Origin of the sequence: Enterobacter sp. BNK-22 (genome assembly GCF_048684805.1) — a bacterium.
Taxonomy (GTDB): domain Bacteria; phylum Pseudomonadota; class Gammaproteobacteria; order Enterobacterales; family Enterobacteriaceae; genus Enterobacter; species Enterobacter quasiroggenkampii.
The window spans coordinates 978659-1036329 of record NZ_JBLQTT010000001.1 but is presented as its reverse complement, the minus strand read 5'-3'; the positions used below and the strand labels follow the sequence as shown (position 1 = coordinate 1036329).

52 protein-coding genes and 1 pseudogene (2 of these 53 running past the window's edge) are annotated in these 57671 nt (G+C 53.7%); 25 read left to right on the top strand and 28 right to left on the bottom strand.

All coding sequences use genetic code 11. The features are described from left to right. Positions 1-773: the 3' portion of a LysR family transcriptional regulator gene (locus ACMGGE_RS04760; protein ID WP_063621792.1), read on the top strand. The gene continues 142 nt to the left of window position 1, outside the view; 773 of the gene's 915 nt are visible here — the last part of the coding sequence; the start codon falls outside the window, past its left edge; the stop codon is at positions 771-773. A 304-nt stretch (positions 774-1077) separates the two neighbouring features. Further along, the gene (gene ansP / locus ACMGGE_RS04755; RefSeq protein WP_008501774.1) at positions 1078-2574 is read left to right on the top strand and encodes an L-asparagine permease; all 1497 of its coding nucleotides are present in this window, start codon (positions 1078-1080) and stop codon (positions 2572-2574) included. Positions 2575-2666: 92 nt separating this feature from the next. Here the strand turns inward: ansP and ACMGGE_RS04750 are convergent, their stop codons facing one another. After that, positions 2667-3728: a YncE family protein gene (locus tag ACMGGE_RS04750; protein WP_420293424.1), complete on the bottom strand. Its 1062-nt coding sequence runs from the start codon at positions 3726-3728 to the stop codon at positions 2667-2669. 242 nt (positions 3729-3970) lie between these two features. On the opposite strand from ACMGGE_RS04750, the gene pqqU reads away from it, so the two are divergent. Further along, a complete protein-coding gene (gene pqqU, locus ACMGGE_RS04745) occupies positions 3971-6085 on the top strand; it encodes a TonB-dependent receptor PqqU (protein WP_420293423.1) in 2115 nt (704 codons plus the stop codon). 119 nt (positions 6086-6204) lie between these two features. Here the strand turns inward: pqqU and ACMGGE_RS04740 are convergent, their stop codons facing one another. The 3 genes from ACMGGE_RS04740 to ACMGGE_RS04730 form a co-directional block, all read right to left on the bottom strand. Continuing rightward, entirely contained in the window at positions 6205-6873 is a 669-nt protein-coding gene (locus tag ACMGGE_RS04740; protein ID WP_044596524.1) for a GntR family transcriptional regulator, read from the bottom strand. Between the two features lie 256 nt (positions 6874-7129). Further along, positions 7130-8170 (bottom strand): NADP-dependent oxidoreductase, encoded by a 1041-nt coding sequence (locus ACMGGE_RS04735; RefSeq protein ID WP_420293422.1) that lies wholly within the window; start codon positions 8168-8170, stop codon positions 7130-7132. 65 nt (positions 8171-8235) lie between these two features. Further along, positions 8236-8811 (bottom strand): helix-turn-helix domain-containing protein, encoded by a 576-nt coding sequence (locus ACMGGE_RS04730; protein WP_008501301.1) that lies wholly within the window; start codon positions 8809-8811, stop codon positions 8236-8238. Positions 8812-8959: 148 nt separating this feature from the next. Here ACMGGE_RS04730 and ACMGGE_RS04725 point away from each other — a divergent pair, with 148 nt between their 5' ends. Together ACMGGE_RS04725 and ACMGGE_RS04720 are read left to right on the top strand one after the other, a co-directional pair. After that, positions 8960-9478: a GNAT family N-acetyltransferase gene (locus ACMGGE_RS04725; RefSeq protein ID WP_023292298.1), complete on the top strand. Its 519-nt coding sequence runs from the start codon at positions 8960-8962 to the stop codon at positions 9476-9478. Beyond that, positions 9475-9924, top strand: coding sequence for a DMT family transporter (locus ACMGGE_RS04720; protein WP_420293421.1), 450 nt, complete (start codon positions 9475-9477; stop codon positions 9922-9924). Before ACMGGE_RS04725 ends, ACMGGE_RS04720 begins: the two co-directional genes overlap by 4 nt. Before the next feature lie 3 nt (positions 9925-9927). On the opposite strand, the gene ACMGGE_RS04715 is transcribed toward ACMGGE_RS04720, so the two are convergent. Both ACMGGE_RS04715 and ACMGGE_RS04710 read right to left on the bottom strand, forming a co-directional pair. Next, entirely contained in the window at positions 9928-10161 is a 234-nt protein-coding gene (locus ACMGGE_RS04715) for a YdcY family protein (RefSeq protein WP_008501298.1), read from the bottom strand. 100 nt (positions 10162-10261) lie between these two features. Further along, positions 10262-11860 (bottom strand): ABC transporter substrate-binding protein, encoded by a 1599-nt coding sequence (locus tag ACMGGE_RS04710; RefSeq protein WP_045908830.1) that lies wholly within the window; start codon positions 11858-11860, stop codon positions 10262-10264. 283 nt (positions 11861-12143) lie between these two features. Between ACMGGE_RS04710 and ACMGGE_RS04705 the strand changes: the two genes are divergently transcribed. Genes ACMGGE_RS04705 through ACMGGE_RS04695 form a run of 3 tightly spaced genes read left to right on the top strand, consistent with a single transcriptional unit; the run spans position 12144 to position 18653 of the window. Next, positions 12144-13493: an SrfA family protein gene (locus ACMGGE_RS04705; protein ID WP_262820817.1), complete on the top strand. Its 1350-nt coding sequence runs from the start codon at positions 12144-12146 to the stop codon at positions 13491-13493. Between the two features lie 4 nt (positions 13494-13497). Further along, positions 13498-16479 carry a virulence factor SrfB gene (locus tag ACMGGE_RS04700; RefSeq protein ID WP_008501295.1) on the top strand — a complete coding sequence of 994 codons (2982 nt, stop codon included), beginning with the start codon at positions 13498-13500 and terminating at the stop codon, positions 16477-16479. Next, complete coding sequence (locus ACMGGE_RS04695; RefSeq protein WP_223539044.1) at positions 16476-18653, top strand: virulence factor SrfC family protein; 2178 nt, start codon at positions 16476-16478, stop codon at positions 18651-18653. The genes ACMGGE_RS04700 and ACMGGE_RS04695 overlap by 4 nt, the downstream gene beginning before the upstream one ends. Positions 18654-18724: 71 nt before the next feature. On the opposite strand, the gene ACMGGE_RS04690 is transcribed toward ACMGGE_RS04695, so the two are convergent. Further along, positions 18725-19480 carry an alpha/beta fold hydrolase gene (locus tag ACMGGE_RS04690; protein WP_420293420.1) on the bottom strand — a complete coding sequence of 252 codons (756 nt, stop codon included), beginning with the start codon at positions 19478-19480 and terminating at the stop codon, positions 18725-18727. 86 nt (positions 19481-19566) lie between these two features. Then, entirely contained in the window at positions 19567-19740 is a 174-nt protein-coding gene (locus tag ACMGGE_RS04685) for a GhoT/OrtT family toxin (protein ID WP_013096478.1), read from the bottom strand. A gap of 759 nt (positions 19741-20499) precedes the next feature. On the opposite strand from ACMGGE_RS04685, the gene ACMGGE_RS04680 reads away from it, so the two are divergent. Beyond that, positions 20500-21558, top strand: coding sequence for an acyltransferase family protein (locus tag ACMGGE_RS04680; RefSeq protein ID WP_420293419.1), 1059 nt, complete (start codon positions 20500-20502; stop codon positions 21556-21558). Positions 21559-21786: 228 nt separating this feature from the next. Continuing rightward, positions 21787-22920, top strand: coding sequence for an acyltransferase family protein (locus ACMGGE_RS04675; RefSeq protein WP_420293418.1), 1134 nt, complete (start codon positions 21787-21789; stop codon positions 22918-22920). A 417-nt stretch (positions 22921-23337) separates the two neighbouring features. On the opposite strand, the gene patD is transcribed toward ACMGGE_RS04675, so the two are convergent. From patD to ACMGGE_RS04640, 7 genes are all read right to left on the bottom strand, one after another. Continuing rightward, on the bottom strand, positions 23338-24762 hold the full coding sequence (gene patD, locus ACMGGE_RS04670) for an aminobutyraldehyde dehydrogenase (protein WP_420293417.1): 1425 nt from the start codon (positions 24760-24762) through the stop codon (positions 23338-23340). A 24-nt stretch (positions 24763-24786) separates the two neighbouring features. Continuing rightward, positions 24787-25593 carry an ABC transporter permease gene (locus ACMGGE_RS04665; protein WP_023292290.1) on the bottom strand — a complete coding sequence of 269 codons (807 nt, stop codon included), beginning with the start codon at positions 25591-25593 and terminating at the stop codon, positions 24787-24789. Then, positions 25583-26527 carry an ABC transporter permease gene (locus ACMGGE_RS04660; RefSeq protein WP_420293416.1) on the bottom strand — a complete coding sequence of 315 codons (945 nt, stop codon included), beginning with the start codon at positions 26525-26527 and terminating at the stop codon, positions 25583-25585. Before ACMGGE_RS04660 ends, ACMGGE_RS04665 begins: the two co-directional genes overlap by 11 nt. Position 26528: 1 nt before the next feature. Continuing rightward, positions 26529-27542, bottom strand: coding sequence for an ABC transporter ATP-binding protein (locus ACMGGE_RS04655; RefSeq protein ID WP_420293415.1), 1014 nt, complete (start codon positions 27540-27542; stop codon positions 26529-26531). Positions 27543-27559: 17 nt separating this feature from the next. Then, the gene (gene ydcS, locus ACMGGE_RS04650) at positions 27560-28705 is read right to left on the bottom strand and encodes a putative ABC transporter substrate-binding protein YdcS (protein ID WP_196364497.1); all 1146 of its coding nucleotides are present in this window, start codon (positions 28703-28705) and stop codon (positions 27560-27562) included. 271 nt (positions 28706-28976) lie between these two features. Then, a complete protein-coding gene (locus tag ACMGGE_RS04645) occupies positions 28977-30386 on the bottom strand; it encodes a PLP-dependent aminotransferase family protein (RefSeq protein WP_032674890.1) in 1410 nt (469 codons plus the stop codon). Between the two features lie 82 nt (positions 30387-30468). Further along, positions 30469-30657, bottom strand: a complete 189-nt coding sequence (locus ACMGGE_RS04640) for a cold-shock protein (protein ID WP_420293414.1) — start codon at positions 30655-30657, stop codon at positions 30469-30471. A gap of 826 nt (positions 30658-31483) precedes the next feature. Between ACMGGE_RS04640 and ACMGGE_RS04635 the strand changes: the two genes are divergently transcribed. The 5 genes from ACMGGE_RS04635 (at position 31484) to hslJ (ending at position 35203) form a co-directional block, all read left to right on the top strand. After that, the gene (locus ACMGGE_RS04635) at positions 31484-31978 is read left to right on the top strand and encodes a DUF3828 domain-containing protein (protein WP_420293413.1); all 495 of its coding nucleotides are present in this window, start codon (positions 31484-31486) and stop codon (positions 31976-31978) included. A 120-nt stretch (positions 31979-32098) separates the two neighbouring features. Further along, positions 32099-33499: a cytochrome ubiquinol oxidase subunit I gene (locus tag ACMGGE_RS04630; RefSeq protein ID WP_048029816.1), complete on the top strand. Its 1401-nt coding sequence runs from the start codon at positions 32099-32101 to the stop codon at positions 33497-33499. Then, positions 33499-34509, top strand: coding sequence for a cytochrome d ubiquinol oxidase subunit II (gene cydB, locus ACMGGE_RS04625; protein WP_048029815.1), 1011 nt, complete (start codon positions 33499-33501; stop codon positions 34507-34509). The genes ACMGGE_RS04630 and cydB overlap by 1 nt, the downstream gene beginning before the upstream one ends. After that, positions 34509-34637, top strand: a complete 129-nt coding sequence (locus tag ACMGGE_RS04620; RefSeq protein ID WP_008501283.1) for a DUF2474 domain-containing protein — start codon at positions 34509-34511, stop codon at positions 34635-34637. Before cydB ends, ACMGGE_RS04620 begins: the two co-directional genes overlap by 1 nt. A 128-nt stretch (positions 34638-34765) precedes the next feature. After that, complete coding sequence (gene hslJ / locus ACMGGE_RS04615; RefSeq protein WP_048029814.1) at positions 34766-35203, top strand: heat shock protein HslJ; 438 nt, start codon at positions 34766-34768, stop codon at positions 35201-35203. On the opposite strand, the gene ACMGGE_RS04610 is transcribed toward hslJ, so the two are convergent. Then, complete coding sequence (locus tag ACMGGE_RS04610) at positions 35204-35470, bottom strand: DUF333 domain-containing protein (RefSeq protein WP_023312003.1); 267 nt, start codon at positions 35468-35470, stop codon at positions 35204-35206. Between the two features lie 271 nt (positions 35471-35741). Here ACMGGE_RS04610 and nifJ point away from each other — a divergent pair, with 271 nt between their 5' ends. Then, positions 35742-39266, top strand: coding sequence for a pyruvate:ferredoxin (flavodoxin) oxidoreductase (gene nifJ / locus ACMGGE_RS04605; RefSeq protein ID WP_420293412.1), 3525 nt, complete (start codon positions 35742-35744; stop codon positions 39264-39266). 388 nt (positions 39267-39654) lie between these two features. Then, entirely contained in the window at positions 39655-40764 is a 1110-nt protein-coding gene (gene ompC, locus ACMGGE_RS04600; RefSeq protein WP_420293411.1) for a porin OmpC, read from the top strand. Positions 40765-41103: 339 nt separating this feature from the next. On the opposite strand, the gene ACMGGE_RS04595 is transcribed toward ompC, so the two are convergent. The 8 genes from ACMGGE_RS04595 to ACMGGE_RS04560 all read right to left on the bottom strand — a co-directional run bounded on the left by ACMGGE_RS04595 (position 41104) and on the right by ACMGGE_RS04560 (position 46677). Next, the gene (locus ACMGGE_RS04595) at positions 41104-41181 is read right to left on the bottom strand and encodes a hypothetical protein (RefSeq protein WP_223239581.1); all 78 of its coding nucleotides are present in this window, start codon (positions 41179-41181) and stop codon (positions 41104-41106) included. Positions 41182-41249: 68 nt separating this feature from the next. After that, the gene (locus ACMGGE_RS04590; protein ID WP_048223456.1) at positions 41250-41672 is read right to left on the bottom strand and encodes a GFA family protein; all 423 of its coding nucleotides are present in this window, start codon (positions 41670-41672) and stop codon (positions 41250-41252) included. Between the two features lie 3 nt (positions 41673-41675). Further along, positions 41676-41873 carry a hypothetical protein gene (locus ACMGGE_RS04585; protein ID WP_023616678.1) on the bottom strand — a complete coding sequence of 66 codons (198 nt, stop codon included), beginning with the start codon at positions 41871-41873 and terminating at the stop codon, positions 41676-41678. An 89-nt stretch (positions 41874-41962) separates the two neighbouring features. Next, positions 41963-42994, bottom strand: coding sequence for a methyltransferase (locus tag ACMGGE_RS04580; protein ID WP_126533795.1), 1032 nt, complete (start codon positions 42992-42994; stop codon positions 41963-41965). A gap of 258 nt (positions 42995-43252) precedes the next feature. Continuing rightward, a complete protein-coding gene (locus ACMGGE_RS04575; RefSeq protein WP_045908845.1) occupies positions 43253-43702 on the bottom strand; it encodes a hypothetical protein in 450 nt (149 codons plus the stop codon). A gap of 152 nt (positions 43703-43854) precedes the next feature. Then, positions 43855-44295 (bottom strand): VOC family protein, encoded by a 441-nt coding sequence (locus tag ACMGGE_RS04570; RefSeq protein ID WP_045908846.1) that lies wholly within the window; start codon positions 44293-44295, stop codon positions 43855-43857. Between the two features lie 72 nt (positions 44296-44367). Further along, positions 44368-44712, bottom strand: coding sequence for a DUF1294 domain-containing protein (locus tag ACMGGE_RS04565; protein ID WP_252073226.1), 345 nt, complete (start codon positions 44710-44712; stop codon positions 44368-44370). 441 nt (positions 44713-45153) lie between these two features. Next, positions 45154-46677 (bottom strand): EAL domain-containing protein, encoded by a 1524-nt coding sequence (locus ACMGGE_RS04560; protein WP_420293410.1) that lies wholly within the window; start codon positions 46675-46677, stop codon positions 45154-45156. A 405-nt stretch (positions 46678-47082) separates the two neighbouring features. On the opposite strand from ACMGGE_RS04560, the gene ACMGGE_RS04555 reads away from it, so the two are divergent. The 4 genes and pseudogenes from ACMGGE_RS04555 (at position 47083) to ttcA (ending at position 48891) form a co-directional block, all read left to right on the top strand. After that, a complete protein-coding gene (locus ACMGGE_RS04555) occupies positions 47083-47388 on the top strand; it encodes a hypothetical protein (protein WP_420293409.1) in 306 nt (101 codons plus the stop codon). After that, positions 47382-47792, top strand: a complete 411-nt coding sequence (locus tag ACMGGE_RS04550; RefSeq protein WP_045908849.1) for an ASCH domain-containing protein — start codon at positions 47382-47384, stop codon at positions 47790-47792. The genes ACMGGE_RS04555 and ACMGGE_RS04550 overlap by 7 nt, the downstream gene beginning before the upstream one ends. A gap of 38 nt (positions 47793-47830) precedes the next feature. After that, positions 47831-47920 (top strand): annotated as a pseudogene (locus ACMGGE_RS04545) (hypothetical protein); the annotation flags it as partial. Between the two features lie 35 nt (positions 47921-47955). Continuing rightward, positions 47956-48891 (top strand): tRNA 2-thiocytidine(32) synthetase TtcA, encoded by a 936-nt coding sequence (ttcA, locus tag ACMGGE_RS04540; RefSeq protein WP_048029802.1) that lies wholly within the window; start codon positions 47956-47958, stop codon positions 48889-48891. Positions 48892-48933: 42 nt separating this feature from the next. Here ttcA and dbpA read toward each other — a convergent pair whose 3' ends face one another. From dbpA to ACMGGE_RS04520, 4 genes are all read right to left on the bottom strand, one after another. Further along, positions 48934-50307: an ATP-dependent RNA helicase DbpA gene (gene dbpA / locus ACMGGE_RS04535; RefSeq protein WP_262796312.1), complete on the bottom strand. Its 1374-nt coding sequence runs from the start codon at positions 50305-50307 to the stop codon at positions 48934-48936. Positions 50308-50334: 27 nt separating this feature from the next. Further along, positions 50335-50499 (bottom strand): hypothetical protein, encoded by a 165-nt coding sequence (locus ACMGGE_RS04530; RefSeq protein ID WP_304665500.1) that lies wholly within the window; start codon positions 50497-50499, stop codon positions 50335-50337. 291 nt (positions 50500-50790) lie between these two features. Continuing rightward, the gene (gene zntB / locus ACMGGE_RS04525; protein WP_023292275.1) at positions 50791-51774 is read right to left on the bottom strand and encodes a zinc transporter ZntB; all 984 of its coding nucleotides are present in this window, start codon (positions 51772-51774) and stop codon (positions 50791-50793) included. A 243-nt stretch (positions 51775-52017) separates the two neighbouring features. Next, positions 52018-53160 carry a methyl-accepting chemotaxis protein gene (locus ACMGGE_RS04520; protein ID WP_069719081.1) on the bottom strand — a complete coding sequence of 381 codons (1143 nt, stop codon included), beginning with the start codon at positions 53158-53160 and terminating at the stop codon, positions 52018-52020. A gap of 457 nt (positions 53161-53617) precedes the next feature. Here ACMGGE_RS04520 and ACMGGE_RS04515 point away from each other — a divergent pair, with 457 nt between their 5' ends. The 4 genes from ACMGGE_RS04515 to ACMGGE_RS04500 all read left to right on the top strand — a co-directional run. Further along, the gene (locus ACMGGE_RS04515) at positions 53618-55741 is read left to right on the top strand and encodes a putative bifunctional diguanylate cyclase/phosphodiesterase (protein ID WP_420293408.1); all 2124 of its coding nucleotides are present in this window, start codon (positions 53618-53620) and stop codon (positions 55739-55741) included. A 92-nt stretch (positions 55742-55833) separates the two neighbouring features. Further along, positions 55834-57066, top strand: coding sequence for a sensor domain-containing diguanylate cyclase (locus ACMGGE_RS04510; protein ID WP_063621823.1), 1233 nt, complete (start codon positions 55834-55836; stop codon positions 57064-57066). A gap of 74 nt (positions 57067-57140) precedes the next feature. Next, the gene (locus tag ACMGGE_RS04505; protein ID WP_045909000.1) at positions 57141-57281 is read left to right on the top strand and encodes an Ecr family regulatory small membrane protein; all 141 of its coding nucleotides are present in this window, start codon (positions 57141-57143) and stop codon (positions 57279-57281) included. 217 nt (positions 57282-57498) lie between these two features. Beyond that, positions 57499-57671, top strand: partial view of a DJ-1/PfpI family protein gene (locus ACMGGE_RS04500; RefSeq protein ID WP_080347316.1) — the 5' end (the start) only. The gene runs 394 nt beyond the window's last position; 173 of the gene's 567 nt are visible here — the first part of the coding sequence; its start codon is at positions 57499-57501; the stop codon falls past the right edge of the window.

Genomic DNA, 57671 nt, shown 5'->3' with positions numbered 1-57671 from the left:
TTCGTCTGTTAACCCGCACAACCCGCAGCGTGGTTCCGACACCTGCGGGTGAGCAGCTTTTTTCGCGCCTCAGCCCGCATCTGCTGGAGATCGAACAGGAACTCACGGCGCTTCGCAGCACCCGCGACAAACCCGCAGGCGCTATCCGCATCGTCGCCGGCGAGCACGCGATGGACGCCGTGCTCTGGCCGGTACTGAAGCCTTTTATGCTGCAGTATCCTGACATTAACGTTGAAGTGACGATCGACAATGGCCTGACAGATATCGTAGATGGCCGCTTCGACGCGGGGGTTCGCCTGGGTGAACAGGTGGCAAAAGACATGATTGCGGTGCGGATTGCGCCGGACATGCGCATGGCGGTCGTCGGCTCCCCGGATTACCTGGCTCGTTTTGGCGTGCCGCTCGTGCCGGAGCAACTGGGTGAACACCGCTGTATCAATCTCCGCCTGCCCACCCGAGGGGGATTGTATGACTGGGAATTTGAGCGTGACGGGCGCGAGCTTCGCGTGCGGGTTGACGGACAGCTTACGCTGAATAACCTGTCGCAGCGCATCGACGCCGCGGAGAATGGTCTCGGATTAGCCTACGTGCCCGAGTCCTCGGTTCTGGACGCTCTGAATCAGGGAAGGCTGGTCAGGGTCCTTGAATCGTGGTGCCCCACGTTTGAAGGATATCACCTCTATTATCCGAGCCGTCGGCAGCACACAACCGCGTTCAGGTTACTTCTCGATGCCCTGCAGCAGCAAAAATTTATACCATCTGGTAATAATTAAGATAATCTGATGATTAAATAATCAACCCCGCCATTGTTTTGACTAAAAACTCATCACGTTTCAGCGTGTTGTGATCCCCGTCTGCTCTGACCACACGATTTCCTTCGACGTGCATCACTTTCGGCACGGTTATATTTTGCGTCGCTTATGAATTGCAGGTAGGATGCCTCGCCATGTTTCGCCTTATCCATACGCAGAATGACTGGGGAGGCGACATGTGTTTGCGCAGAAGCAATCGTTTGTATTGCGCTCTGCCAGGCAGGACTATCACGATAATGGTTCAGACAGGCAAACAGGTAACTCAATGAAAACAAGCAATAAAAGCGCAGCCGATCATCATGCTGCTAAACGTCGCTGGTTGAACTCCCACGAAGAGGGCTACCACAAAGCGATGGGCAACCGTCAGGTTCAAATGATCGCCATCGGCGGCGCTATCGGAACGGGTCTGTTTTTAGGTGCTGGTGCACGCCTGCAGATGGCTGGCCCGGCTCTCGCCCTGGTCTATCTGGTGTGCGGGATCTTCTCTTTCTTCATTCTTCGTGCACTGGGCGAACTGGTACTGCATCGCCCTTCCAGCGGCAGCTTCGTCTCTTACGCCCGTGAATTCCTCGGTGAAAAAGCCGCTTACGTCGCGGGCTGGATGTACTTCGTCAACTGGGCGATGACCGGTATCGTCGATATCACCGCCGTTGCGCTGTATATGCACTACTGGGGCGCGTTTGGCGATGTGCCGCAGTGGGTCTTTGCGCTTGGCGCGCTGGCGATTGTCGGCACCATGAACATGATCGGCGTGAAGTGGTTCGCGGAGATGGAGTTCTGGTTTGCGCTGGTAAAAGTGCTGGCCATCGTGGTGTTCCTGGTCGTGGGTACCGTCTTCCTCGGCAGCGGTAAGCCGCTGGATGGCAATGCCACCGGCTTCCACCTGATAACCGATAACGGCGGATTCTTCCCGCACGGTCTGTTGCCTGCGCTGGTTCTGGTTCAGGGCGTCGTGTTCGCCTTCGCCTCCATCGAGCTGGTGGGTACCGCAGCAGGTGAATGTAAAGATCCGCAGACGATGGTACCAAAAGCCATCAACAGCGTGATCTGGCGTATCGGTCTCTTCTACGTCGGTTCCGTGGTGCTGCTGGTGCTGCTGCTGCCGTGGAACGCCTACCAGGCGGGCCAGAGTCCGTTCGTGACCTTCTTCTCTAAGCTGGGCGTGCCTTACGTGGGCAGCATCATGAACATCGTGGTGCTGACGGCGGCGCTCTCAAGCCTGAACTCCGGCCTCTACTCGACCGGTCGTATCCTGCGCTCCATGTCGATGGGCGGTTCTGCACCGAAGTTCATGTCCAAGATGAGCAAGCAGCATGTGCCGTACGCCGGTATTCTGGCGACGCTGGTGGTCTATGTCTTCGGCGTGTTCCTGAACTACCTCGTCCCATCTCAGGTGTTCGAAATCGTTCTGAACGTGGCTGCACTCGGGATTATCGCATCCTGGGGCTTTATCGTGGTCTGCCAGATGCGTCTGCGCAAGGCGATTAAAGAAGGCAAAGCCGCTGACGTCAGCTTCAAGCTGCCTGGCGCGCCGGTAACGTCCTGGCTCACCCTGCTCTTCCTGTTCAGCGTGCTGGTGCTGATGGCGTTCGACTACCCGAACGGCACCTACACCATCGCGACCATTCCACTGCTGGCCGTGCTGCTGATTGCGGGCTGGTTCGGCGTGCGTAAACGCGTTCATGAAATTCACAGCACCGCGCCGGTTCATCCTGATGATGAAAAACACGACGCGCCGTTGGTGGAAGAAACCTCGCGTTAATAAAAAAGCCGGGTGGCGGCTTCGCCTTACCCGGCCTACATTTCATTATTTTGTAGGCCCGGTAAGCGCAGCGCCACCGGGCAATTCCCATCTTACAGCGCGATACGAATCACGTCGTCAGGCTGGGTCGCTTCCTGCTGGCGGGTAGATTTTTGTTTCACCGTCACGTACAGGGTTTTGCCATCCGCAGAGAGCGCCAGGCTGTTCGGGTAGACCGGCGTGTCGAACGTTTTAGTCACCTTATACGTTTTCCCATCAATCACGCTCACCTTGCCGGCTTCACGGTGCGTCACGTAGGCTTCATTGCGGGCCGGGTTAAACAGGACCGCCAGGGATTCCGGCGCGGCGATTTTCTCGATCACGCTGCCGTCTTTCAGGCTCACCACCAGCACTTCCGGCTGTTTTGAATCGGTCAGGAACGCGCGCTGACCGGCTGTATCGAGGCTCAGGTTCAGGTAGAAGTGCTCTTTCCCGTCATCCTGCACTTTTTTACGGCTCAGGATTTTGTTCGTTGCCGTATCAATGGTTAACAGCTCGCCGTCCGCATTCGTGGTGTACAGACGTTTCGCCTGCGCATCCAGCGCCAGGCCGGTGCTGTAAGTACCGGTATTGGCAATGGTCTCTTTTAGCTTCAGCGTGGCGCCATCCACCACCCAAATCACGCTCTCTTTACCGACACCGGTGATGTAAATCGTGTTGCTTGCGTCATCCACCACCAGTTGGCGCGGCTGCAGCGGTTTGACGGTTTCGCTGCGTTGACGCCCGTCCAGCACCAGTCGCCCTTTTACGTCCCCCGTTTTTGCATCAATCGCGGTTACCGCGCCGTTGATCGTATTACCGAACCACAGCGTTTGGGTCGCGTTGTCAAAGGTGGCACCAAAGGGTTTGAGATCGCTATGGATCGCCTGCGTCACGTCCAGCGTGACCGGATCAAGACGGTAAACAATCCCGCCCTTGTCGGTTTTACGGCTTTGCGAGGTCGCCACCCACAGCGCATTCTCCTGCTGGCTCACGGCCATTTCATACGCCCCTTTGCCCACCGCTTTACGCAGCACCTCTTCGGCGGCATGCACCTGGAACGTCCCGGCAAGCAGTAAAGTGACAGACAGCAGTGACAGGCTCAGACGCGGCGAGCACAGATGACGTAAAGACATAACAATTCCTTTTCTGAAAAGTGGGGTTTGGGCTGACATCACTTCCGGCAGACAACGTCATGGCATTGCCTTTTGATAATGAGAATAGTAATCATTAATCAGATGAATGTGGAGTTTTTCTTTCCCCTCTCGCCTTTCATTAACGCAATGTGCGGTTATAGTTTTCAAAACATTTACAAAACCTTTAACATGTATGGACATGTTCCATTTGGTTCGTTTACATACCACAACCGGTTTTATTCATGAAAATCATTTCTGCCCGTAAGGCTTCTCTCCCGCTGCTGCTGGTTCCTGTTATTTTTGCGCCGCTCACCGCCATGAGCGCAGAGGAACAGACCATGATCGTCAGCGCCACGCCGCAAACCGTATCGGAACTCGATACCCCGGCAGCGGTCAGCGTCGTCAATGGCGATGATATGCGCCAGGCTGCACCCCGCATCAACCTGTCTGAATCCCTTGGCAGCGTCCCGGGACTGCAAATCCAGAACCGTCAGAACTACGCCCAGGATCTCCAGCTGTCGATGCGCGGATTTGGCGCTCGCTCAACCTTCGGGGTGCGCGGTATCCGTATGTACGTCGACGGTATCCCAGCCACCATGCCGGACGGACAGGGCCAGACCTCCAACATCGATCTTTCCAGCGTACAGAGCGTTGAAGTGCTGCGCGGCCCCTTCTCAGCTCTGTACGGTAACGCCTCCGGCGGCGTGATTAACATCAACACCCAGACCGGTCAGCAGCCGCCGACCATCGAAGCGAGCAGCTATTACGGCAGCTACGGTACCTGGCGCTATGGCATGAAAGCCACCGGCGCGATGGGTGATGGCACCCACGCGGGCGATGTGGATTACACCGTTTCCACCACCCGTTTCACCACCAAAGGCTACCGCGACCACAGCGGCGCGCGTAAGAATCTTGCCAACGCGAAGCTGGGCGTGCGCATTGATGACGTCAGCAAGCTGACGCTGATCTTCAACAGCGTGGACATGAAGGCCAACGATCCGGGTGGACTGAATTATCAGGAGTGGCGGGACAATCCGCGCCAGTCGCCGCGCGGCGATCAGTACAACACCCGCAAGACTATCAAGCAGACCCAGGCCGGTCTGCGCTACGATCGCCAGCTCAGCACCCAGGATGACCTGAGCGTGATGATGTACGCCGGCGAGCGTGAAATGACGCAGTACCAGTCGATTCCGTATCAGCCGCAGCTAAAAGCCACTCACTCCGGCGGGGTGATTGATATGCAACGCCACTATCAGGGCGTGGATACCCGCTGGACGCACCGCGGCGAGCTGCTGGTGCCGGTGACCTTTACCACCGGTCTGAACTACGAAAACCTGAGTGAAGATCGTCGCGGCTACGAGAACTTCGTGATGAGCAACGGGGTGCCGGACTACGGCGTCAAAGGCGATAAACGTCGCGACGAACGCAACCTAATGTGGAACGTCGATCCTTATCTGCAGAGCAGCTGGCAGCTGACGCAGAAACTCTCTGTCGATGCGGGTGTTCGCTACAGTTCGGTCTGGTTTGATTCCAATGACCATTACGTTACGCCGGGCAACGGCGATGACAGCGGTGACGCGAGCTATCACAAATGGCTCCCAGCGGGCGCCGTGAAGTATGCGGTGACTGACGGGTGGAACCTCTACGCAGCCGCAGGGCGTGGGTTTGAAACGCCAACCATCAACGAACTCTCCTATCGTGCCGATAATCAGGGCGGTCTGAATATTGGCCTGAAGCCATCCACGAATAACACGTATGAAGTGGGCAGCAAAACCCGAATCGGCAACGGTCTGCTGACGGCGGCGTTGTTCCGCACCGATACGGACGATGAGATCGTGGTGGACTCCAGTTCCGGCGGCCGCACAACCTATAAAAATGCCGGGAAAACCCGCCGTCAGGGTGTGGAAGTTTCCCTGGATCAGCAGTTCGCGGAGAACTGGAAGCTGAAGATGGCGTGGACGTATCTGGATGCCACCTACCGGACTAACGTCTGCAGCGACGCAGACTGTAACGGTAACCGTATGCCGGGGATTGCGCGCAACATGGGCTTCGCTTCGTTTGGCTGGCAGCCGGAGGAAGGCTGGTACGCGGGCACGGACGTGCGTTACATGAGCGATATCATGGCCGACGACGAAAACACCGCGAAAGCGCCGTCTTATACGGTAGTTGGGCTGAATACCGGGTATAAGTTTAACTACGGCAACTGGGGAATGGACGTCTTTGGCCGCGTCGATAACCTGTTCGATAAAGAGTACGCGGGATCGGTTATTGTCAACGAGTCCAACGGTCGTTATTACGAGCCTGCACCAGGCCGTAACTATGGCGTCGGGCTGTCGGTCTCTTATCGCTTCGAGTAAGAAAAAAGAAAAGTTTATTTTATAAATGAAATAACCCTCCTGATGGCAATAAGCCATCAGGAGTTATTCACCAGATAAATAATTAGCGGCGGTATATAGTCGCTCTGATAAATAATCTCTCAGTTAAAATATTGTCGCTGTAAAAGAGAATCCGCTTCATCAATCAACTTATCAATCGCCTTTTGGCTGGCCTCCACATCTCTCCGCTCAAGGGCTGAAAGAAGCTCGTCATAGTGATATGTTGCCGTTTTGATGTCGCTAAGCTCCTGGTGCAGATAGTTCATACAGGGGCCGATGCGGACCCATAGCTGTTCAATTAAGGCATTAAGCGTCGGCATTTCCGCATACTGATAAAGCGTAAACCTGAAGACACGATTCGCATGCAAGGCCTGCTGAACGTTTCCATTGCGCATAGCCTCATGGAAGGCCTCTGACATTTTGCGCAACGCCTCCAGCTTGCCGTCTGACATATTCTGGCATGCTGCGGCAACCGCCATTGGCTCAAGCTGTTTTCGGATGGCGTTAATCTCGTTATAACGCTCCAGCGTTACCTCAGGGACCAGAAAAGCCTGCGCTGGCGTGGCGTGAAGTGCGCCTGAGGAGACCAGACGCAGCAGCGCTTCGCGGACCGGCGTAATACTGGTGCCTAATTTATCAGCAATCTCTTTCGTAATCAGTCGTGCTCCTGGTTTGAGGGAGCCTGTAATTAACGCCCCTTTCAAACTGTGTTCAACCTGCATAGTAAGGCTAACCCTTTGGGCTTTTTCTAAGTGATCCAAATCAAGCATGTGGAATTCCTGTAGCTAAAACTTAATGCTATTTTTAAACGCCAGTTTTAATAAAACGGCGCCGGTACGATATATCCTGTATCGTCATGCCTGGTGGTGGGAAGTACGTAAAACAGCAAAAAAAAGCAAACATCATTTTTTTTATCGTTTTCGGGCTCATCCGGGATGATGGCGCGAAAAACCGTGTCCAGTAATTAAAGACAATATATCGTATCTTCACAAATAAATATGGCGGGAAACCCCGCCATTGTGCGCTTTATTTATTGTCACTCGCGACGCGAATCACGACTTTGCCGAAGTTTCGTCCTTCCAGCAGGCCAATCAGCGCCTCGGGAGCATTTTCCAGCCCGTCCGTCACCTGTTCGCGATAGTGGATTTTCCCCTCCTGCACCCAGAGCCCCATCTCTTCCTGGAACTCATGAATGCGGTGTCCATAATCCTGGCCGATAATAAAGCCCTGCATACGAATGCGTTTCTTGAGAAGGGTCGCCATCAGGAGCGGCAGGCGGTCCGGCCCGTCAGGCAGGCCCGTCGCGTTATAGCCGCTCACCAGGCCACACACCGGCACGCGCGCGGAGGTGTTCAGCAGGGGCAGCACGGCATCAAACACTTTCCCGCCGACGTTTTCATAATAGACATCAATACCGTTCGGACAGGCGTGTTTCAGCTGGTCGGCAAAATCCGCCGCATGGTGATCCAGACACAGGTCAAAGCCGAGAACCTCAACGGCATGGCGGCATTTCTCTGGGCCACCAGCTACGCCGACCACCCGGCAACCTTTGATTTTGCCGATCTGCCCTACTGTCGCGCCAACCGGGCCGGTCGCCGCAGCCACCACCAGCGTTTCACCCGCTTTCGGTTGCCCGATATCCAGCAGCCCCATATAGGCGGTAAAGCCCGGCATGCCCAGTACGCCCAGCGACCAGGAAGGATGAGACGGATTTTCGCCCAGCTTCACCAGGCCGCTGCCGTCCGAAAGTTCATACTCCTGCCAGCCGCTGTAGCCCAGCACCCATTCACCGGCTTTGAAGTCGGGATGGTTTGACTGCTCAACGCGGCTGACCGTTCCCCCCACCATCACCGCACCGATCTCAACCGGCGGTGAATAGGATGGCGCGTCGCTCATGCGACCCCGCATATAAGGATCCAGCGACAGCCAGACGGTACGAAGCAAAAGCTGCCCCGCACCCGGTTCCGGGACAGGCTGCGTTTCCAGACGAAAATTTTCCGCGACCGGTGCGCCCTGTGGACGAGAGGCCAGCACCCAGCGGCGGTTATGCGAAACAGAGTGATTCATCAGGATCTCCTTCTGGGACAAATGTCATTACAGCCTGGCTCACGTTCAGCGTTATCGCATTAGCATTACGAGCCAGACTGATTGAGGCGTACAACCAGATAGATGCAGGTTTCATTCGTCTCGTTGATGAACCGGCAGTCATTAGGCGGCCCCAGCTCAAGACAGTCTCCGGCGTGCATCTCGTGGCGGGTGTCGCCCTCCTGAAACACCAGCTCGCCGGACTGCAGCCAGATAAGCTGACGCGCCAGCGCGTAAGAAGAAGCCGGCATCGGAACGTCGCTTCCCGCAGGCAGTTCCACCTGAACAAGGTCGATGGGCAGATCGGTACGGGGAGAAACATGGCGGCGGAGGTAGTGCGTCTGCGGATCGCGCCAGACGGGCTGGTTTGCCAGGCGCAGCAGCTTGCCCTCCTGCATTTCGGCCCGGGCAATCAGCGTTGACATGCTGATGCCAAACGCGCCCGACAGGCGGGCAAGCAAGGTGGCTGTCGGGCTACTGTCCCCGCGCTCTATCTTATGGATCATGGCGCGGGAGACCCCTGCCCGGTCCGCCAGCTCGCTGAGGGACCATCCGCGAGACTCGCGTTCAAGGCGAATTCTTGCGCTAATCCGTTGATTCATTGTGTCTGTTATGGTGTTCATGACGTCATACTATAGTGTATGAACGGCAATTCAATGGGCTTTTGATAACAAAAAAATATGGCTTATGCCGTAGCGATCGGGCGATACAGTTGTGTAATATCGTAGCGATAACGTAATACTATAGTGAACAACACATAGAGGCTTCATCATGATCGTTCGTCATGCCTGCAAAGAAGACTGCGCTGCGATAGGCGAGATTTACAACCACGCGGTGCTGCACACAGCCGCGATCTGGAACGATAAAACCGTCGATACCGATAACCGAATCGCCTGGTTTGAGGCGCGCTCGCTTGCGGGCTACCCGGTTCTGGTAAGTGAAGAGGACGGCGTAATCACCGGCTACGCCTCTTTCGGCGACTGGCGCGCCTTTGACGGCTTCCGTCATACGGTTGAGCACTCGGTCTATGTCCACCCGGCCCATCAGGGCAAAGGGATTGGCCGCACGCTGATGAAGGCGCTGATTAACGAGGCCCGCGCCATTGGGAAACACGTGATGGTGGCCGGCATTGAAGCGCAAAACCATGCCTCGATTCATCTCCATGAAACGCTCGGCTTTGTGACGACGGGACAAATGCCGCAGGTGGGAACCAAGTTTGGCCGCTGGCTGGACTTAACCTTTATGCAGCTGCAGCTGGACGAGCGCAGCGATCCGGACGCGATCCCATGAATCAGTCACTGACGCTGGCGTTTCTGGTCGCGGCGGGCATCGGTCTGGTGGTGCAAAACACTTTGATGGTGCGTATCACCCAGTCCTCCTCCACCATTCTCATCGCGATGCTGCTGAATTCGCTGGTCGGCATCGTGCTATTTGTCGGTATTCTTCTGCTGAAACAGGGCGTGGCCGGGTTCAGCGAGCTGGCCGCGACGGTGCGCTGGTGGACGCTTATCCCGGGGCTGCTGGGGTCGTTTTTCGTGTTTGCCAGCATCAGCGGCTATCAGAGTGTTGGCGCGGCGACGACCATCGCCGTGCTGGTCGCAAGCCAGCTGATTGGCGGGCTGGTGCTGGACGTGCTGAGGAGCCATGGCATCCCGCTGCGCGCCCTGATCGGCCCGGTGTGCGGCGCGGTGATGCTGGTGGTCGGGGCCTGGCTGGTGGCGCGACGCCAGTTTTGATCGTTACAGTATGGTGCCGCCTTTCGTCAGCTGTTCCTCACGCGCGTCCATCTCCTCTTTATGCTGCTTACCGTGGTGCGAAATCGCGGTGCGCAGACGCTGCTGCTGGGTGTAGCGATCTTCACGGCTGAGCTCTGCATCATCGCTTAATTCAATCAGCAGCTCGTTCATGTGGGTAATGACGCTCTCTTCGATGGCGGCATCGACGCGGGCGATAACTTCGTTTAAATGTGACATTGTCACTCCTTGTTATGTGCCCGGTGGCGCTACGCTTACCGGGCCTACGGGTGCCAAATGTAGGCCGGGTAAGGCGTAGCCGCCACCCGGCTAAAAAGGCTTAGTTCAGCTTCGCTTTCGAGAAATCGCTGCCCATCAGGCTTACGCTGTACCCGGTCACATTGCTGCGGGTCGCGTAGAACGTTTTCCCGTTGGCCAGCGCGATCCACGGCGCCTGCTGGTAGAAAATCTCCTGCGCCTGGCCATAGAGCTTGGCGCGCTCAGCCGGGCTGCTGGTCAGCTTCGCTTTTTGTACCAGGGCATCATACCCCTTATCGCACCAGCGCGCGGCGTTTGAGCCGGTTTTAATGCTGTTGCAGCCGAGCAGCACATCGGCAAAGTTGTCCGGGTCGCCGTTGTCGGACATCCAGCCAAACAGCGCGGAATCATGCTCGCCTTTACGCATTCCGGAGAGATATTCGCCCCACTCGTAGGAGACAATTTTGGCCTTCACGCCGACTTTTGCCCAGTCGCTCTGGATCATCTCCGCGATACGACGCGAGTTCGGGTTATACGGACGCTGAACCGGCATTGACCACAGCGTGACTTCCGCGCCCTTCTCCAGACCCGCCTGCTTCAGCAGGGCTTTCGCCTTTTCAGGATCGTAGCTGTAGTCCTTCAGGTCTTTATTGAAGCCCAGCATATTTGGCGGGATCGGCGATTTTGCCACCGTGCCCGATCCCATAAACACCGCATTAACGATGGCCTTCTTGTCGGTCGCGTAGTTGAGCGCCTGACGCACCAGCACGTTATCAAACGGTTTTTTCTCGGTGTTAAACGCCAGATAACCGACGTTCAGCGCATCGACCGAGTGCAGCGTCAGGTCTTTGTTGTTTTTGATGGCGTCAAACTGAACCGGGGATGGCGCAGGAATGATCTGGCACTCGTTGGTCTGCAGCTTCGCCAGGCGAGTTTCCACGTTTGGCGTAATGGAGAAAATGAGATGCTTCGTCGGCACCTCGCCCTCCCAGTAGTTCGGGTTCGCGACGTAGCGGATCAGCGAATCCACTTTGTACTGCTGCAGCACGTAAGGCCCGGTGCCAATCGGCCAGGTGTCCACGTTCTCAGGCGTGCCTTTTTTCAGCATTGCGTCGGCGTATTCAGCGGAGAGAATCGAGGCGAAATCCATCCCCCAGTCGGCCAGAAACGCGGCGTTGGGTTCGCTGAGGGTGAACTGGACATGGTAATCATCGACCTTTTTAACGTCCTGGATCAGCTTATCGAGACCGACATCATTAAAGTACTCGTAGTTGCCCTGCGACACGTTGTGGTACGGGTGTTTAGGGTCTTTCTGACGCATGACCGAGAAAATAACGTCATCGGCATTAAAATCGCGCGTCGGTTTGAAGTATTTGTTGCTGTTGAACTTCACCCCTTTACGCAGGGCAAAGGTATAGGTCTTGCCGTCCGGCGAAATCGTCCAGGACTCCGCCAGCGACGGCACCGGGGTGTTTTTCACCGGGTCGAAATTGATCAGACGGTTATACAACACCTGAGAGCTGGCCACAAAAGACGGGCCAGAGCTGGCGATTTGCGGGTTGAAGGACTCGGGGGAGGCTTCTGAACAGTAAATAAGGGTGTCGTTATTTGCCGCCCATGCGGCACCGGCTGGTAACAGCGCGCTCAGCGCAAGGGCGAGCAGTGTTTTCCCTGTAGACATGGTTATAACCCTGACAGTTTTATTATATAGGACAGTAATAACAGCACAGGCGTTTTGACCTGGCAAATAACGAAACACTATCAGGTTATTCTAAAGCCGCGTTTTTTGCTGTTTTAACCGCCAGCGCTCAAAAAGATGATTTGCCTTAAGTGCCATTATTCGTCAAGCACAACCGTCACTTTCTATGCCGCAAGAAATCGGCGCTTTTAGCGTCTCTTCCTCCGTTTGTTTGCATCCTCGTTTCGTTAAAGTAATGGTGTGAAGAAGTATATGGGATCAAATCGTGGCAAAAACTCTTTTACGCAGCGGTAATCTGGATGATTTTCAGGCCGTTGGCGGCGGCGGACAAGCCGTTTTCGAATCAGCGTTGCAAATCCGTGAAGCGCTCCGTTTGCGCAAACAACAGGCCATCGTCGACTGTCTGGCGATTCCTCAGGTCAACGACAGTGGCGACCGCGTGGACTGGTATTCCCCGATTGAAGGGAGCGTAATCAGCTGGAAAGCGGCCGATGAAGATGATCGCTATCGCGCCCTGCGCTATCTGGAAAACACGCTCGCCAGCGTCGAGTCATTAAGCAAGAAATGCCTGCAGTCGCCTAAAACCGCGCAACAGCTTTTTGGCTCTCTGCTGTCAAAGGCGTTTCAGTTTCCGGGCGAAAACTTCCTCTTCCTGGTGGACGGAAAGCCGGTCATCAGCTTCTGGGGGTTTGTAAACCTGAACGAGAACGCGCGCGACGATGTCCTCGACTGCCTGCGTGAATCGCTGATCCCTGAGCCAGCCCCCGTTGTGATTGACGATCCTGAACCCGAGCCTGAGCCAGAGCCGGTGATGACCTTTGAGCACGCTGACGAGCCGCTGATCGCCCCATCCACGGTGGTGCGTATTACGCCGGAGGAGCTGTATGAGCCCGAACCGGCCGCCGCCGTTGCACAACCTGTTCAAGCGCCTGCTCCAGCGAACGTCGTGAAAAAGCGCCGCGTTCCCCTGTGGACCCTGCCGGTTGCCGCCGTGATCGTCGCTGCCATTGCCGCCCCGCTGCTGTGGCCAAAACAGGCACCTTCCGCTGAGCCCGCCCCGGCTCCCACACCTGAACCTGTGGAGATTGCGCCAAAACCGATCAAAGCGGTTGAGCCGCTGGCGATGAAGCTACCGCTGCATCAGGCGGAGGTCGTGGCCAGCAAAGAAAAAGAAGCCGCTCCGGCCGCTCCTGCACCACAGCCCGCTCCGGTGGTGATTGTCGCCATCCCGAAAGACGCCATGGTGATGGAAGCGAATCAGGTAAAAGCGGGATCGACGCGCTTCCTGAACGGCACCTGGCGCGCCATCCTCGATGTGAAAGATCCGGTTACCGGCAAGCCGCCGTCGCTGCGCTATCAGATCCAGAACAATAAAGGTTTCGCCCGCGTTGTCCATGGCGACAACATTGTCTGCCGCGCGGAGGTCTTCTCCGGGCTGCACAGCAATGGCGAGCTGATGATTAAGAGTCGCGGCACTGCCCGCTGCACCGACGGTTCCCGCTACCCGATGCCGGAAATTGCCTGTAAAGCAGGCACCAGCGATATCGCAGAATGTCGCGCCCGTTATGATGCCAACACCGTCGTCCCACTGACGTTCAAGAAAGCAGGTGCCTGATCCTATGCTGGTAAATCTTTGCGACTATAAACAAAGCGTCACGCTTATTGCCAACAGCGGCGTGCAGTTCCTCGATTTCGGTCTGACGCCGCAGGACTCCGCCAGCAACGGGCGCTTCGTACGTAAAACCGCGAACGGCCCGCTATTGCGCCTCGATTTCGACCTGGTCAACGGTCGCTATACCCTGCCCGGCATGAACGGCGGGCAGCCTGAAGTGGTCAAACCGGAAACCACTATCCCTCTGCATCAGTCGCTGGCGGTACTGGATGGCGTCTGGCTTCCGGTTCCGTTCCTGCGCTTCAACCCGCCGCGGACCTTTGTTGAAGGGCCGGATAACTGGGCGCGCGTTCAGGTGCGCAAGCTTGACACCCCGGACACGGCAGGCAATACACACCGCGTCACCCTCGCGCTTGACAGCCAGATTGCCGATCATGCCACGTCCGCGCTCTCTCCGGTGGAAAACGATATTCTGAACGGGACCCGCTTCGCGCTGGCGTGGCGCGATAACGAGGTAGACAGTTTCCTCGATCAGACCTGGATTGACGGCTGGCTGCGCGAGGCGTTTACCCAGTATGCCGACGGCGTTGAGAACCGCTCTGAACGCGACCTGCAGCAGGCGATGCGCAGTTTTGAATATCAGGCCCACTGGCTTAACCTGCTGACCATGCTCGGTGAACAGCTCACCGTACCGGAAGTGAAATTTGTCACCCATACGCTCAGCACGCCAGCCATTCCGGTCGACCTGATCCTTGACGTGGGTAACACCCACACCTGTGGCGTCATTATTGAAGACCACGGCGATGCGAACGATGGGCTGCGTCAGACCGCCGAGCTGCAGGTTCGCTCGCTCAGCGAGCCGCAGTTCCTGAACGAGCCGCTGTTCACCAGCCGTCTCGAGTTTTCGGAAGCGCGTTTTGGCAAGCAGCACTTCTCGGTGGAAAGCGGTCGCGAAGACGCCTTTGTCTGGCCGTCGATTGTCCGCGTCGGCGATGAGGCCCGCAAGCTGGCGATGCAGCGTCTGGGAACCGAAGGCAACAGCGGTATTTCCAGCCCGCGTCGCTACCTGTGGGATGAAACCCCGGTCGTGCAGGACTGGCGCTTTAGCCAGATGAACAGCAAGACCCAGCGTGAACCGCTTGCCACCGCGTTCCCGCTGATGAACCTGATGAACGATGACGGCGAGCCGCTCTTCACGCTGCCGCAGGACGAGCGCCTGCCGGTCTTCTCGCCGCAATATAGCCGCAGCACCCTGATGACCCATATGCTGTGCGAGCTGCTGGCACAGGCGCTGGGGCAGATCAACAGCGTCGCCACGCGCCTGCGTCTGGGCTTCCCTGCCTCGCCGCGCCAGCTGCGCACGCTGATCCTGACGCTGCCCTCCGCCATGCCAAAGCAGGAGCGCGAGATCTTCCGTCGCCGCATGTTTGAAGCCATCGCGATTGTCTGGAAAGCGATGGGATGGCACCCGCAGGATGAGGATTTTGTCACCCGCAAACAGCAGGAAAAAAGCGTGGTGCCGGTACCTGAAATCCAGATGGAGTGGGATGAAGCCAGCTGCGGTCAGCTGGTCTGGCTGTATAACGAAGCCATCTCCCGCTTTGGCGGCCAGACCGAAGCCTTCTTCGCCTCCCTTGCCCGTCCGGACCGTGAACCTGAGCCGGGCAGCCAGCCGGGGCGCGCGCTGCGCGTCGCGTCCATCGACATCGGCGGCGGCACAACGGATATGGCGATCACCCATTATCAGCTGGATGACGGTTCCGGCAATAACGTCAAAATCACCCCGCAGCTGCTGTTCCGCGAAGGGTTTAAGGTCGCGGGCGACGATACGCTTCTGGACGTGATTCAGCGCTACGTGTTACCCGCTCTGCAAACGCAGCTGCAGAAATCCGGTATCGCGGATGCCTCGCTGCTGATGGCCTCGCTGTTCGGTGACTCCGGGCGCATTGATACCCAGGCCGTACTGCGCCAGCAAACGGCGCTGCAGCTCTTTATGCCGATTGGCCATGCCATTCTTGCCGGATGGGAATCCAGCGACGTTGACGATCCACTGGCCGGTCTGCATGCCACCTTTGGCGATCTGCTGCCGCAGAAGCCGACCCGCAACGTGATGAACTATCTGCAGCAGGCGATCGATCATGCCCTGCCTGCGGGTTCAGACGCTTTCGATCTTTTCGCCGTGCCGCTGCATGTGAACTTCCGCGAAATGCAGGATGCGATGCTGGCCGGGCAGTTTACGCTGGCCTCCCCGCTCCACGCGGTATGTGAGGCGATCTCCCATTACAGCTGCGACATTCTGCTGATCACCGGACGCCCGGGCTGCCTGCCTGGGGTTCAGGCGCTCATTCGTCACCTGCAGCCGGTGCCGGTCAACCGCATCGTCTGGCTGGATAAATACCAGGTACATGAGTGGTATCCGTTCAGCCAGCAGGGGCGCATTGGCAACCCGAAATCGACCGCTGCCGTGGGGGCCATGCTCTGCAGCCTGGCGCTTGACTTGCGTCTGCCGCGCTTCAACTTTAAAGCCGCGGACATTGGCGCGTATTCCACCGTGCGCTATCTGGGCGTGCTGGATAACACCGTCAATACCCTGCGCGAGGAAAACGTCTGGTATCAGGATATCGATCTTGATAAACCCGGCGCGAAGCTTGATGCGCGTCTGCACTTCCCGCTGCGCGGTAACGTGACTCTCGGCTTCCGCCAGCTGGCAAACGCGCGCTGGCCGGCCACGCCGCTCTACACGCTCAGCATTAACTCGGCCGAACTGGCAAAAGCGATTGCCGGCGACGGCGTGCTGAATGTGCGGCTCAAGCTCTGCGGCGGCAGCAAGCAGGAAGGTCCGGAGGCCTTTGAGCTGAGCGATGCCTGGCTGCAGGACGGCACGCCGGTGGCGCCTGACGCATTAACTTTCAAACTGAATACCCTGGCCGATCGCCGACACAGCGGTAGCCACTACTGGATCGACAGCGGGAGCGTATACCTGAAATGACAGCGACCACGAACACCACTCAGGCCTTAATCGGGTGGATTAACGAGACGCGCCTGACCGCCCCTGTGCTGGATAACGATGCCGACGCCCTGCTTGCTCGCATCAACGCGGTGCAGGCGCGGGAGCAGGCCATTGAACGCGCCATGACCCGCCAGAGCAACATTGGGCTTTACGGCCATTCGCAGAGCGCGAAAGCGCACCTGCTCTTATCGCTGTGCGGCAGCGGCAATGGTCGCCTGAACGTGACGCCAGGCCAGCGCACTTTTGACTATTTTTCGCATATCAATCCAGGACATGCCCTGACCAATATGGCCGTCCGCTTCACCCGGGAAATCCCGGAAGCGCTTGACGAGGCGTTTCCGCTGCGCCTGAGCCTGGTCACCGAGGCCGAGCTGGTACAGCTGTTTATTGCCCGCACGACGCAGCACCCGCAGATGCGCGCGGTGGATAAGGCGGTCATCGAGACACGTCTGGAAAAATGGCGCGGCCTGCGCCAGCCGCAGAGCGTGCCCGGCATCACCGCTCAGGAAGTGGGGGCAATTGCCCGCTTCTGGCAGAGCACGGTACCCGCAGCGAAACAGCAAATTGATGATGCCCTGTGGCATGAGTTTGCCCAACTGGTGCCTTCACTCGATCTCAGCACGCGAGCCAGCGTCTGGTCGCTGCTCTGGGGCGAACAGCAGGAACTGACCCAGCAGTGGTTAAACCTGGCCCATGTGCTGCACCAGACCAGCCATGCCAGCGAGCTTGCGGCCCCCCTTAGCCTGCTGGTGGACAGCTTTGGGCTGCCGGGTGAAGGGTTCCTGACGCACGACGGCTCGATAGCGCTTCAGCATGCACAGGAGACGCTTCTCCATCCGCTGAACAACGGTGAAATGCTTAACGCCATCAGCCTCCCGGTCGATGTGCTGGCCTTCCTGACCCGCGAAGTGGTGCTGCCCGTTGAGAGCGGCGCGCTGGATAATGTTGATATCATTGATATCCCGGTGTTTGAAGAGCACCATGCCGATCCGCTACGCCAGGCGAAATCCCAGTGGCTGCTTGAGCACTATCGCCAACAGCTTCAACCTGATGTGCTGGTGATTTGTAACGCGACGGCGCAGCACGAACAGACGGCCAAAAAAGCAAAAGTGTTAATGAACTGGGTCAGGGAGACGCAGCCTGCCGAAGAATCAGCCCTGCCGGGGCTGGTGTGGGCGATCACCCCGCATGACGCCCGCTTTACCACCCGGCAGAACCTCGACGAAGCCGTACAGCATCTGCTCGGAAAGCCGGGCTTGCGCTGGGGCACCCTCCAGGCCCTGGACAGCCACAGCATGCAGCGCGTCATTGAGTGGCTGTCTCAGGCCACGTTGCCCGCGCAGCGACAGAAACGTCTCGGCACGCTGAAAAATGCGCTGCATCAGGAGCTCTCGGCGCTGATGCAAAGCTACCTGGCACCGCTGATTGAGGAACCGGGTACCCGACGCGCTCAGGCAGAAAACATGGTGCGCATGCTGCAAAGCAGTGCCGCCCGCCACGGCGAGCTGCTTGAAGGCCTGCTGCCCCCGCTGAAGGCCTTTGAAACGCTGCTGGCCGTTCAGCAGCCGCGCGAGGAGCAGGTTAACGGGCTGTTTACGGATACCATTGACCTGTTTGCTGATAATGCCCAGGAAAGCGCAGGCCTGTTCCAGACCAAAGACAAAGCGCGTCTGGCGCACAGAGTATGGATAAATCATCTGCGCCAGTGGAGCCGCAACGAGGCGACCGCCGCCCGTCTTGGGCTGGATCCTGAGGTGTTACAGCAAATCGCGGATGTGCTGGTCGTCACTAGCTACCGGCTGAATCTGCCTCAACAGCTGCAGCGAATTGTCGAAGCAGATAAAAGTAGCGCTGCGCAACTGCATGCCGTGATGGGCAATTTCGTTGGCTGGCTGGGTTACGACCAGACGCCCGTGGCGACGCGTCCGGCAAGCCGCATCCGCAAGGGCCAGGCCATCTTCGTCACGCCGGTGGTCAGCAGCGCCGAACCTCGCCTGACGCGCCTGGGAGAACAGCCGGTCCATGCGGCTACCGCGTACGTTTACGACTGGCTGGTCGCACTCTATAGCCGCGCGATAGAGAACATTGATTACCAGCACCCGCATGATGTTCAGCCTGACGCACGTCAGGCACTACGGGCTTTAATAAAGTAGCCGCCCTTCTTGCCGGGTGGCGCTGCGCTTACCCGGCCTACATTTCGCAACGATGATACATTGCACAATAATCACTCCGTCATACATTCGGCTAAGGCCCGCGCCAGCGCAGAGGGGTTTTCCCAGGACATTGAGTGCCCCGCCGCAGGAATAATTTTCACCTCAACGCCCTTCTGCTGGAGATTTTCCACATCGTCATCCGGCAGAGAGAGCTCGCCAAAAATCAACGTTACCGGGCAAGGGAGTGACAGGAACTGCGCTTCCCATTCCGGTTCAACACCCGCCACCAGGCCAGATGCACCGCGCCAGACGGCATAAGCGGCATTGCTCTGCAGGCATCCCGCCCACGCTGTTTTTTCTGCGCTGAGCATGGCGTCATATCCGTGCTCCAGAAACTGTTGCTCGGATTGCGCCGCTATAGACCGGCTGAACATGCCCCCACCCGCATGAAAATTGGGCTCTGACACCATCAGTCCCTTCACGCGCGTTGCCAGCAGCCCCGCCGTTTCGATAGCAATACTGCCGCCCATGCTGTGGCCATATAACCAGAAGGAATCCAGCTCAAGATGGTCAATCAGTTCCGCGACAACGTGCGCCTGGTCAGTGGTTTTATAGCTGTAGTGCTCAGGCTTATCGCTGTAGCCGCTGCCGGGCAAGTCGATGAGAATCGCTCTGCGCGCGCCAAACAGCGGGTCACGAACGACGCGGGGATATTCATAGGAAGAGGCGCAGCCCAGCCCGTGAATGAACACCACGGGATCGCCGGAACCGGGCAAGTCGTGCCAGCGCACGGTGCAACCGGCCTGCTGCGAGTAAAAACTGTTCATAAGCACTCCTTTTATGATGCACTGTGTATTTATACAGTTATCACATCAGGAATGCTATGTTCATCTTTTAAAATTGGAAGCGTGCTTCAGAAAAGCGAGACCAGCAGCGCAACGGGAAAGCTCATTGGCCAGGTTGACCCCACCAGGAAAGCGCTGAGCAGGCGGATACGTTTGCGGTCTTTAGAGAGGAACCAGGTGATTAATGCGCAGATGGAAGCCATGATTGCGTAAAAAACCAACATCTTTTGATACAACGTCATTCTGTATACCAGAGCCGAAAAAATAACCGCACGCAATATGCGTCATATGTTGACACAGATCAAGTTTTTTCGTTACAGAATAACCACTTAAAAATTACGGCTAATAACAATTGAGTATCTTGCGTAACACGTGTGGCATGTCTGTTGACTTAGTATTTTATCATGGTATGAATTTTCTTTAGCAAACTGCGTTTGGTAAATCAGAAGCTAGCTAAAACCGAAACACTAGCACTGGACGAATCAATACTTTGTAAGCTTATTGGTTGTTTTGTATTAATTTTAAGCTCCCAGCCACTTCCATCACATCACTGGGCAGTCATCAAACTCGCCCACATGCGACTCTATGTTGCAGGCGATCACTTCGAATATAGACCGTCATTTATCAGATGCTTTGTTCTTGTCCATCAGACACTCTCTTCTTTTGCTTTGGAGATATTCCAGATGCGGTTGCCGATATGTCTTGCATCGCTAAATCTGAACTCTCCTTATCTGAACAAAGCTGCGATGAATCGTTACAGGCGTCAGCGATACATCGACAACCAGCAATGCACCATTCATAATATCTGTTCGATAGTGGGTAGCTCTGGCTGGCATGAAGTGCGTACCCGCTGGCGAAGAACATTCCTTAACGTTCATGCTAAGAAGACTGTTTACATACTGTGCAACCATGATGAAACCTGAACGGAACCATTGGAATGTTTTTAGAGTGGAAGCGACGTAAAAGAATTGGACTATAAGTAATAATAAGGGTTAGGATTGATGTTAAAAAGCATTCACTATGCACGCGGGATGGCTGCATTACTGGTTGTACTTTTTCACTTTTCATTCATGTTCATTGGAAAGATGGAACCTTACAACACCATTTTTCTCAATGGTGGCTTTGGAGTTGATTTTTTCTTCCTTATTAGCGGGTTTATTATTTCATTTGTAACACAGGAAAAAATAAAACTGTCAACATTCTTATTAAAGAGATTTTTCAGGATATATCCATTATTTTTATTCATTCTTATTATCTCATCAATTTTCCTCATTAGATATAACGTTCATCCATTGTGGAGCATTATCAAGTCAGGGCTTCTCATTTTGCAGGATTATAATAAACCTGCACCAGAATTTGACTTCAACCTGATTGGCCCAGCCTGGACACTTTCGTATGAAGCCTGGTTTTATCTTATCTTTGGCATTTCTATGTTTATAAGCCATAAGAAGCGAATTGAAGTAACAACAGCATTACTGCTGGTGCAAGTTTTCAGTTTACAGTTTGTTTTTTCAGGGTCGATTTCTTTAAACTCATCTTATGTGGGTTCACTTGGTGACTCGTCTTATTTAGACCATGCAATAAAGTTTTTTAGTACCTCTTTACACTTGGAGTTTATTGCTGGCATGTGGATGTTCAAACTTTTTAATAGAGGTGCGTTGAATTTTCCTGGTACATTGACAATCCCATTTTCATTGGTACTAGCGATCTCGTCAGTAGCATTGTATTTTTCTAAAGTTGTTTCAGGAACTGGATTTACTAGTTTCTATGTTATTGCACTTCCCTTATTTATCGCAATGATTTTATGCGAAGCTAATTTTAACATACCCAAATCAAAAACACTGTCATTACTCGGTGATATATCATTTTCAATATATATTAGTCATTTTTTTATAATGTATCTTTTCTTAGAGAATTTCCCTGATTTCTTAATTTCTTCCTGGAATATTATCAAACTTGTTATCCCCACAATAGTGGCAATACTTTTTGCTTATATTCTACACAAATCCATTGAGGTTCCAATTATAAAGGCAACAAGAAAGTTTTTAAACATAAAGTGATATCAAAAACTACGAACGTGGGTTTTGACTGGGCATGTAGCTACCCAATGCACTAAAGATAATACTGTATATTCATACAGTATTATCTTTACGAATGTTCATCTGGGCAAAGCGAAGCTGCCTTCTCAAATTGCTTGATTAGGTGGATTTGCGATTTTCAGCAAAAAATTTTTAACTCAATGGTTAAGGTGATATTATCTTCCTGCTAAAATTTGAAATGGATAGAAAATGGAAAAGCTAAGACCAAACAGCGATATTGAGATACTGCGTGCCTTTGCTATCATCATGGTTTTGGTACAGCACTACCCGTCTCTTTATTTCTGGAGTGATCATTCATTTTTCACTAGCGTGAATAAATATATTAATTTCTGGTCAGGTGTTGACCTGTTTCTTTGTATATCTGGTTTTGTTGTTGGATGCAGTCTTATACCAGTTTTAGATAAAGCTAGAAACAATCGAACCGAGCAGAAAGCAGTAATAAAATCATTTTTTGTTAAACGAGCGTACAGGCTTTTCCCCACATCCTTTTTCTGGATAGCCACTATGCTTACCCTGACATTTACATATAATATATCAGGTGCATTTGGGACACCTAAGTGGAATATATACCAAGCGCTAAGTGTGCTCACATATAACTACAACTATTTAAGCAATTATATGATGGTAAGAGCACTGCCGACTACTTTTGGTCCATTTTGGTCACTTAACCTTGAAGAACAGTTCTACTTTATATTCCCATTTTTCCTTCTTCTTACTAATAAAAACAATAGAATTAAATTACTACTAATTGGCATTGCTTTTCAGTTTTTTATTAACCGACAGGAAAGTGTACTTCTGAATTTTAGACTAGATGCTATTTCATGGGGTGTTGTTTTGTCCATATTATATATGGATGGTAATCTTAGAAAATTCGATCCTGTCAAATTAGCTGGGAAGGGGTGTTCATTGGTAGCAACAATAACACCGATACTCTATCTGATGGTTAGTATTCCTGCTTTACACGATAGCAGATTTTTAGTGGGGTTGCTGGGAGTGGCTAGTGCAGCATTGGTATTCGTAGCCTCATTCAACAAGCAATATATATTTTGCCCAACATTCATTCGAAAAACAATGTTGTGGATAGGGTCAAGATCATATGGCATTTATGTTATTCACATGCCCGTAATTTATTTTATTCAGGAGTCCACTATTCGCTATTACATATCAATTGGGCAAGGACCGTCGAAGACCGTTCTACTATGCGCAGTAATGACACTGCTCGCGATTACAACAACAATAATTCTGACTGAAATAAATTACCAAATCATAGAGAAACCACTAAGAAAAATTGGCAGGGAATATGCTCAAAAAATCAGCAGCTGAAAACAGGCCCAGATTTGTGGCCTGTTTGTCATGGCTGGATGCTCCCAGGAGCAAGGTAACCGAATTCAAAGCACTTAAAATAGTATTTACCCATCATAGGTATGGTCTTTTTACATCCTCACTATCCCCGAAACTCTATAACGATGGCAGATATCCGAGTGTGTAGACCTGAACATTAATATCTTCATTTAACCATCATGTTTTTTCATCAATAGCTTGTGTATCAGCGGCATGTTTCTGATAACTGTTCGGATTGTCATTGATAAATATCAGCTTTCTTGTGTTAACCGCCTGACTTACCAACAGCAGTTTTTCGCAGACACGCCAAGAGCCCCAGTTGAACTCGAATTTTAAATTCAATATTCTCAAAAAAATGGCCGTGATAAAATTTATTTATTACAGCCACTTAATCGCATATTAATGTTTGATCATCACATGCCTGACAACCGTATAATCCTCAAGCCCGTAGACCGACATATCTTTCCCGTAGCCCGATAATTTCATGCCGCCGTGTGGCATTTCGCTCACCAGCATAAAATGGGTATTCACCCAAGTGCAGCCGTACTGCAGGCGCGCGCTCAGGCGATGGGCGCGCCCCACGTCTTTGGTCCAGACCGATGACGCCAGGCCGTATTGCGAGTCGTTTGCCCAGGCCAGCACCTGCGCCTCGTCATCAAACTCAGTGACGCTTACCACCGGGCCAAACACCTCGCGCTGAACGATGGCATCGTCCTGTTTTGCCCCCGCCAGCAGGGTTGGCTGGAAGAAGTAGCCCGTCCCCTCTTTTTTGCTCCCGCCGGTGACAACCCGGATATGACCGAGCGCTTTCGCCTCATCGACGGCCTGGCAGACGCGTGAAAGATGGGCGGCCGAGCTGAGCGGACCGAGTTCGGTAGCCTCGTCCTCCGGGGCACCCATTTTAAGACTGGCAACCGCGGCACCCAGCTTTTCCACCAGTTGGGCATAAATTCCCTTCTGGGCATAAATGCGGCAGGCCGCCGTACAGTCCTGTCCGGCATTGTAGAAACCAAACGTTCGCACGCCTTCGACCACCGCATCGAGGTCGGCATCATCAAACACGATCACCGGCGCTTTGCCACCCAGCTCCATATGGGTGCGTTTAATCGAGGACGCCGTATGGCCGATGATATGTTCCCCGGTCGCAATCGAACCGGTCAGCGAGACCATGCGGACCTTCTCGTGTGCGGTGAGCGGGTCGCCGACCGTTTTGCCCCGACCAAACAGCACGTTAAGAACGCCCGCCGGGAAGATATCTTTTGCCAGCTCTGCCAGCTTAAGCGCGGTCAGGGGCGTGATCTCAGAGGGCTTAATCACCACGCAGTTCCCTGCTGCCAGCGCGGGGGCCAGCTTCCAGGCTGCCATCATCAGCGGGTAGTTCCACGGCGCGATAGAGGCCACCACGCCCACCGGGTCACGGCGAATCATTGACGTGTGACCGTCAAGGTACTCGCCAGCGGCGAGGCCGTTCAGGCAGCGGGCGGCCCCGGCAAAGAAACGGAAAACGTCGACCACCGCCGGGATTTCATCCCCCAACGCGCAGTGCAGCGGCTTGCCGCAGTTGAGGGACTCGAGCCGGGCAAACGCCTCACCGTGCGCTTCAATCGCATCCGCCAGCTTCAGCAGGCACTCGGCGCGGGTTTTCGGCGTCGTTTGTCCCCACGCCGCAAAAGCACGATCAGCAGCCAGCACCGCCGCGTCGACCTGGGCCGCTGACGCCTCAGCAATCTCCAGCAGTACCTCTCCGGTGGCCGGGTTATAAACCGGCTGTTTTTCACCTTCTCCGGCAACCAGCTCACCGTTTATCAGCAGATGTTTTTGCATAGCATTTTCCTGTTGAATTCACTGTTATTTCCCGCTGCCGGCAATGTTTTCGCCGTCGCGGGTTAGCCACCAGGCTCCCAGAATGGGGATAGTTGTCACCAGCATCACCAGCAAAGCAACGACGTTGGTGACGGGCACGTCGCGCGGACGCCCGAGCTGGTTGAGCAACCACAGCGGTAACGTGCGCTCGTGTCCCGCCGTAAATGTTGTGACGATTATCTCGTCAAACGACAGGGCAAACGCCAGCATTCCCCCGGCCAGCAGCGCGGAACCCAGATTGGGCAGCACCACGTAGCGAAAGGTTTGCCACCCGTCAGCCCCGAGATCCATCGACGCTTCCACCAGGCTCCAGGAGGTGCGTCTGAACCGGGCAATCACGTTGTTAAACACCACCACCACGCAGAAGGTGGCGTGTCCGACGACGATGGTGAAAAACCCCGGCTCAAGATTGATCGTTTTGAAAGCCGTCAGCAGCGCCAGGCCGGTGATGATCCCCGGTAACGCAATCGGTAACAGCAGCAGCAGAGAGATCGCATTCTTGCCAAAAAACGCGCTTCGCCACAGCGCTGCTGCAGCAAGCGTGCCAAGCACAAGGGCAATGGCGGTGGAAAGCGCGGCAATTTGAAGTGACAACGTCACGGATTCGATAATGTCGCCGCGCCCCGCCGCCACGCTAAACCACTTCAGCGTCAGCCCCTGTGGCGGAAAGCTGAAGGCGGCGTCTTCGGTGTTGAAGGCATAGGTCGCGATAATCAGCAGCGGGAAGTGCAGGAAGATGACGCCTCCCCACGCTGCCACTTTCAGGAACAGCGGTGCGCGTTCAGAGTGCATCGAATGCTCCCAGACGTTTCACGAACGCCAGATAAAGAGAAATCAGTACAATAGGTACCAGCGTGAACGCGGCGGCCATTGGCATATTGCCGATAGCGCCCTGCTGGGAGTAGACCATGTTACCGATGAAATAGCCCGGCGGGCCGACCAGCTGAGGAACGATGAAGTCCCCCAGCGTCAGGGAAAACGTGAAAATGGACCCCGCCGCAATGCCCGGAATGGCCAGCGGCAGAACGACATAGCGGAACGTCTGACGGGGACGCGCGCCGAGGTCGGCTGAGGCCTGCAGCAGCGAGGCCGGCAGGCGCTCCAGCGCCGCCTGGACGGGCAGGATCATAAACGGCAGCCAGATGTAGACGAAGACCAGAAACCGTCCCAGCCCGGAGGTGGACAAGGTGTTACCGCCCACTGCCGGGAGCGTCAGGATCGAGGTCAGAATCGACTCCAGTCCGAGATGGCTGAGAAACCACTGCGCCACACCGTCCTTCGCCAGCAGCAGCGTCCAGGCATAGGCTTTGACGATATAGCTCGCCCACATCGGCAGCATCACGGCGATATAGAAGAAAGCCTTCCACTTGCCGCTGGTGTATCGCGCCATGTACCAGGCCATCGGGAATGCGAGGATGGCGCTGGCAATGGTCACCGCAATCGCCATCGTTAACGTGCGCAGGATGATGTCGTAGTTTGCCGGGTTGAAGAGCGCCTGAATATTCGCCAGCGTCAGATCCGGCGTGACCGCCATGGTGAAATCGTCAAAGGTGTAAAACCCCTGCCACAGCAGCGTCAGCAGCGATCCTAAATAGACGATGCCAAACCACATCAGCGGCGCAAGCAGAAGCAGGAACAGGCCGAGCGACGGTTTACGCCAGAACAGTGCGGTCATGCGGCTTAAGCGGCCGCGCGGGGCGGGAGGATGCGCGACACTCATATCCATTTCACCTCTCCTCGTGAAGGCGGATCATCGCGTCGCGTGACCATGACGCCATGACCGCCTGCCCTGGCGCAATGCCGCTCAGCGGCGAGACGTCACTGAAGTTAGCCTGACTCACCAGCAGTTTGGCGCCATTGGCGAGCTTCAGCTCCAGACGCGTGGCAGCCCCCTGATACTGAACGGCCTGCACGACGCCCTGAACCTGAACGTCACCCTGTTCATTGAGGCAAATATGTTCCGGGCGCAGGGAAAAGGTGCCCTCCATCCCGCAAAGTGTCTGCGCAAGGCCCGCATCAAAAACGTTAGAGGTGCCAACAAAGCTGGCGACAAACGGTGTGCGCGGACGCATGTAAAGATCGCGCGGGGTATCCACCTGCTCGATGCGCCCGTTATTGAACACCGCCACCCGGTCCGACATGGAAAGGGCCTCGCCCTGATCGTGGGTGACAAAAATAAAGGTGATGCCAAGTTCTTGTTGAAGCTTCTTCAGCTCGAACTGCATCTGTTCCCGCAGCTTGAGATCGAGCGCCCCTAAAGGCTCGTCCAGCAGCAGGACGCGCGGTTCATTTACCAGCGCGCGGGCGATAGCGACACGCTGACGCTGGCCGCCGGAAAGTTGCGAAGGTTTGCGGGCGATGGCAAAGCTCAGGCCCACTTTTTCCAGGGCATCACGGGCCTGGGCATGGCGTTTTTTCTTGTCGACGCCTTTGACCATCAGCCCGTAGGCAACATTGTCGAGGATCGACATATGCGGGAACAGCGCGTAGTCCTGAAACACGGTGTTCACATCCCGCTCCCAGGGGGGCAGTTCGCTCGCTTCTTTACCGAAAATAGAAATCGTCCCGCCTGACAGCTGCTCAAAACCGGCGATCAGACGCAGGCAGGTGGTTTTGCCGGAGCCCGAAGGCCCCAGCATGGAGAAAAACTCTCCGTCACGAATCGCAATGGTGACCCCATCCACCGCCCGGACGTCGCCGTACAGGCGGGAAACATTGTTAAACTCGACTGCGTACGTCATGTTCTGCTCCCGGGCAATTAACGACCGCCCATGATGGCAATGTAATCCTGCGTCCAGCGGCTGTAAGGGACAAATTTGCCGCCTTCTGCGATGGGGGTTTTCCAGAACATGATTTTGTCGAACTCGTTATAACCGTTTGTTTCGCAGCCTTTATCGCCCAGCAGCGTGCTGGCTTTACACCCTTCCGGAACCACAGGCAGGGAACCAAACCATGCTGCCAGATCGCCCTGCACTTTCGGCGTCAGCGACCAGTTCATCCATTTGTAGGCGCACATCGGGTGTTTAGCCTGCGCGTGGAGCATGGTGGTGTCCGCCCAGCCTGTCACCCCCTCTTTCGGGAAGACGGTGGCAATGGGCTGGTTCTCGGCCTTCAGCGCATTCGCCTGATACGGCCAGGCGCTGGAGGCCACGACGCCTTCGTTTTTGAAGTCGCTCATCTGGACGGTGGTGTCGTGCCAGTAGCGGTGGATCAGGGCATGCTGGTCGCGAAGCACCTTAAGCACGGCGGCATACTGTGCTTCGGTGAGCTGGTACGGGTCTTTAATACCCAGCTGCGGCTGCGTGGCTTTAACGAACAGCGCGGCATCGGCGATGTAAATCGGGCCGTCATACGCCTGCACGCGTCCCTGATTGGTTTTACCGTCCGGCAGATCCTGTTTAGTAAAGACCACGCTCCAGCTGTCCGGCGGCGTCGGGAAGGTTTTGGTGTTGTACATCAGCAGGTTTGGCCCCCACTGGTATGGTGTGCCGTAGACCTTGCCCCCGACGTTAAACCATTCCCCTTTCACAATCCGTTCGTCGAGGGTTTTCCATTTGGGGATAAGATCGGGGTTAATCGGCTGGACGCGTTTGCCCATGATCAGCCGCAGTGAGGCATCACCTGAGGCGGTCACCAGATCGTATCCCCCTTTCGCCATCAGGCTGACCATTTCATCCGACGTGGCTGCCGTTTTGACGTTGACCGCACACCCGGTCTCTTTTTCAAACTGGGTGACCCAGTCGTAGTTTTTATCCGTCTGTCCCCGCTCGATGTATCCCGGCCAGGCGATAATATCCAGTCGACCTTCCCCGTCGCCAATGGCCTTGGGGGGTTCTGCGGCTTGCGCTGTCATGATAGTCATGCCGAGCGCACACAGGCTGCTGCGGGCAAAATTTTTGCTCATAAGAGTTACTCCTGTCGCAATGAAATTTAGCGGCAGCCGTGCCGTAAAAATATCTCCCTTATTAAACGTAGACCGCGCAAATGCGCCGCACCGTACGGCTTCAGGAAATTTCATCAAGGTGTGACCGAGGGCGCATTCCCCGTTAACTGGATTATAGACAAGGAGTTAGGCGCGAGAGACGGTATGCAGATTTCCTATGACAGGTCACCACGAAATATTCGCAGTGCCGTCATCAGGATAAGAATTGATTATTTAAATAACGGAGAAAGGATTATTCCAGCATCGTGCTAATTAATTTTCCTAACTGAATGACCGCCTGCTCTTCCCGCTCTCCCCAGGCCCAGGAAGTATTAAAACGAAAGAACGGCGTCCACGCGTCAGAGGTGGAAAACATCTTTCCCGGGGCAATGCTGATGTGGTGCGTTAAGGCCTTTTCGCTCAGCAGCCCCGCATCCAGCGGTGCCGGCAGTTCCAGCCATAGAAAGTAGCCGCTGTCGTTATGGTGAATTTTGACACCGGCAGGCATATGGCGCAGAAGAGACTGCCAGGCCTGCTGCTTCCGCTCGGCCAGCGTACGCCGCAGGCGGCGCAGGTGGGCGTCATAGCGTTTGGTCGCCAGGTAATCCACCAGCGCCAGCTGCATGGGAGAACTGGTTGAGAGCGTGCTCATCAGCTGCAGCTGCTGAATGCGACGCGCGTGTTTTCCTGCCGCCACCCAGCCGATGCGAAAACCGGCCACCAGACATTTTGAAAAGGACGAGCAGTGAAGCGTCATGTCCTGACGATCCCACGCTTTCGCCGGGAGCGGCTTTTCGCGGCCAAAATATAGCTCGCTGTAGACGTCATCTTCAATCAGCGGGACGTTGTGCTGCGTTAACAGCGCGACAAGCTGCGCTTTTTTCTCCGCGCTCAGCGTGAAGCCGAGCGGGTTTTGGCTGTTGGTCATGATCCAGCAGGCTTTAACCGGGTACTCATTCAGCGCCTGTTCAAGGGCGTTGAGATCGATCCCCTCGCGGACGTCTGTCGCAATCGACAACGCTTTAAGCTTCAGGCGTTCCAGCGCCTGCAGCGCGCCGTAGAAACAGGGGTTTTCGACAATCACCCAGTCACCCGGCTCGGTCACCGCCTGCAGGCTAAGATTCAGCGCCTCGAGCGCGCCTGCGGTGATCACGATCTCTTCCGGGGAGATGTTCATCCCCTGCTGCGCGTAACGACGGGCAATGGCGTGGCGAAGATCGACGTTACCCGGCGGCAGGTTCTCAATCACGCTCATCGCCGTCGCGGTTTTACTGACGTTAGCCAGCGAGCGGTTGAGCTGCTGCAGCGGGAAAAGCCGGGGATCGGGAAACGCGGAAGCAAAGGGAACTACGGAGGGGTCGCGGCTGGCCTGTAAGACATCGAAGATATAGGTATTGATATCCACCGCTTCGTCACGCATCACCTGAGCGGGTGGCGCAGGCTGTTGTGCGGTCGGGCGCGAGGCAACGTAATAGCCCGACTGCGGTCTGGCGACGATGCGCCCCTGGCTTTCCAGCATCTGATACGCGTGGCCAACGGTCATAAAACTCATGCCGCTGCTTGCCACCTGCTCTCGCAGGGAAGGCAGCTTATCGCCCGGCAGCCATACGCCAAGCTCAATCTGCGAGATAATTTGTTGCGCCAGACGCTGGTATTTTTTCATCAGATTCTCCTTACGCCCGATAGTGTATATCAGCAGGAGAAAAAGAGAAGATTTAGCTAACTGTTATAGTCTGGAAGATGAGTTACTTACGGTATTCGGTCACATCGCTCTGAGCGGAATGCGCGGCGGCCAGGTGGTCGAGCGTGATCATCGGCGATTTGCAAAAAATGCATTTCGCGCCAAACGGGTTTTTCTCAGATACATCAAAGGCTGAGGTACGGTACTGGGAACCATGGCAGCATGGGCAGCGAAAATGGATATAAGAAGTCATAGGATTCTCCTGAAACGTTAAAACGTAAATTACTAATGGGCCGATTGGGCATAATGGTTTTAAACAAAACGAATCGGAATGTAGATAAAGACCCAAGAGAGGCTGCGGAGAGGCACAACGTGATGAGAACTGCTTTAAAAACTACGTCAGATATTTATTTGGACTCAAAACCAGAAGACCATTAACGCACGGCGCTGACGACAAAGCAAGCGGTTTAATGCGGAAAATTCATAAAAAGAATGTTTTTATTCCCTCATGCTCGTCCAGTTTTTTAAAAATTGATGTTTACAACTCTTGACCATAAATACATAACCCCATGAAATATAAATATAATATATAACATTTTTTGCCTACTCATCTCACCAACCACAGAGTATTAACAACAGGCTAATGAACACTCTGCTACTTGTCTTGCTCAAGCAGGAATTGCGCCCTTGCCTTACAGAAAGGAATTATCAATGAGTTGGAATAAAGACGCGGCTGTTTCTTACCTCCGCTCGCATGCGCTTGGACACTCTCATAACGAATGCGCGAAGTTTACACGTAGTGCCATAATCGCTGGCGGCATTACGCTTGAACGCACACATGATGCGAAGGATTATGGACCAAAACTTTTGCGTGCAGGTTTTAGGGAGGTTCCTCCCGGTTCGACGTTGCTTAGCGGAGATGTCGCTGTAATTCAGCCCTATCCAGGGGGAAATTCAAGCGGCCATATGACAATGTTCGACGGCACCCGGTGGATCTCAGATTTTAACCAGCTCAGTATGTACCCCGGGCCGGGTTACCGCCGCGCACAACCAACCTATAAGATTTACAGGATGAGTCGATGATGAGGGGGATTATAATTACTTTGCCGTTATTATTATCAGCTTGTACGTGCGTACCTCAGCAGAATGCTGCCGAACGGGCGGAAGAATTTTATTCCACATATCTGACGTTTTTTGCGGAAAGTGATGGTGAATACCCTCAGCTTAGAGAGTACGTTGCGGCAGATACACTATCCCGACTTAACGAGATAGAGTCGATTCCTGAACAGGAAATCCTGGGGTCAGATTATTTCGCTTATATTCAGGATTATGATCCCTCCTGGGTGAAGGAGCTTGAGGTTGGTGTGGCGCATCAGTTCATCAATGGCGAAGTTCTTCCTGTCAGGATTGGTATTGAGAACGGCGGGTTTCTTAATCTTAAAGTCTATATGCGTCGTGAAGACGGAAAGTGGAAAATTTACCGAGTGAGTGACGTAACCGATCGCTACGAGCACCCCATATTTAATGCTGGAGCAATTACTCGAGCAAAGTCATTAGCGGAAAGCGGACTTTAAGCACATATATAAACAATACACTGGCAAACTGTTATAGGTAAATATGCCGGGTCTGTTTCTGCAACCCAGAGCTGGCGCGGCTTAGAATGGCATCGACATAATTACATCGCGGAGTTTTGCATGTTTGGTTTAGATGCTTTTCACCTTGCGCGGATACAGTTTGCCTTTACCGTATCCTTTCACATTATTTTCCCGGCCATCACCATTGGTCTCGCAAGCTACCTTGCCGTACTCGAAGGCCTGTGGCTGAAAACAAAAAATCCGGTCTGGCGCTCGCTGTACCATTTCTGGTCGAAGATTTTTGCCGTCAACTTTGGCATGGGCGTGGTCTCCGGGCTGGTGATGGCCTACCAGTTTGGCACCAACTGGAGCGGCTTTTCACAGTTTGCGGGCAGTATTACCGGCCCGCTTCTGACCTACGAAGTGCTTACCGCCTTCTTCCTCGAAGCCGGATTCCTCGGCGTAATGCTGTTCGGCTGGAACAAAGTGGGGCCTGGGCTACACTTCTTCGCTACCTGCATGGTCGCGCTGGGGACCATCATCTCTACCTTCTGGATCCTCTCTTCAAACAGCTGGATGCAGACCCCGCAGGGCTATGAGATCGTCAACGGTCAGGTGGTGCCGGTGGACTGGTTCGCGGTGGTGTTTAACCCCTCCTTCCCTTACCGCCTGCTGCACATGTCGATAGCCGCGTTCCTGAGCAGCGCCCTGTTTGTTGGCGCATCCGCGGCATGGCATCTGCTGCGCGGGAATAATACCCCCGCCATCCGGGCAATGTTTTCGATGGCACTGTGGATGACGCTGATTGTCGCCCCCATCCAGGCCCTGGTTGGCGATATGCACGGGTTGAACACCTTAAAGCACCAACCCGCCAAGATCGCCGCCATTGAGGGCCATTGGGAAAACCCGCCGGGTGAGCCGACCCCGCTGCTGCTGTTTGGCTGGCCGGATATGGAGCAGGAGCGCACCCGCTTTGGACTGGAGATCCCCGCGCTCGGCAGCCTTATTCTGACGCACAGTCTGGATAAACAGGTTCCGGCGCTGAAAGAGTTTCCAAAGGAAGACCGCCCGAATTCCACCATCGTCTTCTGGTCGTTCCGCATTATGGCGGGCCTGGGCATGCTGATGCTGCTGCTTGGGGTAACGGCACTCTGGCTACGCTATAAAAAGCGCGTTTATTCATCGCGCCCTTTCCTGTGGTTTGCGCTGCTGATGGGGCCATCCGGGCTGATTGCCATTCTGGCCGGGTGGATCACCACTGAAGTGGGCCGCCAGCCGTGGGTGGTCTATGGGCTTCAGCGAACGAAGGATGCGGTTTCTGCCCATGGTGATTTGCATATGAGCGTGAGCCTGCTGGCCTTCTTCATCGTTTACACCTCGGTATTCGGCGTGGGTTACAGCTATATGGTGCGCCTCATCCGAAAAGGCCCGCAGCCGCATGAGTCTTTCGCCACCGAGTCCGATGGACGTCCGGCGCGCCCGCTTTCTGCCGTCACAACTGAACATAAGGAGCAGCCATAATGGGTATCGATCTTTCCATTATCTGGTTTGTGATCATCGTCTTTGCCACGCTGATGTATATCGTGATGGACGGTTTTGATCTGGGGATCGGCATTCTGTTCCCGGCCACGCAAAACGCCGACGATCGCGACGTGATGGTCAACAGCGTCGCGCCGGTCTGGGACGGGAATGAAACCTGGCTGGTGCTGGGCGGTGCCGCCCTGTTCGGCGCATTCCCGCTGGCCTATGCGGTCATCGTTGATGCCCTGACCATTCCGCTGACATTAATGCTGATCGGACTTATTTTCCGCGGGGTGGCATTTGAGTTTCGCTTTAAAGCCACGCCGGCGCACCGTCCGTTCTGGGATAAGGCGTTTATAGGTGGTTCCATTCTGGCGACGTTTACCCAGGGCGTGACGGTGGGCGCCGTCATTAACGGCTTTACCGTCACCGGCCGGGCCTATACCGGCGGCCCCTTTGACTGGTTTACCGCGTTTAACCTGTTTTGCGGCGCGGGCCTGGTGGTAGCCTACGCGCTGTTAGGCTCGACCTGGCTGGTGATGAAAAGCGAAAACGCGTTGCAACAGCGGATGCGTGAAGTATCGAAAACACTGTTAATCGTGCTGCTGGCGTTTATTGCCGCCATTAGCCTCTGGACGCCGCTGGCGCAACCGGCCATCGCCGCGCGCTGGTTTACGCTGCCGAACCTGTTTTATCTGCTGCCCGTCCCTGCTCTGGTGGTGATTTTTAGCCTGTACCAGTGGCGCTGCCTGAATAATCCAGCCAGCCATAGCCGTCCGTTTATCCTGACGCTGGGGCTGATATTCCTCGGCTTTAGCGGGCTGGGGATCAGCATCTGGCCGCATATTATTCCACCGTCGATCACCCTGTGGCAGGCCGCCGCACCGACGCAAAGCCAGGGCTTTATGCTGGTCGGCGCGCTGTTGATCATTCCCGTAATTCTGGTCTACACCTTCTGGAGTTACTACGTTTTCCGCGGCAAAGTTCAGCATGGGGAGGGTTATCACTGATGCAACAACCGGTCTGGAAAAGATTGCTGTGGCTGGCCATTATCTGGGGCGGCAGCGTACTGGCGCTGGCTGCGGTCAGTATGCTCTTCCGTATGCTGATGACGGCAGCAGGGTTTAAATCGCATTAACTTCATCCCGGGCAACCGCAGCGTTGCCCGTCTCCTTCCCCCGCACTTTCAGATAAACCCCATTAACGCACGGCAGAGTATCGTTACACTGGAAAAAGATTCACAGTATTTATAGTTTGAGAAGAAAAATGAAAAAGCTCATTGCGTTAAGTGTTATCAGTCTTGTCCTTACCGGGTGCGTTAATCCGGGTAAAGCCTCCGTTCAGCCGGAGCAACTTCAGAACCACCGCTTTGTGCTGGAAAACGTGAACGGTAAGGCGGTTAAGACCGCGACAACGCAACCTGAGATCAGTTTTAGTGCCCTGCCTGATATCAGCCTGGTGAATAACATCAGCGTTTCTGGCCAGATGTGTAACCGCTTCAACGGACAGGGGAAATTGTCCGAAGGCGAGCTTAAAGTGAAAACGCTGGCCATGACGCGCAAGCTCTGTACTGAACCGCAGCTGAATGAGCTGGATCAGGCCATCGGCGACATGCTGCGCAAAGGGGCGCAGGTCGACCTGACGGAAGACCAGTTAACGCTGGCGACAGCCGATAAAACGCTGATGTTTAAGCGTGTAGAATAATCAGTAGTTACCGCAGCTTCCAACGGCAAGCGACTGTTCACTACAGCGTTTGCCGTTTGGCAAGGCGCACATCCCAATCGCAGAACCATCAAGCTGGCGGGCAACCGACAGCGAGCCGCCAATCATCGCGCAGTTAGCCTGACCCGAGCTGGACATCGCCGCCTTCATTCCCGGCGCCACGTGGGCTGCCGTTGCCTGCTGAACGGGTTCACTGCTACATGCCGACAACAATAATGCGGCACACCCTACCCAAAATGCTGAGCGCATGCTCTCTCCCCCATGAATAATGCGAAACCTATGCATAATAGGCATCCCATCCCGTGTCGTCGAGAGCGGAAGTGCGTATTTATGCGCTCCAGAAACAATTTCTCGCAATTTTTTCGCCAAAAGTTTGATCTACTCATTGATGGCGAGAATACCGAGGACACAAAAGCGAAAATCGTAAAATCCCCCTTTTGCTAGAATACACAGATAATATTCAGGGTTTGTCGTCGTAATACAGACCCCTATTTTTTGCGCAATGTAAGGGTGTTGTCCTATGCAAACTATTGACGGTAATGGTGCAGTTGCCTCAGTCGCGTTTCGCACCAGTGAAGTTATCGCCATCTACCCGATTACGCCAAGTTCTACCATGGCTGAGCAGGCAGACGCCTGGGCGGGTAACGGGTTAAAAAACGTCTGGGGCGATGTCCCGAGAGTAGTTGAAATGCAGTCTGAAGCCGGTGCGATTGCCACGGTGCACGGCGCGCTTCAGACCGGCGCGCTTTCCACGTCGTTCACCTCTTCTCAGGGATTGTTGTTAATGATCCCGACGCTGTACAAACTCGCCGGGCAACTGACCCCCTTCGTTCTGCACGTTGCTGCGCGGACCGTTGCCACCCACGCGCTCTCTATCTTTGGCGATCACTCAGACGTGATGGCCGTACGCCAGACCGGCTGCGCGATGCTGTGCGCCAGCAGCGTTCAGGAAGCCCAGGACTTTGCTTTAATCTCGCATATCGCCACGCTCAAAAGCCGGGTGCCGTTTATTCATTTCTTTGATGGTTTCCGCACCTCTCACGAAATTAACAAAATCGTCCCGCTGGCTGACGAGACAATCCTGAATCTCCTCCCGCAGGCGGATATCGACGCGCATCGCGCCCGCGCCCTGAATCCGGAACACCCGGTGATTCGCGGCACGTCGGCGAACCCGGATACCTATTTCCAGTCCCGTGAGGCCACGAACCCGTGGTACAACGCGGTTTACGACCATGTTGAACAGGCGATGAATGACTTTGCCGCCGCGACCGGTCGGGAATACAAACCCTTTGAGTATTACGGCCATCCGCAGGCGGAACGGGTCATTGTGTTGATGGGCTCTGCCATTGGCACCTGCGAGGAAGTTGTTGACGAGCTGCTGACGCGTGGCGAAAAGGTTGGCGTGCTTAAAGTGCGTCTCTATCGGCCGTTCTCGGCGAAACATCTCCTCTCTGCTCTGCCGGAGAGCGCGCGTACCGTTGCGGTACTCGATCGCACCAAAGAGCCGGGGGCGCAGGCGGAACCACTGTATCTGGATGTGATGACGGCCCTGGCCGAAGCCTTTAATCATGGCGAACGTGAAACGCTGCCGCGCGTTATCGGCGGGCGGTATGGTTTGTCCTCCAAAGAGTTCGGACCGGACTGCGTGCTGGCGGTATTCAACGAGCTCAGCGAAGCGAAGCCCAAGCCGCGCTTTACCGTCGGCATTTATGATGATGTGACCAATCTGTCCCTGTCGTTGCCGGAAAACACCCTGCCTTCAACCGCCAAACTCGAGGCGCTGTTCTATGGTCTGGGCAGTGACGGCAGCGTCTCTGCGACCAAAAACAACATCAAAATCATCGGGAACTCCACGCCGTGGTACGCCCAGGGGTACTTCGTCTATGACTCCAAGAAAGCCGGCGGTCTGACTGTTTCCCATCTGCGGGTGAGCGAACAGCCCATCCGCTCTGCGTATCTTATTTCTCAGGCTGATTTTGTTGGCTGTCACCAGCTGCAGTTTATCGATAAATACCAGATGGCCGAGCGCCTGAAGCCTGGCGGTATTTTCCTCCTGAATACGCCATACAGCGCAGATGAGGTCTGGTCGCGCCTGCCGCAGGAAGTGCAGGCGGTGCTAAACCAGAAAAAAGCCCGTTTCTTTGTAGTGAACGCGGCGAAAATTGCCCGCGAATGTGGCCTTGCCGCGCGTATCAATACCGTTATGCAGATGGCCTTCTTCCATCTGACAAATATCCTGCCGGGCGACAGCGCGCTGGCGGAACTGCAGGGCGCGATTGCCAAAAGTTATAGCAGCAAGGGCCAGGAGCTGGTCGAACGTAACTGGCAGGCGCTGGCGCTGGCGCGCGAGTCGCTGTTTGAAGTCCCGCTGCAGCCGGTCAATGCCGCAAGCCCGAACCGCCCTCCGGTCGTGTCCGATGCGGCGCCTGAGTTCGTGAAGACCGTGACGGCGGCGATGCTGGCCGGGCTGGGTGATGCCCTGCCCGTCTCTGCGTTGCCGCCAGATGGCACCTGGCCGATGGGCACCACCCGCTGGGAAAAACGAAACATCGCCGAAGCGATCCCCATCTGGAAGGAAGAGCTGTGTACCCAGTGCAACCACTGCGTGGCGGCCTGCCCGCACTCTGCCATTCGCGCCAAAGTGGTGTCACCGGAAGAGATGGAGGCCGCGCCGGCCAGCCTGCATTCGCTGGATGTGAAATCACGCGATATGCGCGGACAGAAATACGTTCTGCAGGTCGCACCGGAAGATTGCACCGGCTGTAATCTGTGCGTCGAGGTCTGTCCGGCGAAAGACAGGCAGAACCCGGAGATCAAAGCCATCAATATGATGTCGCGTCTGGAGCATGTTGAAGAGGAGAAGGTTAATTATGACTTCTTCCTGAATCTGCCGGAAATCGATCGCAGCAAACTGGAACGCATTGATATTCGCACTTCACAGCTGATCACGCCGCTGTTTGAATACTCCGGCGCCTGCTCAGGCTGCGGTGAAACGCCGTATATCAAGCTGCTTACCCAGCTGTACGGCGACAGGATGCTGATTGCCAACGCTACCGGCTGTTCGTCTATTTATGGCGGTAACCTGCCCTCCACGCCGTACACCACTGACGCCAACGGTCGCGGTCCCGCGTGGGCAAACTCGCTGTTCGAGGACAACGCCGAATTTGGCCTGGGCTTCCGCCTGACCGTTGACCAGCACCGCGCACGCGTGATGCGCCTGCTGGAACAGTTTGCCGGGCATATCCCCGTCGGGCTCAATGACGCGCTTCACGCGGACGCGACGCCAGAGGTACGTCGTGAGCAGGTTGCTGAGCTACGTCAGGCGCTTCAGGGCGTGGCGGGCGCTGAACAGCTGCTGACCGACGCGGACGCGCTGGTTGAAAAATCAATCTGGCTGATTGGCGGTGACGGCTGGGCTTACGATATCGGCTTCGGTGGACTGGATCACGTGTTGAGTCTGACCGAAAACGTCAATATCCTGGTTCTGGATACGCAGTGTTATTCCAATACCGGTGGCCAGGCGTCGAAAGCGACGCCGCTTGGCGCAGTCACGAAATTCGGTGAACACGGCAAACGCAAGGCACGTAAAGATCTCGGCGTGAGCATGATGATGTACGGTCACGTTTACGTCGCACAAATCTCGCTCGGTGCACAGCTTAACCAGACGGTGAAGGCTATTCAGGAAGCGGAAGCGTATCCAGGCCCGTCGCTGATCATTGCCTACAGCCCGTGTGAAGAGCATGGCTACGACCTGGCACTCAGCCACGATCAAATGCGACAGCTGACCGCGACTGGCTTCTGGCCGCTGTACCGGTTCGACCCGCGCCGTGCGGACGAAGGTAAGTTACCGCTGGCGCTGGACTCTCGTCCACCGTCAGATGCCCTGGCCGAGACGTTAATGCAGGAACAGCGCTTCCGTCGCCTTAACGCGCAGCAACCGGAAGTGGCCGAACAGCTATGGAAAGACGCCGCGGCCGATCTGCAAAAACGGTATGACTTCCTGGCGCAGCTGGCGGGTAAAGCCGAAAAATCGACCAGCGACTAGTTTCTCAGCCCGGCGTGTCCGGGCTTTTTTTTGCCATAAAAAAACCCGGTGTATTCACACCGGGCGAATCCAGATAATCATTAAATATCTATTTAGTTTCCTAAATAATATTCACGCGAATTATGGATAAATAATCTTAAAGGCATATAACACCGCCAAGAATAGCTTACTTAACGCCTGATTAATAATTTTAATTTTATATACTTTGCATTAAGACATTCATCAAACCAATGACTATTACCGTTGATTTATTCGGTTTAGATTTTACTTAGTTCGTAACAATTATAATTTATTACTCTTACTCAGGAGTGATTTAGCATGAGACAACTTTCTCATTCAGGAAGTTCAACAGGTAATTAAATAAAAACAACCGCAAAGGAATATCATAATGCAAAGAAAAGTACTGGCCCTGATGATTCCGGCTCTGTTAATGGCTGGCGCAACTCATGCAGCAGAGATTTATAATAAAGACGGCAACAAATTAGATCTGTACGGAAAAGTAGATGGTCTGCACTATTTCTCCGACGATAAAGGCGCTGACGGGGATCAAACCTACATGCGTCTGGGCTTCAAAGGCGAAACCCAGATCAACGACATGATGACCGGCTACGCGCAGTGGGAATACAACATTCAGGCTAATAACACCGAAGGGTCTGATAACCAGTCCTGGACACGTCTGGCCTTCGCCGGTATCAAAGTGGGTGATTATGGCTCCTTCGATTACGGTCGTAACTACGGTGTTCTGTACGACGTGGAAGGCTGGACCGATATGCTGCCTGAGTTCGGCGGGGACTCCTACACCAAAGCCGACAACTTCATGACCGGCCGTGCCAACGGCGTGGCCACCTACCGTAACACCGACTTCTATGGTTTGGTGCAGGGTCTGAACTTTGCGCTGCAGTATCAGGGCAAGAATGAAGATGCCAGCAACAATCAGGAAGGCACCAACAACGGTCGCGACACGCGTCACGAGAACGGTGACGGCTTCGGTATCTCTACCACCTATGACTTCGGCATGGGGATTACCGCAGGTGTAGCCTATACCTCTTCTGACCGTACCAACGAGCAGGTGATGAATACCACTGCGGGCGGCGATAAAGCGGATGCATGGACTGCGGGCCTGAAATATGACGCCAATAACATCTATCTGGCAGCCATGTACTCTGAAACCCGCAATATGACGCCTTACGGTGATAATACCGACGCCGTGGCCAACAAAACCCAGAACTTCGAAGTGACCGCACAGTACCAGTTCGACTTCGGCCTGCGTCCGTCTCTTTCCTACCTGCAGTCTAAAGGTAAGGACCTCGGCAACGGCCAGGGCGACCAGGATCTGGTTAAATACGCTGACATCGGCGCGACCTACTACTTCAACAAAAACATGTCCACCTACGTTGATTACAAAATCAACCTGCTGGATGAAGATGACAGCTTCTACAAAAACAACGGCATCGGCACGGATGATGTCGTGGCACTGGGCCTGGTTTACCAGTTCTGATTGCCAGAGCCCGCATGATGATGCGGGCTCACCCCCTTTTTTGAAGCTCGTCACAAAAAACAGGTTCTGGAATCGTGTGGTTGAGGGGAAGTTGAGGGAAAGCTGGTTAAACTCAGACGATAACCTTTTCATCACCAGGGATAACAGCGTTGTTTGGTCGTGTATCCGTTGCCGTACTTACTCTTTTAGCGCTTATCTGGATGGCATTAATTTTTGATTTTGCTGATATTGTCGGACATCTTGGCGCGGTGTTGAACCACCTCGATGGTGGTTAATATTGCTCCCGCGGAAATAAAAAGCCACCAGCAGTGCCGGTGGCGGGTAAACGCGCAGTTCGCGTTATTTTTTCACGGGTTGAGGCTTTTTATCGCCTGATTCAGGGGCCTCACGCGGATCGTCTTTTTCAACACAGAGCATAGTTTCTCCTGTTTCAGATAACCACCCTCCACTATAACCAGGCTGATTACAGAGTGGCCAGGCGGCAATTACGCCTCAACTGTCCCTTTCTTGCGAAAAGAGAGGTAGCCAAACACCCCGCTGTCTCCATCCGCGGGATGGTTAACCCCATCCATCACCGTCACTTCAGGGAAATCGAACGGTGAGACGTTTTCAAAGCAGGCAACGTTCACGCCGTATTCGTTTGGATTGGAACGCCGCTGATGGAACGTGTAGATCCCGCACACCGAGCAGAAGAAGTGCCGTGCCGTCCCCGTGTTAAAGCGGTACTCCGTGAGCTTATCCTCACCTTTGGTCACGGTAATCCCTGACAGCGGCGCAGAGACGACGACCGCGCCCCGCATGCGACAAAAGGAACAGCTGCAGCGCCGCGCGGTATTCAGGCCATCTGTGAGCGCAACGGTAAAGGCCACCGCACCGCAATGGCACTGCGCATTACGACATTCAGCCATAGGCTATACCCCTTTTCTCACCAGCTCGGCGGCCTTGACGAAAACCTCGTCTTCTACACCATCGCCTTTTTGCCTGCCGAGCCTGACCAGTTCATCGACAATACTGTTGCGATGGATCGGTTTCTGCGCTGAAACCAGCCCAATGACGGCGGCCCCAATCGCCAGCCCCACTAAACCTGTTTGTTCGTCTTTGTTCATCATGCTCATGCTCCTGATACAACAGACAAGCGTAGCAGGAATCCGGTAAAACGGAATGAGGACACTCGCTTTGTGAATATAATTTACGTAGTTCAGACAGGTACGACTTCTAAAATCGACAGATACGAACGAGTGTCTATTATACTGTTTAGCTTCAGACTGGTCTTTTCAAACAAGGTCTGATACTCAGACTCCGTTCTTGCCCGCCCTCCATCAAAGCTTGTTAAAAGAAGAAGGTCAATTTCAAATCGTCCCTGCTCATTATTTTCTTTTTTTATAAGTGGTTCAAAAATTAATAATCGGGAATTTTCTTTCATTGCATTTCTACACGATTGAAGTATCTGAACCGCTTTCTCATCAGGCCAGTCCATCAAAATATATTTAAGCAGGTAAATATCCGCTACAGGACAGGCTTCAAAAAAGTCACCCTCAACTGCCTTCCATCGACGATTGTCATTTAACAGGTACAGTCGATTCCGCTCAAGCACGTCTTTTTGATCGAACAGGATCCCTGTTAAGGTCGGATTTCGGCGTAAAACAGCCAGCAATAAATTACCCAGCCCACCGGCAATATCGGCAACGATAGCATTTTGAGGAAACGAATAGCTATCGGCGATGACTTCATTCTCTACGGATGACATAGAGGCCATACCCGCATGAAAAATGTTGCTGTCAGTCATCGTGTCATCATGCTGCCAGTAGTCGTAAAAAGGCTTGCCAAACAAATCATTAAAAACAGGTTTGCCTTGCAATATCTCATCCATTTTAGCCGCTGGCTGCCAGAATGTTGGGTCTGTCAGCATGAGCACCGCCGCACGCAATGAAAATTCATGCTCAGAACACAGGAACTGTGCTGAATGGCTAAGGCTGTATTCAGCTTCGGACAGTTCGTTGAACACTCCACGAGAGGATAATACGCGCATGATCCGATGAAGATAGTCGCCATCGACATTCAGCTCCTCCGCCAGTTGCGTAACGGATTTTTTTCCTTCAACCAGACGATCTGCAACGCCTAATACTGCGACAGCCCGAAGTGCTGCCTGCCAGACAAAACCCATGCTTTGCTCTAACAAACACATTCCTTCTTTACGGCTTAGCAAATCCAGACTATTAGGATGTGACATTTTCTGCTCCTTACCAATAAAGATGTGCTGAACAACTAAAACGCCGTTAGCAAGCGTAAGTCTGGTAGCGAGCTTTATCCATAATGTCAGTAAGGATTATTTGTGCGGTTTCGTACCGTTTAGCATACAGTCCATTTCAATACGTAAAAAAACAGGGCCACTTACTCCATATTTTGATTAATAACACCATGACACTATTCTTTCATAAATGATTACCATGATAGAAATAATACCTGTCGTGAGACAGACATTTCATCGTTAGAATCTCGGTGCCAGCCCGTATTTTGGCGTTTTGATATTTGCCGCCCAAATTTTGATATCGTTTTGCAGGAGAATAGTGAAATCAGATTTTAAATGCGTCACAATGCCATTGACGCTGTCCGCATCCACAACTGAAAAATGTTCAATTCTGTTTTTCCCTATCTGAACACAATGATATTTGGAGGGAAGCACTTTACCATTCACATTGAGTGGCAGCTTATTCTCACCACAGCGCCCTTCCGTAATATATGACACCAGCAAATTAGCGGATTTCCTCCCAGGCTGGGATACGCTCACCATGACGGGATAACCTTCCGAGGTCTGCGTCATATCATAAAGCACCGCATTTTTCATATACCAGGTATTATATTCCCGCTCCTGAAAAGCGGACCAGGCAGGCGCAGAAAAAAGCGCCAGCACTGCCAGCGTAATAGAGACTATTTTCATGGGATGTTATCGTCCGTGGTGTTGCACGTATTATTCAGATTGTGCAAAAAACAGCAACAACTTAAGAATAGTCCTACTACTATTGGCAGTGATGGAGGATCAATTAACGACGCGCGACGCGGTCTGTTTCCTGTTGCTAACGTATCTTCGCTTTATTTATTCCGACTGGCCGTTCGGATCGCTTCCAGACCGACGCGCTGTCCGAATGACAGCTCTAACGTATTTCCATCGGGATCGGCAAAAAAGACATAGTATCCGACGGGATCGCCTACATTCTCAGGCGCTTTCCTTAGCACACCTTCAGCGGTGGCCATCGCGGTTTTTCTGTCAATTTCTTCGCGGGTCGCACAGGCAATTCCCAGATGCCCGAAACTGCCCAGCGGCGTATCGGTCACGGTATCGGCCTGTACCAGAACCAGTGCAAAAGGACGGGTATGGTCGCTAAGCCATGCGACTTTTCTTGCATCAGGCATGTCGGGTTCACGTAAATGAATGACCTCCATACCGGCATAGCGACGATAAAAGGCAATACTCTTTTCCAGGTCCCTGACCATAAACGCGACATGAGTGAAACCTACATCAATGTCTTTCATTTTAAGATGTTACTCCTTTATCAACGTGGTGCTGACATCTTAAAAGCTCAAGTTAACTTGATGTCAATACGCTCATAAAGAAGAAACAGGCGAGAAATGGTAAACCGCCGCCATCACGGCAATGCTAACGACAATGCTTAAGAAAAAGTAGGTTTTAAAGGGCTGCTTTTGTGTTTTATGGCGAAAGAGCTGCTGGCCCACAATCGCGCCAGGCCAGCCGCCGGTTACGCCAAATACCAGCAGCGTGGCTTCCGGTACCCTGCGCATACCCTTACGCGCTGCCCGTTTATCGGCGCCATACATAGCCATCGTCAGCACATTGATCAGCAGAAACCACATAGCCAAAGGGTTAGAGGCAAAAAGGCTGCCGATTGCAGCAAAGATCAGGAGTAAATAAAAAAAGCGATTGAGGGTCATAGCACCAACCACCGGGTTGTTTAGCAATTACGAAGCCGCATTATACCCTATCTTGCTGACGCATCTTCAAGCCAGGTTAATATGTAAGCATGACTGCATCGTCATTTCGCAGTCAGCATTTTTTTCTTAAAAAATTATACGGAAACGCCTAACGTCCAAAACCCACCGCCAGAGCAGTTGCTTAACAAGTTAAACATGATTGCATCTATTATTCAGCCGTGAAGGCGGTAATATTGACCAGGATCAACTTTAAAATTTTACCTTAGACTCTTCATTCTTTTTTTTAGTATGTAATCTCTACAGCAAAGGTTGAAAACAATTAAATTGACCACAAAGCACTCAGATAACAAAATAGCACCGTAGTTAAAACAATAACGGTCTGCATTTTATTTGGGGGATGATGCCCCCCTTTTTTTCTTTATCGCAATTCCGGGGAAAACGTCACCCCACCCTCACTTTAACCTTTGGCTTCGACAAAAGGATTTTTATCAACTCCTTAAAAGGAACAGGTTTGTAGAAGAAGTAGCCCTGTAAAAACGTGATGTTATTGCGGATGAGATAATCAAGCTGTTGCTGGGTTTCAACCCCTTCCGCCACAATACGGATTGACAGTTTTTTTGCCAGTTCCAGTACCGAATCCAGGATCAGGGTGGAATCCTCATTGGCATTCACTCTGGCAACAAAGCTTTGGTCGATTTTGATGTAATCAATGTGCAGGTCCTGCAGGTAGGACAGGCCAGAATAGCCCGTTCCAAAATCATCCAGCGCGATTGCAAATCCATTGTTATGCAGCTCATTCAGGGTCTTAACGAGATGTTCATCTACGTGGAGGGGCTCGCGCTCGGTCACCTCAACGACAAGGTTAAGATCCTGTTGCACAAAGCTGCGCTTGTAATTCAGGCACTCTTCAAAAAAGGTAGAGGCCACGATATGAGACGCACTGAAGTTAATTCCTACATGGAATCCTTCCGGCAGCAGCGAAGAAATTGAATTCATCTGCATTGCAACCTGACGCATTAAGCTTTGGGTTAATGGAATAATTAACCCTGATTTTTCAGCAAGCGGAATAAACGACGCGGGAGAAATAAACCCGGATTGCGGATGCTTCCATCTGGCCAGCACCTCGACACCGCGCAAGGTGCCCTCTTTTCCGCTCACGACGGGTTGGTAATAGGGAATAATTTCATTTCTGTAGATGGCAGTGCGCAGTGAATCTTCAGGCGATATATCCTTAGAGAGATAGCGTTGCAGAAGATAAGCAGGAAGAGAGGAAATGAGCAGCAGAAATAACAGCACCCCACCGGCCTGGTCGAATAATCTCGTCAGGCTAAAAAGAGGCGGAGCGTTAAATTGAATCGCGAAGGGATAATCAGCGTCTTTTACCGTCAGTACATCTTTGTTTGCATGGGGTGCCGTCAACACATCGCCGGATTGGCCTAAACGACGATTGCCGACTTGCAGTGAATACGCCACGCCACGTAATGGCATATTCAGCGCATCCCGGATATGGCTGTCGCTGATGCTCACCATGATTCGGCTTCCGGCATGGTTTGTCTGGTATAAGAGAACCGGCAGGCCGTTGACCGTACTTTTCGATGGAACAAGTAGCAATGATGCCTGAGGCAGCGCTGAGCCGTTAACCAGCAACACGCGATTTCCCGGTAAAGAGGAGCACCAGACCGCATCTTGTTTCAGAATAACGATCGTTCTCAGATGGGGTTGTAATGCCGCTTCAGTACCGAGCCGATACTGCCCTTCAGCATCACACTCATTCTCAGCAAGCTGCATTGCTATCAGGGTCGCATGACGAGCTTCTTTAAGAATGACGTTCATGTTTCGCACGACATAGTGCGCTCCTGCAAGGCTGTCAGCCCGTGCAGAATACCAAACCTGTAAATTGATGATAAAAACGCCCAGCATAAAAATTGCCGTGGCTGCAGCTAAGGAGATAGGTGCATGGCGCATTCAGGATTCTCGACTCGAGTGACGTTGCCGCTTCGGTGATGCTGAAGTGATTGAATTGTCTTCGTCTTAAGCATGGTTGATAAAGAAAGAAATACCATGTCATGCGTCAGAAATTTTCCCGCAAACCAGCCTCCATCTTTGCACCTTCTAAAATGGGGAAATAAAAAGGCCGCCGAACGGCAGCCCTGGTTGATACGTGCTTATTAGTACTGCTTTATTGTCTTGACCGGCGTTCTTTCTGACCAGTCAGGCCGCTCGCCTGCCATGATTGCACGTTGTTGTGATGGCGTCACAGACTGCGTTATATCAGGCATCGACTTGTATTCAGGTTGCTGAGGTGGGCTGAGAACCAGATCGGAGCTACAGCCTGACAGTAGCAACGCCACCAGTAGCGATGAATTAAGCTTGAACACGTTAACCCCTTCCAATGGGATAAAAGTTACAGAAAAAGCGTGGTGTCGGTTCTATCCCGGTGACTTTTCTTTGTTATACAACATCACTCGGCTGGCTACCGGCCATAGATTCACCACACAGATAACCCCACAAGGATATATTTACTCGGGCAATAAGCGCAACGCCGTGTTTTCATGCACACCACCAGTGAAAAAAGGTGTCAGGAAAGCAGAGTACGCTTCTGGTATCGACGATGTTTATGCTAAAACCGCTGGTATGTTTCTTTTGATAAAAGCTATGAGGGAAGTTGAATGGTGACGGTTGAGGAATTAAAAATGAAATACCCGGGCGCACAGGCCTGGCAAATGGGTGACAGCCCGGCACTGGCGAACGAACTAGCGGACCTGATTAAAAAAGGGCTCAAAACGGCCACCTGCGGATCTTTTGCCTCGTACTCGCAGGATGTGTCTGCTCCACGGATAGGAAGCTACAACATAATCCTTGATGGTCAGAATGTCCCGGTCTGTGTGATCCGGCTGGTTTCCATGCGACTGGTGCGTTTTTGCGATGTTAATGAGGAATTCGCTCGTAAAGAGGGTGAAGGTGATTTAAGCCTTGAATACTGGCAGACAGAGCATCAGCGATTTTTCTTCCGCGAAGGCCATTTTTCTGAAGATATGGAACTGGTCGCAGAAGAATTTGAATTGGTTGAGGTGCTGTAAGCGGAGATAAAGTGGCAGAGGTGTATCTGTTACTTAGCTACCCTTTATCACGTATCGGCGCCAGATTTCACGCAGCAGTAAAACGTGCTGGCATTCGCCGCCGGAATCCGTACCATACGCGGCATACAATTTTTGCCCCTGCTGGCTCCGAAGGTAGTACTCAATGCAAGAGAATCAAGAGATTAACAAAAAAGAGCAATACAACCTGAACAAACTGCAAAAGCGACTGCGCCGTAACGTGGGCGAAGCCATTGCAGACTTCAACATGATTGAAGAAGGCGACCGCATTATGGTTTGCCTGTCAGGGGGTAAAGACAGCTACACCATGCTGGAGATCCTGCGTAATCTTCAGCAAAGTGCGCCGGTGAAATTTTCCCTGGTGGCGGTCAACCTTGACCAGAAACAGCCGGGTTTCCCGGAACACATTCTGCCGGAATACCTCGAGAAGCTGGGCGTTGAGTACAAAATCGTCGAAGAAAATACCTACGGTATTGTGAAAGAGAAGATCCCGGAAGGGAAAACCACCTGCTCTCTGTGCTCTCGTCTGCGCCGCGGCATTCTTTATCGTACCGCGACGGAGCTGGGCGCGACCAAAATTGCCCTGGGCCATCACCGCGACGATATCCTGCAAACGCTGTTCCTCAATATGTTCTACGGCGGCAAGATGAAAGGTATGCCACCTAAGCTGATGAGTGATGACGGTAAACATATTGTGATCCGCCCGCTTGCCTACTGCCGTGAAAAAGACATTGAGCGTTTCTCTCAGGCGAAAGGGTTCCCGATCATTCCATGTAACCTCTGCGGCTCTCAGCCGAACCTGCAGCGTCAGGTGATTGGCGACATGCTGCGCGACTGGGATAAGCGCTATCCGGGTCGTATCGAAACCATGTTCAGCGCCATGCAGAACGTCGTCCCTTCCCATCTCGCGGATGTGGAACTGTTCGACTTTAAAGGCATCAACCATGACTCAGACGTGGTGAATGGCGGCGATCTGGCGTTTGACCGGGAAGAGATCCCGATGCAGCCAGCAGGCTGGCAGCCGGAAGACGATGACAATCAGTTTGAAGAGTTGCGTCTGAACGTGCTTGAAGTGAAGTAAGCGGTTAGCGTCTCAGAAACACCTTCTGAGACGCTTCATGCTTTATTTCAGCAGGCGTACGCGGCAGGTTTTACCCTTAATTTTCCCGTTTTGCAGCTGCTTCCATGCCTTATGGGCAACCGCCTGGCGAACCGCCACATAGACATGCGCCGGATGGACAGCAATCTTACCGATATCCGCCCCGTCCAGCCCCACATCCCCGGTCAGTGCACCGAGTACATCACCAGGACGCATCTTGGCTTTTTTACCGCCATCAATGCACAGGGTCGCCATTTCGGCCTCCAGCGGCACAAGGCTGACGCCGGCTGGGGGATTCATCCAGTTCAGCTTAATCTGCAGCATTTCAGAGAGAATATTGGCGCGCTGCGCCTCTTCAGGTGCGCAGAAGCTGATCGCCAGACCGCTGTTTCCTGCGCGCGCGGTACGGCCAATACGGTGCACGTGTACTTCCGGATCCCACGCCAGCTCAAAGTTCACCACCAGCTCAAGCGATTTAATATCCAGACCGCGCGCAGCAACGTCGGTCGCAACCAGCACGCGGGCGCTGCCATTCGCGAAACGGACCAGCGTCTGATCGCGATCGCGCTGTTCCAGATCGCCATGCAGCGACAGCGCGCTCTGCCCGGCGGCATTCAGGGCATCACAAACAGACTGACAGTCTTTTCTGGTATTACAGAACACCACGCAGGAGGCAGGCTGATGCTGGCTCAGCAATTTCTGCAGGAGCGGTATCTTCCCCTGCTGCGAGGTTTCAAAGAACTGCTGTTCGATCGCGGGCAGCGCATCTACGCTGTCAATTTCAATGGTAAGGGGATTTTTCTGCACGCGGCCGCTGATGGCGGCAATGGCTTCAGGCCAGGTTGCGGAGAACAGCAGCGTCTGGCGATCGGCCGGTGCAAAACGGATCACCTCGTCAATGGCATCGCTGAAACCCATGTCCAGCATGCGATCGGCCTCATCCATGACCAGCGTTTGTAGCGCATCCAGCGAGACGGTGCCCTTCTGCAGATGATCGAGAAGACGGCCAGGCGTCGCGACGATAATGTGCGGGGCATGCTGGAGTGAATCACGCTGGGCGCCGAACGGCTGCCCGCCGCAGAGGGTTAAGATCTTGGTATTGGGCAGGAAACGCGCCAGGCGACGCAGTTCACCCGCGACCTGGTCTGCCAGTTCGCGGGTCGGACACAGCACCAGAGACTGGGTCTGAAAAAGCGCCGCATCGATATGCTGCAACAGGCCAAGGCCAAATGCCGCCGTTTTTCCACTGCCCGTTTTCGCCTGCACGCGCACGTCACGGCCCTCGAGAATGGCAGGTAAGGCGGCCGCCTGAACAGGCGTCATCGTGAGGTATCCCAACTCGTTGAGATTATCGAGTTGGGCGGCGGGCAGAACATTCAGGGTAGAAAAAGCGGTCACTGTAGTCTCTCGTGGTGATCTTTGCAGTCAGATGGCGCGTATCCTCGCAGATCTCGCGGTTCGATGCGACAATTTAATCGGTTCTTCATCGGGCGGCGGGTCCGGCATCGGCTGCGGACGCGGGATGGGATCGGGCATGGGTACCGGATCGCTGGGGATAGGATCGGACTGACGCGATTGTGGCAGTAGCAGAGCGTTAAGGATGCTCATCATTCCCTCCAGAATTTGCTGTCGTCCCTTTTAGGGTAGACGCTGAGAATCAGGAGGCAAAAAAAAGCCGACTATGAAGTCGGCGTCGTACGAATCAATTGTGCTATGCAGTAATTCAAAAAAGGAAGTAAGACAATATGGAGCGCAACGCCCATCGCTTGACGTTGCATTCACCTGCGGGAGTAATATTGCACCTTACGGGGTAGATGTTTATTGACTTCGCTCAATTAAAAGAGCGTTTTAATCCCGGAAAAAGACGAAAAAAGCGTAAATTTACAGCCATTTACTACGATGCAACCACCATGCAACACCCCCAATCAAAACAACTAACATCACGCAAAAGGCCGTAAAGCCGTAGCGATAAGCGCCCCCGGGAATTCCCCCCAGATTGACGCCAAACAGCCCGGTCAGAAACGTGCTGGGTAAAAACACCATCGCCATCAGGGACATCGTATAGGTTCTTCGCGCCAGCGACTCCTGCATCACCTGCGCGATTTCGTCCGCCATCACCGCCGTTCTGGCAATACAGGAATCAATTTCATCCAGCCCGCGGCCCAGCCTGTCGGCAATATCCTGCATTCTGCGCCGATGGTCGTCGTTCATCCAGGCGAGCCTTTCGCTGGCCAGCCGCGCATATACGTCGCGCTGCGGCGTCATGTAGCGGCGCATAACAATCAGCTGCTTGCGCAATAAGGCCAGAAAACCGCGCGGCGGGATCTGCTGATCGAGCAGGTTATCTTCCAGGTCGATGATTTTGTCGTGCAGTTCTTCAATAAACTCACTGGCGTGATCGGTAAGCGCGTCACAGACGTCCACCAGCCAACTGCCGCAGTCGATCGGCCCGGTGCCCTCTTTCAGATCGTTGACGATGTCATCCAGCGCCAGAACCTTACGCTGTCGGGTGGAGACAATCAGCCCATCGTCCATATAGACCCGCATCGCAACCAGCTGATCCGGACGTTCATCCGTGCTGCCGTTAATACAGCGCAAGGTGATCAGCGTCCCGTCCCCCATTCGGCTCACGCGGGGGCGCAGGCTTTCACCGGCCAGCGCATCGCGCACGTTGTTAGGCAAGAGCGGGGTCGACGCCAGCCAGTCAGCGCTGTCCGGGTGGGTGTAGTTCAGATGCAGCCAGCAGGGATGCGCACTGTCGATCACATCATTGTCTTCCAGCGGCCGGGCACCGCCGCGACCGTCCAGCACCCACGCAAAAACTGCGTCTGGAACGTTTAGTTCAGATCCTTTAATGCTTTCCACAGCTCCTCCGCCTTTTAGCTCTTTCGGTGTCAGTCTAGCTTTCATCAGGGGTTAAGCAACAACTATGTATCCCATCGCGCTGAAATCGTTCATGAAATGTACATGCCATGCGTTTCACCCGGCGGCGCTACGCTTGCACGGGCCTACAGTGAAGGCTGTAATGTATTGATATTGTGGCAGAGTGTAGGCCGGGTAAGCGCAGCGCCACCCGGCAAGAAATACGGCGAGAGAGTTGCGGTTTTGTCAGAGAGAGTGCTCTGGCCGCGGGAGGAAGGATGGCGAGCCGCCAGGTAATGAGGACAACGATCCCTGATCAAGTCTGAAATTACGCGTGCGAGCCTGCAGCTCAATCACCTGATTGCGCAGGACATCAGAGGAGCCGTTGAGTTCCTCCGCCATCGCCACGTTGCTTTGCGTGACCCTCTCCAGCTCCGAAAGCGCCAGCGTGATCTGGGAAATGCCTTTCTCCTGCTCAGAGGTCGACGCGGAAATTTCATCCATCAAGCGGCTGACGTTCCCCGACCCCGTCACGATTTCATGCATATTCTTCTCTGCCTGTGACACCACGGTCGCACCCTGTGTGACGTTACTGCTAGTGACTTCAATCAGCGCTTTGATATTCTTCGCGGCCTCTGCGCTGCGGTGTGCCAGGTTTCTGACCTCTTCCGCAACGACAGAAAAGCCTTTTCCGTGGTCGCCTGCCCTTGCCGCCTCAACGGCCGCGTTGAGCGCCAGAATATTGGTCTGGAACGCAATGCCGTCAATCAATGAAATAATCTCCGTCATCTGCTGGGCGCATTCGGTAATGGACTGCATATTGTTGGCGACCTGCCCCATAAGCTCCCCGCCCTTGCGCGCCTGCAGCGTCGCCACATTCGCCTGTTCGCTCGCCAGGCGGGTGTTATCAGCATTGTTTTTGGTGCTAGCCGCCATTTGCTCCATGCTGGCTGCAGTTTGCACTAAAGACGCAGACTGCTGTTCGGTTTTCACCGAGAGTTGAGCGCTACGGGCCGAGAGCTGATCCGATAAGGTCATGGCGGTTTGCGACGACGCCCTGATCTCGCGCACCAGCGTCGCAATGTTGCCGGAAAGGCTATTGATCCCGGGAATAAGTCGACCCGCGCAGTTATTGCCAAACTCCGGGATAGAAACCCCAAGGTTGCCTGCTGTCACCTCTTCAATACTTCTCTTTACCGTATTGATCGGCGTCACAAGATAGCGGGTCATGTAGACCCAAAGCAAAAATAGCGCAACGAAATTGATAACGTTAAGGGAAATAAAGAGAGAGGACTTGCTGGAAATTAGAACAACGACACCTGCGTTTACCAAAAATAGCGATAAAAGGAACCCGATAATAAAGGTCCTGACACTAATATTTCTTAGCATGATGATACCCACGTTTTATATTTTGGTCGGCATCTAGACTTATAGCATTGGCTCAGACGTTTTTCCTCGCAAACTTCACGGGATTGTTTTTTCGCCGTTAGCAACCTGGGATTTAGCTTAAGTCAGATAAAAAGAGCGTATTAGTGAAAATGTTCTTCGCAGCGTGCTGTGATACTGGTCTGCCGCCACGTTAAGCGATACCATCCGCTGCGGCGCACTGATACAATCGCCGTTATATTTAAGGAGCTTTGCTACTTTTATTCGCTCTTGTTTAGCAATGCTTAATACGTTAACAATGAGAATATATTTTATATTCTTAATACGTTTTAGAGTATTAATATGACTGGTCATTTTACACGATAAAAAACTAATATTGTTTGAATGCGCATGTTCGTTGCCAGATAAAGATGTGCCCGGCAGGCGAAATCGGTAACCCTCTCAGGCGTGGGATTGCATAATGCTCAATATATCGTGGGACCCTGTGTTAATCGCTGTCTCTTATCTGGTGGCGTTTATCGCCTCCTTTGTGGCGCTGGACAGTGCCGGAAAGATCCCCCTTTCCAGCCGAAAGGCTGCCCTGTTCTGGCGTATGGCCGGCGGCATCTCGCTCGGCATCGGCATTTGGTCGATGCACTTTATCGGCATGCTATCGATGCAAATGCCCATGATGATGCGCTATGACCTCTGGTTAACCCTTGCATCGCTGGGCGTCGCGGTTATTGCGTCGACCACGGCCCTTGATATTGCCGTCGCGGGAAAAAAACGGTCTCTCTTTCGCCCCATCGTTGCCACCGCAATCCTGAGCGCAGGCGTGGTATCCATGCACTATATCGGTATGGCGGCCCTGATGCTGGATGGCAGCATCATCTGGGATCGCCGTATTGTGGGGTTGTCCGTGGTCATTGCCGTGGTGGCTTCCGGCACTGCGCTGTGGCTGGCTTTCCGCCTGCGAGACAAAGGGGTTTTTATCGAGCGCCTTCTCGCGGCCCTGGTCATGGCCGCCGCCATTTGTGCGATGCACTATACCGGCATGAGTGCCGCGCATTACCCGGAAATGTCGCATACCCTTCCCGGTGGGATCGGCGAGCTCGGGTTATCCATCTGGGTTTCTGTCACCACGCTCTGCCTGCTTGGCGTGATGTTAATTATTTCCCTTGTCGACTCTCACCGGCGTACCGGCCGGCTGACGGACAATCTGCGGCAGCTCAATCGGCAGCTTGAGCTGCAGGCGCGCTTTGATGCGCTCACCGGACTCGCGAATCGCCATCAGATGGACATCCGCATGCAGGACTGCCTGCGTAGCGCGTTGCTGAGTAACAGGCAATTTGCCGTCATTTTCCTGAACGTCGATCATTTCAAACGCGTCAACGATACCTGGGGTCACAGCGTCGGCGATGAGTTATTGATCACCGTTGCACAGCGCATCACTTCCCGTCTCACGCGTGAGATGACCCTGGCAAGGCTGGGAGGTGACGCCTTTATCCTGCTGGTACCGGAATGTGACGACGACAAACTCAACGCCCTGCTCGCGTCGTTGCTCGAGGATGTGCGACGTCCTCTTTCGATCTGTGGTCATACGCTAAGCACGACAATCAGTGCGGGCGTCAGCCTCTATCCTCAGGATGGCGAAACGCAGCATGAGCTAAAGCTCAAGGCGGATGCAGCCCTGCATCACGTCAAAGACGACGGCCGGAACGGCTGGGCGCACTACCGATCCGAGATGTCGACAGCAATCCCGGCAAAACCCGGTTTTCTGCAGGAACTCTCTCAGGCGCTTGAGCGCGATCAGTTTGAACTCTGGTACCAGCCAACCTGGTATGCGCAAGAGAAGACTATCCATGGTTTTGAAGCCCTGCTGCGCTGGCGGCACCCTGAGCAAGGCGTTGTTCTGCCGGGCCTGTTTATCCCCTCGCTGGAACAAACCGGCTTAATTATTCCGGTGGGCAACTGGGCCATTGAAGCGGCATGTCGACAGCTGCATTTCTGGACTGAACAAGGGTTTAGCCAGTGGACGCTGTCGCTCAACTTATCCCCCGTCCAGTTCGAACAGCCGGACATTTTCCATATCGTATCGTCGATGCTGGAAAAATATAGCTTGTCCCCGTCCAGGCTGATCCTTGAGGTTACGGAAAGCACCGCGCTGAAAAATCTCGACCGCAGCATTGAGTTACTCAACGCGTTTAATCATGCGGGGATCACCGTCTCGATTGATGATTTCGGTACGGGCTACTCGAACCTGCTGATGCTGAGCGTGCTGCCGGCAAAAGAGCTCAAGATCGACAAAAGCTTTGTGACGTCGATGCTGGAAAATGAAAAAAGCTACAAGCTGGTTGAAACCATCATGAGTATCGCCCGAACCATGGAGATGAACGTGGTGGCTGAAGGGATTGAAACGCAAGAGCAGCAGGAGGTTCTCACCCGTCTCGGCTGTGACTACCTGCAGGGTTATCTTTTCTCCCGTCCCTTACCTGCCGAACAGGTGCCGTGGCTGCTTCTGCAGATAAACTCCGACAGGCAAATTATACCCATTAATAAAATTCAAACGGACCCCGCATTTATTTCGCAAAAAAACCATGCCTGACGGGGTTGAGTAGAGTATGTTTCAAAGCAGTAGACACTCGTCACGTCTGTCATGATTGTCAGGCGCATTGAGCCGATGAACAGGAAATGCCTATGTCGCAAAACGGTTTTGAAGCGCTGAACGTCATTAAAACACCCGTGTGGCTGATTTCCCCCGCTTCGGAAACGATCGTTTTTGCGAATGTGACCGCAACGCAGCTCATGGGAGAGAAGACGCTGGACCAACTGCGTAAAGGCCTCTATTCCGCGAATGCACAGCACCTCCTGTCGATGTATGTACCTGAACTGAAAACCGGGCAGGAGATCGTCGAAATCTGGACAATAAGCCGGGATGGACAGGATACGCCGCTAAGCTGTCGTCTCTCGCTTGCCCATTATGCCCCTTGGGGGGATGTAATTGTTTTCGAGGGGATCGCCCAGCACATTCTCTCTGGGCTAAAGGCCAGCCGCTCCGCAACCTACCGGCGGAAAAAACAGGGGTTTTACGCCCGTTTTTTTCAGACCAACAGCGCGCCGATGCTGTTAATCGATCCGGCCCGCGATGGCCAGATCGTTGATGCTAACCTGGCCGCGCTCAATTTTTACGGTTACTCACATGATGACATGTGCAGTAAACATACCTGGGAAATCAATACCCTGGGGCGAGACGTCTTGCCCATTATGACCGCGATTGCCGCGCTGCCCGGCGGCCATAAGCCGCTCAACTTTGTTCACCGCCTTGCCGACGGCTCTACCCGCCACGTTCAGACGTATGCCGGCCCCATTGAGATCTACGGTGACAAGCTGATGCTGTGCATCATCCACGATATCACCGAGCAAAAAAGACTGGAGCAAGAGCTGGAACATGCCGCGCTACGTGACTCCATGACCGGGTTACTCAACCGTCGCCAGTTCTACGCGATTACCGATCCCAACAACCTGAATCATCTTCCTGCCCAACAGCAGTTTAGCCTGCTGCTGGTGGATACCGATCGCTTCAAAAACATCAACGACCTGTTTGGTCATTTGAAGGGCGATGAGGTGCTTATCGCCCTCTCCCGAACGCTGGAAGCCTGTAGCCGGGAGAATGACCTGGTGTTCCGCTGGGGAGGCGAAGAGTTCGTTATCCTGCTGCCGCATACCGCTCTCGACATCGCGTTGCAGATTGCCGAGTCGATCCGTGCAGCCGTTGCCCGCATTACGATTCCGGGCTTACCGCGGTTTACCGTTAGCATTGGCGTGGCGCGACATAACCAGGGTGAGACGATTGATGAGCTGTTTAAGCGGGTAGACGACGCGCTGTATCGCGCTAAAAATGACGGACGCAATAAAGTCCTTGCAGCATGAAACTGGAGTATACGGGAAAGCCCCGCTACAATGCCTGCCTCGACTCAATTAACTTCAGGTGGGTAAAATCTGCAATGGGAAAAACAGAAATAATACTCACCTTAATTATTTTGCTCCTTATTATATTTGGCTTATGGTTTATTTTTAGCGGTGAGATCTGGTATCTCGTCGAATTTCTCGAAAATAGTCTTTACCCGACCTTCGATGCACCATAACGCACGTTTAATATCTTGTTTCACCTACTGAATTTGTCAGGTATCTGCAAGCCTGACAGCCGCGTAAGATACGCGCCGTTATCCTCCAACTACGTTGATAACGAATCACTTATTCATTTGCTTATGTTGCCCGTGCTCTGACGGGCTTTTTTATTTCCGGCATTTCAGCCACGCCAGGCTATATCTTAATCATCTTTAATGACAAGGGAGAGGAATGATGAGCAAGAAGATCCTGATGCTGGTGGGCGATTATGCCGAAGATTACGAAACCATGGTGCCTTTTCAGGCTTTGCAGATGATTGGCCATCAGGTGGATGCAGTCTGCCCCGACAAACCAAAAGGCGACTACATCATGACGGCAATCCATGATTTCGACGGCGCCCAGACCTA

Coding starts and splice junctions, on each gene's coding strand:
- ansP (WP_008501774.1), top strand. CDS start 1,078: ATGAAAACAAGCAATAAAAGCGCAGCCGATCATCATGCTGCTAAACGT.
- ACMGGE_RS04750 (WP_420293424.1), bottom strand. CDS start 3,728: ATGTCTTTACGTCATCTGTGCTCGCCGCGTCTGAGCCTGTCACTGCTG.
- pqqU (WP_420293423.1), top strand. CDS start 3,971: ATGAAAATCATTTCTGCCCGTAAGGCTTCTCTCCCGCTGCTGCTGGTT.
- ACMGGE_RS04740 (WP_044596524.1), bottom strand. CDS start 6,873: ATGCTTGATTTGGATCACTTAGAAAAAGCCCAAAGGGTTAGCCTTACT.
- ACMGGE_RS04735 (WP_420293422.1), bottom strand. CDS start 8,170: ATGAATCACTCTGTTTCGCATAACCGCCGCTGGGTGCTGGCCTCTCGT.
- ACMGGE_RS04730 (WP_008501301.1), bottom strand. CDS start 8,811: ATGAACACCATAACAGACACAATGAATCAACGGATTAGCGCAAGAATT.
- ACMGGE_RS04725 (WP_023292298.1), top strand. CDS start 8,960: ATGATCGTTCGTCATGCCTGCAAAGAAGACTGCGCTGCGATAGGCGAG.
- ACMGGE_RS04720 (WP_420293421.1), top strand. CDS start 9,475: ATGAATCAGTCACTGACGCTGGCGTTTCTGGTCGCGGCGGGCATCGGT.
- ACMGGE_RS04715 (WP_008501298.1), bottom strand. CDS start 10,161: ATGTCACATTTAAACGAAGTTATCGCCCGCGTCGATGCCGCCATCGAA.
- ACMGGE_RS04710 (WP_045908830.1), bottom strand. CDS start 11,860: ATGTCTACAGGGAAAACACTGCTCGCCCTTGCGCTGAGCGCGCTGTTA.
- ACMGGE_RS04700 (WP_008501295.1), top strand. CDS start 13,498: ATGCTGGTAAATCTTTGCGACTATAAACAAAGCGTCACGCTTATTGCC.
- ACMGGE_RS04695 (WP_223539044.1), top strand. CDS start 16,476: ATGACAGCGACCACGAACACCACTCAGGCCTTAATCGGGTGGATTAAC.
- ACMGGE_RS04690 (WP_420293420.1), bottom strand. CDS start 19,480: ATGAACAGTTTTTACTCGCAGCAGGCCGGTTGCACCGTGCGCTGGCAC.
- ACMGGE_RS04685 (WP_013096478.1), bottom strand. CDS start 19,740: ATGACGTTGTATCAAAAGATGTTGGTTTTTTACGCAATCATGGCTTCC.
- ACMGGE_RS04680 (WP_420293419.1), top strand. CDS start 20,500: ATGTTAAAAAGCATTCACTATGCACGCGGGATGGCTGCATTACTGGTT.
- ACMGGE_RS04675 (WP_420293418.1), top strand. CDS start 21,787: ATGGAAAAGCTAAGACCAAACAGCGATATTGAGATACTGCGTGCCTTT.
- patD (WP_420293417.1), bottom strand. CDS start 24,762: ATGCAAAAACATCTGCTGATAAACGGTGAGCTGGTTGCCGGAGAAGGT.
- ACMGGE_RS04665 (WP_023292290.1), bottom strand. CDS start 25,593: ATGCACTCTGAACGCGCACCGCTGTTCCTGAAAGTGGCAGCGTGGGGA.
- ACMGGE_RS04660 (WP_420293416.1), bottom strand. CDS start 26,527: ATGGATATGAGTGTCGCGCATCCTCCCGCCCCGCGCGGCCGCTTAAGC.
- ACMGGE_RS04655 (WP_420293415.1), bottom strand. CDS start 27,542: ATGACGTACGCAGTCGAGTTTAACAATGTTTCCCGCCTGTACGGCGAC.
- ydcS (WP_196364497.1), bottom strand. CDS start 28,705: ATGAGCAAAAATTTTGCCCGCAGCAGCCTGTGTGCGCTCGGCATGACT.
- ACMGGE_RS04645 (WP_032674890.1), bottom strand. CDS start 30,386: ATGAAAAAATACCAGCGTCTGGCGCAACAAATTATCTCGCAGATTGAG.
- ACMGGE_RS04640 (WP_420293414.1), bottom strand. CDS start 30,657: ATGACTTCTTATATCCATTTTCGCTGCCCATGCTGCCATGGTTCCCAG.
- ACMGGE_RS04635 (WP_420293413.1), top strand. CDS start 31,484: ATGATGAGGGGGATTATAATTACTTTGCCGTTATTATTATCAGCTTGT.
- ACMGGE_RS04630 (WP_048029816.1), top strand. CDS start 32,099: ATGTTTGGTTTAGATGCTTTTCACCTTGCGCGGATACAGTTTGCCTTT.
- cydB (WP_048029815.1), top strand. CDS start 33,499: ATGGGTATCGATCTTTCCATTATCTGGTTTGTGATCATCGTCTTTGCC.
- ACMGGE_RS04620 (WP_008501283.1), top strand. CDS start 34,509: ATGCAACAACCGGTCTGGAAAAGATTGCTGTGGCTGGCCATTATCTGG.
- hslJ (WP_048029814.1), top strand. CDS start 34,766: ATGAAAAAGCTCATTGCGTTAAGTGTTATCAGTCTTGTCCTTACCGGG.
- ACMGGE_RS04610 (WP_023312003.1), bottom strand. CDS start 35,470: ATGCGCTCAGCATTTTGGGTAGGGTGTGCCGCATTATTGTTGTCGGCA.
- nifJ (WP_420293412.1), top strand. CDS start 35,742: ATGCAAACTATTGACGGTAATGGTGCAGTTGCCTCAGTCGCGTTTCGC.
- ompC (WP_420293411.1), top strand. CDS start 39,655: ATGCAAAGAAAAGTACTGGCCCTGATGATTCCGGCTCTGTTAATGGCT.
- ACMGGE_RS04595 (WP_223239581.1), bottom strand. CDS start 41,181: ATGCTCTGTGTTGAAAAAGACGATCCGCGTGAGGCCCCTGAATCAGGC.
- ACMGGE_RS04590 (WP_048223456.1), bottom strand. CDS start 41,672: ATGGCTGAATGTCGTAATGCGCAGTGCCATTGCGGTGCGGTGGCCTTT.
- ACMGGE_RS04585 (WP_023616678.1), bottom strand. CDS start 41,873: ATGATGAACAAAGACGAACAAACAGGTTTAGTGGGGCTGGCGATTGGG.
- ACMGGE_RS04580 (WP_126533795.1), bottom strand. CDS start 42,994: ATGTCACATCCTAATAGTCTGGATTTGCTAAGCCGTAAAGAAGGAATG.
- ACMGGE_RS04575 (WP_045908845.1), bottom strand. CDS start 43,702: ATGAAAATAGTCTCTATTACGCTGGCAGTGCTGGCGCTTTTTTCTGCG.
- ACMGGE_RS04570 (WP_045908846.1), bottom strand. CDS start 44,295: ATGAAAGACATTGATGTAGGTTTCACTCATGTCGCGTTTATGGTCAGG.
- ACMGGE_RS04565 (WP_252073226.1), bottom strand. CDS start 44,712: ATGACCCTCAATCGCTTTTTTTATTTACTCCTGATCTTTGCTGCAATC.
- ACMGGE_RS04560 (WP_420293410.1), bottom strand. CDS start 46,677: ATGCGCCATGCACCTATCTCCTTAGCTGCAGCCACGGCAATTTTTATG.
- ACMGGE_RS04550 (WP_045908849.1), top strand. CDS start 47,382: ATGGTGACGGTTGAGGAATTAAAAATGAAATACCCGGGCGCACAGGCC.
- ttcA (WP_048029802.1), top strand. CDS start 47,956: ATGCAAGAGAATCAAGAGATTAACAAAAAAGAGCAATACAACCTGAAC.
- ACMGGE_RS04520 (WP_069719081.1), bottom strand. CDS start 53,160: ATGCTAAGAAATATTAGTGTCAGGACCTTTATTATCGGGTTCCTTTTA.
- ACMGGE_RS04515 (WP_420293408.1), top strand. CDS start 53,618: ATGCTCAATATATCGTGGGACCCTGTGTTAATCGCTGTCTCTTATCTG.
- ACMGGE_RS04510 (WP_063621823.1), top strand. CDS start 55,834: ATGTCGCAAAACGGTTTTGAAGCGCTGAACGTCATTAAAACACCCGTG.
- ACMGGE_RS04505 (WP_045909000.1), top strand. CDS start 57,141: ATGGGAAAAACAGAAATAATACTCACCTTAATTATTTTGCTCCTTATT.